Genomic DNA, 48995 nt, shown 5'->3' with positions numbered 1-48995 from the left:
ACCAGCATTGACCCCATCATGAACCAGCAAACATAACGAAAGGGCGGGTCAGTTCTCGGTGACAATGCCGGGTCAGTTCTCGGTGACATCCAACAACCAAAGACGAAGAAACTTAAAGGCGCGTAGTTCCCGGGGGCCAGAGATCGAAGTCCTGGCTCGTTTCCAAAAAGGGAGGGGCAGAGTGATGGGCGATTCCCGCAACGTCGTCTCTGCGGTGCAAAGGCTACGGTCCTTGCACGTCCAGACGGAGCGCGACGTAAAACTCCGCCGTCAGCTCGATCGTCTTCTCACTGTCGATCACGATGGAAATCAACTTCCAGTGCCCGTTCGCGACGGGCACACTCAGGAGACCAAGGGGATCGCTTTGATTGAGGCTCCTGGCGGTGGAAAGACGACTGCCGTCAGGTACGTCCTCGAGGAAACATCTGTTTTGGGGTTCAACCCTGAAACCGAGAGGCCGCGATACTTGAAGGTCGAAGTTCCAAGCCCGGCCAGTCTCAAAAGCGTTGGTCGAGCCATTTTGGCACAGCTTGGACTGAGCGATGTGCGGGATAAGACGCCTACCGCTGATATCTGGGATCTGGTGCGCTTCAGGCTGGCGCGTGAGGGCAAGGTCGTCCTGTGGATTGACGAGGCCCATGACCTCATCCTGGCAAAATCTGCGAGTGAGACGGAACACACACTCCGGATGATCAAGTCATTGATGCAGGGTCCCGGAGCAGTAATCCCAATCCTGAGTGGAACTGAGCGCCTTGCAGAAATCACGAACTTCGATGTTCAGGTCGACCGGCGTTTCACAAAGATCATGCCTGGCGATCTCGAGTTTGGTGCGGACGAGGGAAACGTCACAGGCCTGATCGAGGATTACTGTGACGCGGTCAGCATGCGTCTGAAGCTTCCAGATGACCTCCCAGCCCGGCTTATCCATGCAAGTCGAAAGCGCTTCGGTAGGGCCGTGGAGACGGTGATCAACGCGATCGAATGCGCGCTCTACGACGGTGATCGCACGCTTAGTCTCAGCCACTTTTCTGAAGCCTGGGCAATGCAAGAGGGGTGTTCCCCGGAAAACAATGTTTTCTTGGCGCACGACTGGCTCGATATCAGGCTCGACCAGCAAGCCGACGAGTATGAATCCGCTCGTATTCAGCGGCAGCGCAAAAAGCTGGATAGGGGGTGACACAATGCACTTGGTGCCCGTCCTTCCCCTTATGCCCCACGAGACGCTTGTCTCATGGACAGCGCGGATCGCGCGCTATCACGCCAACATGAGCAGCCACTATTTTCTGAGTTTGATTCAACTGAGCAGGCAAGACGTCGTCGATGGTACGGAATATGGCGTGACGCGGCTTGCCGACCTGACCGGTGTCCCGGAGGCGCGTATTGAGAAGTGCTGCATCCGGAGAGAAGGTGACCGCAATCTGTCTCACCGCGGGGAGTGTTTCAGTTCGCTGTTTATGTGTCGCACGCAAGTCAGCTATTGCCCTCAGTGCCTTCTTGAAGACCGTGACACAGAGGGTGCAAGCCTTGGAATGCGTGTCGGTCGCTTGAGCTGGATGTTCCGTACCGTTCGGGCCTGTCATCGTCATGGCTGTGAGGTTTTACGAAGACCCCGGGAAAACTTTTCCGAGCAGTTTCAGGACATGGAGATAGTTGCACCCGAAGATTGGGCTCTGAAGCAGCAGGTGCCGGCCGCTGGGGCAATGATGCATTCAGAGCTTCAAGAATATGTGGAGCGCCGGCTTGCTGGCGCGTCGGGCCCCATGTGGCTCGACGAGCAGCCCATCGATCAAGCGGCGAAAGCATGCGAAATGCTTGGTGCTTGCATGGAATATGGGGCGCATTGCGACTTGGATCGTTTGGTCCCAGCCGACTGGCACTGCGCTGGAGCCGTCGGTTTCGAGGCGACCTCACAGGGCGTCAAAGGTATCAGGGCCGCACTTGATCAGATCCAGAGAAAGTCAGCCGGAAAATATGCACGTGGCGGAGGGCCGCAGGCGATTTTCGGTCGACTCTATCAATGGCTTCAATTCAACAAAGGTGGACAGGACCGAGGCCCGATCCGGCACGTTCTCCGGGAACACATTCTCGATGCGTTTCCGATTGGACCAGGAACACGGCTTTTCGGAGAGTGCGTAACGCAGCGTCGACGGCATTCAGTGTCGAGTCTTTCCCGAGAGAGTGGATTGCATCCCAAGACGCTCAGTCGTGCGCTTGTTCGGAGCGGCCTTATTCAGGAGCAGGAAGAGCAAGACGTCGACCCATGGAGCACCGCAGACGCCAGGCAGGCTGGAATTCTTGTACAGAAGATCAAGCACTCAATCCCGGTGAAGCAAGTCCCCAAGTACTTGAACTGTAATCGCAGGCAGGCAGAGCTCCTGGTTAGGGAGGGGATCTTGCCTCAGCTCGTCACATCGGAGCGGTTTCATGGTGGCGTACTAACCAATGTCGCGATTGAGGATATCGAAGCATTCCTTTCGAAGTTCCGACGTCACGGGCGTGAAGTTTCGGCCCCTGACCAGCAGATGATCGACGTAATCACCGCTTCAGAATTGGTTCGGGTACCAGTCGTAGACATTGTGCGCATGGTCCTTGATGGTCAACTCTCGAATATCGAGCTTCTTGACCTTGAGAATGGCTTTCGTTCGGTTCTTGTTGATCCGTCTGAGGTAAGAAGTGCCGTCGATAGGGCGGACGAACAATCCGGTCTTTCGGCCAGAGAGGTTGCAAACGAGCTGGAGATTTTCTCTTCAGGCCCTTCCCAACTTCGCAAAAACTTGGATCGGGATGGCCAACCTTTCCTGAAAGCGGTCGAAATTAGGAACTCAAAGGGCAAGGCCAAGCACCGCTACGCACCTGCCGAGGTTGAACGCTTCAAGAAGCGTTATGTGAAACTCGGAGATCTCGCGAACGAACGAGGAATATCGGCGAAGGCGATGAGTAAGCGGCTCCGCGAGAATGGAGTCTCAACAATTGTTCCGCGCAATCTCCTGAACGCAGCATTCTATCGTCGGGCTGACTTGTAGACTTTTCACTACATAAATGAATGCCAAGAAGCCGTCCCTCGGGGCGGCTTTTTTCATGCGTGGATTTTGCGGCTTCTCCCTCCAGTTTGCTCGGCCAGAAAAGTTTGGCGTTCTGATACCCGACTCTTTGGCGAAATACGCCGCCAAAAAATAGAGGCTTGCCAATGCCGCATTGATTTAATTGTATTTTTCAGCGCGAAGATTGGGATCTTTGTCAAAAATTGGCCGCTCCGACAGCCTTTCGTTAGGGCGCTGCCAGGCGCGGGCCTGCGGCGCGCCCGGTGCCCGGCCACAGCTTCACAAAGCGACGTCGCAGACGAAGATGCCGTTGGTCCCGCCCTCAAGGCTGGCCAGGAGCCGCGCGCCGATGGTCTTATGGGTCTCGTTCGCGAGATAGGCATCGCGCGCCGCGGCGTCGCGGAAATCGATCCAGAACATTTCGGACAGGCCATGCGTGAGCGGCGTCTCCGGCGATATGTTCGGCCGCGCGCAGAAGGCCTCGATGCCGTCGAGTGCGTCCGCAAGAGCCGCGAGATCGCCCATCAGCGCGTCTTTCGCGTCCTGCGAAACCGTGTCGGCGTATTTCAGAAAGACGAGATGTCGGATCATGATCGGTCCTCGATGTCGGCCGCGCCATCAGGCGGTCGGAATGCCCACGGGGCGGGCCAGGGCACACGCGATCCAGCGCCAATCGCCCGCGCTGGGGGGCGCCCCTGGCCTGCGAGCCCCCGGTCGGTGCCGCGTCTTCGAACGTCACCGGGCAGCACAGCGTCACATCATGCGGTAGGAAAAATCCGCCGTGGCGCTGGTCGCGACTTCCTCGGCGCAGCTCTGGATCTCCGCATGCAGAGGCGATTTGCGGCAGACCGGATCGGTCGCGGCGGGATCGCCTGCCAGCGCCATGGCCTGGCACCGGCAACCGCCGAAATCGACCTTCTTCAGATCGCAGGACCGGCAGGGCTCCTGCATCCACGCATCCCCGCGATAGGCGTTGAAGGCGGCGCTGTCATACCAGATGTCGCGCAGCGGTGTCTCGCGGATGGTCTCGAAGCGCAGATGCGGGATGGTCTCGGCGGCGTGACAGGGCAGCACGGTGCCTTCGGGCGTGATGTTCAACCCCACCATGCCCCAGCCCCCCATGCAGCGTTTGGGTTTCTCGGTGTGGTAATCCGCGGGCACGTAATCGAGCACCAGCTTGCCCTTCAGCCGCGCGCGCGCTTCGGTCACGATCCGCGTGGCCTCGTCCGATTGCGCGCGGGTGGGCATCAGCGCGGCCCGATTGGGCAGCGCCCAGCCATGGAACTGCACCACTGCCACCTCGATCCGCCGCGCGCCCATCTCCTGCGCCATCTCGATGGCGCGCGGCAGTTGGTGCAGGTTCTGCCGGTGCAGCACGGTGTTGAGCGTCATGGGGATCCCGCGCTCCTTCATCCAGCCCGCGACCTGCATCTTGCGGTCGAAGCCGCCCCGGTAGCCGCCGATCCGGTCGGCCATCGCCGCATCGGTGCCCTGTAGCGACAGCTGGACGTGGTCGAGCCCCGCCGCCTCCAGCGCATCGAGCCGCGCCTCGCCGAGCCCGATCCCCGAGGTGATGAGGTTGGTATAAAGCCCGGCCGCCCGCGCACCCGCCACCAGCTCGGGCAGGTCGCGGCGGCTGACGGGCTCGCCGCCCGACAGGTGCAATTGCAGCACGCCCAGCTCGGCGGCCTGGCGGAAGGCGTCGAGCCAGTCCCCGGTCGTCAGCTCCGCCTCCTTGCGGGTCAACTCCACCGGGTTCGAACAATAGGGGCAGGAGAGCGGGCAGCGATGCGTCAGCTCCGCGAGCATGGCCATGGGTGCGGGAATGCTCATGGCCGCAAATCCACGATGCGCCGGTCCGCGAGCCCCTGCAGGAACTCGCCCGCATCGGTGGCGATCTGCGCGGCGGGGGCGCTGTATTTCGCGGCCAGCGTGTCGACGATGCCGCCGAAAGGCGTCGTGCCGTCGACCTCGGACAGGATCGCATGGCCCACCGGATCGAGGCTGATCGTGCGTTCCGGCGCCAGCAGCACCCAGCGGTCGCGGACATGGTCGTGGTGCAGGCGCACGCCGCGCGGCAGCGCGGGCACGGTGTCGGCGGAGAGGCTCATGACGCGCGCGCCTCGGGCACGCGCAGATGGGTGCCGGGCTGCCAGGCGCCGGGCGGAATGCGCGCGGGCGTCACATAGGCCGAATAGAGCGCGTCGAGCTGCGCCCAGAGCACGTCGGTCTTGAAGATCAGCGCCTGCGCCGCGGCATCCTGCTTTTCCGCCGTATCGGCATGATCGAGAACCCAGCCCAGCCCGAAGGCCACGTCCTTCGGGGCCTCGTCCAGCCGCTTGCGGAAATAGGACAGGCTGGTGTCGTCGGCGAACTCGTAATGCGCCAGAAGGCCCTTGATCCGGTCGGCATGGATCTTCGGCGCGAAGAGTTCGGTGAGCGAGGCCGCCACGGCCTCCAGAAGCGACTTGTCGCGGACGAAGCGCACATAGGCCTCGACCGCGAAGGTGGTCGCGGGCAGGATCCCGGTCTTGACGGCCACGTAATCCCGGTCGAGCCCCACCGCATCGGCCAGCCGCAGCCAGCGTTCGATGCCGCCCTCGTTCTCGGCGGTGCCGTCGTGATCCTCGATGCGGGACCGCCAGGCGCGGCGCAGCGCCGGATCGTCCACGCGGCTCATGAAGGCCGCGTCCTTCCGGGGGATCGCCGATTGATAGGCAAAGCGGTTGATGACCCAGGCGCGGACCTGATCCGGCGTGCAGCCGCCCGAATGCAGCATGGCGTGAAAGGGGTGCTTGTCGTGATAGCGCTCCGCGCCGATCTGGCGCAGCCGCGCCTCGAATTCTGCTTTCGTGGCTGTCACAGCTCGCTCTCCCACCCGTCCTCGGCGATACGCCAGCCCGCGGCCTCGGCCTCCGCGCGCTCCGGCGAGGCCGGGTTCCAGACCGGGTTCGTGTTGTTCATGTGGACAAAGATCTTCCGACCGACGCGCAGCCCCGCGAAGGCCGCGATGGAGCCCTCGGGCCCCGACATGGACATGTGTCCCATCCGCGCGCCGGTCTTCTGGCTGAGCCCCGCCGCGATCATCTCGTCGTCGCGCCAGAGCGTGCCGTCGAAGAGCACCGCATCCGCCCCGTCGAGCCGCGCCCTGAGATCGTCCCGCAGCGCCGCGCATCCGGGAATGTAATGCACGCTGGAGGCCGCGCCCTGCAGCGCGACGCCGACGGTCTGCTCGCCCTCGAGCTCGGTCTCGACGGTGTCCCCTTCGAGGTAGAGCGGCACTTTGCCCGGCACCGCATAGAGCGTGGCGATCACCCCCGGCACCAGTTCGAAAGGTGTGTCGAGCGCGATGGTGGTGCGGGTCACGAAATCGGGGTTCAGCGCGTCAAAGACCGGGTTGGCGGCCAGGACGGCATGGATTTCCCGCGTGGCGAACAGCGTGAAACGCTGCTGTTCGCGCAGGGTCAGAAGCCCCGCGATATGGTCGATATCGCCATTGGTGACGAGCACCGCGCGCACGGGGCTTTCCCGCAGACCGGTCGGATGCAGGGCCGGGGCGCGGGCCAGCTGTTCACGCAGATCGGGCGAGGCGTTGATGATCGCCCAATCGGCCCCGTTGGCCGAGACGGCGATGGAGGATTGCGATTGCGGCGGGATTTCGCCGCGCCGCGCGAGATTGCACATCTCGCAACCGCAATTCCATTGGGGCAGCCCACCACCGGCGGCTGCCCCGAGAATAATGGCGCGGAGGCTCATGGAAATTCTCCGCGATGGCCGTCTCAGAACAGCGGGTCGGTGCCGCGGTCTTCGCCCTCGGGGCCGTACATGTTGATTTCCATGCCGCACTCGATTTCGCGGATGACGGGTTTGGTCCAGGCCATTTATTTCTCCTCCGGGATTGTTGTCCGATCACGCTACGCGCCGCGGGGCGGGGCGTCTGTGGGACTTTGGTCTGGGGCGCGGGAGGCTGCGGCGGGCGTTGGGCGATTCGCCGCCGGAGGGGCCGGTCCGTGCCGAATTCCGGTGCCGAATTCCCGTGCCCGTTTCCTAACCCAGATAGGCGCGCAGCGTCGCCTCGCAGCCATCCCGCCAGAGCGCGGTAAGATGCCGCCCGAAGGCCTCCGCGAAGGCGGGCGCCTCACCGAGGGTGCCGTAATACTGCGTCTGCGCCAGCCACTTGCCCGGATCGTCGCGCGCCGCCAGCGCCGTCGCCTGCAGGACGTCCCAGTCGGGATCGTTGGGTTCGATCACGGAGCCGTCGGCGCGCGTGCCCGCGCACATCCGCGCCCAGAGCGCCTCGACCAGCGCGAGGCCCTCCGCCGGCGTGCCCGCCGCCACCGCGTCGCGCAGCGTCGGCAGCACGAAGCCCGGATGCCGCGATCCGCCGTCGAAGGCCACGCGGCGCACGGTGTCGCGGATCTTGGGATTGGCGAATCGCGCGGCGATCAGCTCGATATAGGCCTCGGGCGTCATGCCGGGCACCGCGTGCACATGCGGCGCGACCTCCTCGGTCAGCACCTTGGCGAAGTAAGGCCCGATCAGCGGATGGGCCATGCAGCCCGAGATCGTCTCGACGCCCAGCACCTCGCCCGCGTTGGACAGGACCTGGTGCCCGGCATTCAGGAGCCGCAGCTTCATCGATTCGTAGGTGTGAACGTCGTTGGTCAGCGTCGCGCCGGCCTCTTCCCAGGGCGGGCGGCCCGCGCAGAAGGCATCCTCGATCACCCATTGGCGGAAATTCTCGTGGGTGACGGGGGCGGCGTCGTCGATCCCCAGCGCCTGCGCGCGGGCGATTTCCGACGGGCCGGTCGCGGGGACGATGCAATCGACCATCGAGTTGGGGAAGGTCGCCTCTGCGGCGATCCAGTCCGCGAGCCCCGGATCGGTGCCGCGCGCCAGCGACAGCACCGTGTCGCGCACGATATCGCCATTGCCCTGCAGGTTGTCGCAGCTCTGCACGGTGAAGGGGCCGTGGCCCGCCGCCCGCCGCTGGGCAAGGGCGGCCACGATGGCGCCGAAGGCGGTGCGCGGGGTCGCGGGGTGCGCGATATCGTGCACCATGTCGGGATGCGCCGCGGCGAAGCTGCCATCGGCGGCGTCGCGGTAATAGCCGCCCTCGGTCACGGTCAGCGACACGATGCGGATGGCGGGATCGGCTATCTGCGCGATCAGGGGCGCGTTGTCCACGGCGATGGGCAGGAAGTCGATCATGCTGCCGGTGACCTCGGCGCGGATGCCTTTGGGGTCGAGTTCGATGAGCGTGGTCAGGCAATCCTGCGCCAGAAGCTTTTCGCGCATGGCGGCGTCGGGCGCGCGCACGCCGGCGCCGATGATCGCCCAGTCATGCGCCAGGCCCGCCTGCATCAGCCGGTGCAGATACCACGCCTGGTGCGCGCGGTGAAAATTGCCGAGCCCGATATGCACGATGCCGGGGGTCAGCCCGGACCGGTCGTAGCGCGGCCCCTCGATGCCGTCCGGAAGGTCTTTCAGGGTGTCGTTGCTCAGTCGCATCGCGCGCGCCTCCGTCTTCAGCTCATCCACTGGCCGCCATCCACGTTATAGGTCTGCGAGACGATGTAATCGGCCTCGGACGAGGCGAGAAAAACCGCCATTCCGGTCAGATCGGCGGGCACCGCGAAGCGGCCCGCGGGCACGCCGGCCTCGACCTCGGCCTTCTTCTGGCCGGGTTTCTTGCCCTCGAGCTTGGCGAACATGCTGTCCACATGCACCCAATGCTCGCCGTCCACCACTCCGGGCGCGATGGCGTTCACGTTGATGCCGTGCTGGATCAGGTTCAGCCCGGCCGATTGCGTCATCGAGATCACCGCCGCCTTGGTCGAGCAATAGACCAGCACCAGGGGCTCTCCGCGCCGCCCGGCCTGGCTCGCCATGTTGATGATCTTGCCGCCCTCACCCTGCGCGATCATCTGCCGGGCCGCCGCCTGCATGGTGAAGAGCGTGCCCTCGACGTTCACCGCGTATAGCCGGTCATAGCTGTCACGGGTGATGTCCACCGTCTCGGCGGCATCGAAGAGGGCCGCGTTGTTGATGAGGATGTCGAGCTTGCCCGCCTCCGCCACCACGCCCGCGACGGCGGCGTCGATGCTTTCCTGCCGCGTCACGTCGAGCGGAACGACATAGGCGCCCGGGCCGATCTCTTCGGCGGCTTCGCGCGCGGCGTCCTCGTTGATATCCCCGATCGCCACGCGCGCGCCCTCGTTGACATAGGCCCGGGCGAATTCCTTGCCGATGCCGCGGGCGGCGCCGGTGATCAGCGCGGATTTGCCCTCCAGCCGCCTCATGCGATGCGTAGGCCCTGCGCGTCGAAGCGGTGGATTTGCCCCTCCTCGGGTTCGATATGGATCTTGTCGCCGTGGCGCAGCCCGACCTCGCCGCCGGCGCGGATGGTCACGGCCTCCTCGACGCCCTCCACATCGACGTGGAAGAAGGTGTCGGAGCCCAGATGTTCGGACACGATGACCTTGCCGGTGAAGGTGCCGCCGCTCTCGACGATGCGGAAATGCTCGGGCCGGATGCCGATATGGGTGGCGTCGTGCTTGGCCGCGGGCGCGCCCGGAATGAGGTTCATCTTGGGCGAGCCGATGAAGCCCGCGACGAAGAGGTTGCGCGGGTTGCGGTAAAGCTCGAGCGGGCTGCCGACCTGCTCGATATGGCCCGCGCGCAGCACCACGATCTTGTCAGCCATGGTCATCGCCTCGACCTGGTCGTGGGTGACGTAGATCATCGTGGTCTTCAGCCGTTCATGCAGCTCCGAGATCTCGAGCCGCATTCCCACCCGCAGCGCCGCATCGAGGTTCGACAGCGGCTCGTCGAAGAGGAAGGCGGAGGGCTCTCGGACGATGGCGCGCCCGATGGCCACGCGCTGGCGCTGGCCGCCCGACAGCTGGCCGGGCCGCCGGTCGAGGTAATCGGTCAGGTTCAGCGCGTCGGCGGCCTTCTTGATCCGCGCCTCCTGCTCTTCCTGGCTGAGCCCCGCCATCTTCATCGGGAAGGCGATGTTCTTGCGCACCGACATGTGCGGGTAAAGCGCGTAGGACTGGAACACCATCGCAAGGCCGCGCTTGGCGGGCGGCAGGTCCGTCGCCGGCGTGCCGTCGATGGTAATATCGCCCGAGCTCACATCCTCCAGCCCCGCGATCAGCCGCAGCAGCGTGGACTTGCCGCAGCCCGAGGGGCCCACGAAGACCGTGAATTCGCCGTCCTCGATGGTCAGGTCCAAGGGCGGGATGACCTCCACCTCGCCGAAGCGCTTGACCACCTTGTTGAGTGTGATGCGTCCCATGTGTTCTTCCTTTTTGCGCTACCGCTTCGCTACTCGAGCGCGCGTGCTTCGTTACTTGACGGCGCCGAAGGTCAGGCCGCGGACGAGTTGCTTCTGGCTGAACCAGCCGAGGATGAGGATCGGCGCGATGGCCATGGTCGAGGCCGCGCTGAGCTTGGCGAAGAACAGACCCTCGGGGCTGGAATAGCTGGCGATGAAGGCGGTGAGCGGCGCCGCATCGACGGCGGTCAGGTTCAGCGTCCAGAACGCCTCGTTCCAGGCGAGGATGAAGTTCAGAAGCACTGTCGAGGCGATGCCCGGGATCGCCATCGGCGTCAGCACGTAAAGGATCTCGTTGCGCAGGCTCGCCCCGTCCATCCGCGCGGCTTCCAGGATCTCGCCCGGGATTTCGCGGAAGTAGGTATAGAGCATCCAGACGATGATCGGCAGGTTGATGAGCATCAGGATGATCACCAGCGCCGCACGGTTGTCGAGCACGCCCAACTCGATGCAGATCAGGTAGATCGGGTAGAGCACGCCGACCGCGGGCAACATCTTCGTCGAGAGCATCCACAGCAGGATGTCCTTGGTCCGCCGCGAGGGCACGAAGGCCATGGCCCAGGCGGCAGGCACCGCGACGATCACACCCAAGAGCGTGGAGCCGCCCGCGATGATGACCGAGTTCCACAGGAACCGCATGTAGTTTGAGCGTTCCTGCACGACCGCGTAATTCTCCAGCGTCCAGTCGAAGAACAGGAACACGGGCGGATCGGCGATCGCGGTGCCCTCGGTCTTGAACGAGGTCAGGATGGTCCAGAGGATCGGGAAGAAGATCAGGAACCCGATGGTCCAGGCGATGGCGGTATTGATCGCCTTGCGTTGTGATGTGACGGCACGTGCCATGGTCAGGTCCTCCTCACGCGTCCATGTTCTTGCCGACGATGCGCATCAGGAAGATGGCAACGATATTGGCGAGAATGATGGCGTAGACACCCCCGGCAGACCCGAGGCCGACATTCTGGCTTTCCAGCACGCGCTGGTAGATCAGGTAGGTCAGGGTCCGGGTCCCGAAGGCCCCGCCAGTGGTCACGAAAATCTCGGCGAAGATCGACAGTAGAAAGATCGTCTGGATCAGCACCACGATGGTGATGGCCCGCGCAAGGTGCGGCAGGATGATGTAGAAGAACCGGCTGAGATGCGGCGCTCCGTCCATCTCGGCGGCCTCCAGCTGCTCGCTGTCGAGCGACTGGATCGCGGTCAACAGGATCAGCGTCGCGAAAGGCAGCCATTGCCAGGACACGATCATCACGATGGATGTGGTCGGCACCTCCGAAAGCCACGCGACCGGTTCGGCCCCGAAAAAGCGCCACAGATGCGACAAGAGCCCGTTCGTGGGATCCATGAACATGTTCTTCCACACCAGTGCCGAAACGGTCGGCATGACGAAGAAGGGCGCGATGACGAGGATACGGACGATGCCTTGGCCCCACATCGGCTGGTCGAGAAGCATGGCCAGAAGGATGCCCAGGCAGACGGTGATGACGAGCACACCCCCCACGATCACCAGTGTGGTGATCACCGACGGCCAGAAGGCGCTCGACGTGACGAAGCGGACGTAGTTGTCAAAGCCCGTCCAGCCCAGATCGCCACCCCTGAGCGGCAGATAGCTCTTGAACGAGAAGTAAAGCGTCATCGTCAGCGGCACCAGCATCCAGCCCAGAAGCAGGATAACGGCTGGGGCCATCATGAAGCGCGCGGCGGATCGGGAATGTTGGGTAGCCATGACGCAAGACCTCTCTGTTCGGGCGGAATGTACCCGTGAGGAAAAACAACGGTGATACTGGTCACGCTGGGGAAGGGGGGGCGGAAGGCCGCCCACCCCCGGGAAGTGCCGGGTTTAGTAACCCGCGGCTTCCAGTTCTTCGGTCATGATGGCCTGACCTTTTTCGAGCGCTTCCTCGATCGACTGCTGACCTGCATAGGCAGCCGAGAATTCCTGGCTCACCTGGCCCCACATGCCGGCCCATTCCGGGATCGCGGCGAACTGGATACCGGTATAGGGCACCGGCTCGACGGTCGGGTTGTTGGGATCGGCGGCGTTGATCGAGTCGAGCGTCTTCTGCGCGAAGGGCACTTCCTGATACTCGGCCGTCTCGTAAAGCGAGGTGCGCGCACCCGGGGGCACGTTTGCCCAGCCTTCGTTCTCGGCGACGAGCTCGATGTAATCCTTCGAGGTGGCCCACTCGATGAACTGCTTGGCCGCATCTTCCTGCGCGGTGCCCGCCGGGATGGCGAGTGCCCAGGCCCAGAGCCAGTTGGCCTTCTTGTCGACACCGTCCTTGTTCGGCGCCAGCGCGAAGCCCACGCTGTCGGCCACTTCGGAATCGTTGGGGTTGGTCACGAAAGAGGCCGCGACGGTCGCGTCGATCCACATGCCGCACTTGCCCTGCTGGAACAGCGACAGGTTCTCGTTGAAGCCGTTGGTGGCGTAGCCCGTGGGGCCGGATTCCGCCATCATCTCGGTGAAGAAGGTGAGCGTCTCGGCCCATGCCTCGCTGTCGAGCTGCGGCTCCCAGTTTTCGTTGACCGGACGCGCGCCGAAGGAGTTGGCCATGGTGTTGATGAAGGCACCGCCTTCACCCCAGCCGGCCTTGCCGCGCAGGCAGATGCCGTTGATGTCGGCGTCGCGGTCGGTCATCGCTGCAGCCGCTTCGCGGATGAATTCCCAGGTGGGTGCGTCGGGCATTTCGAGGCCCGCTGCTTCCATCAGGTCGGTGCGATACATGATCATGGAGGATTCGCCGTAGAACGGTGCCGCGTACAGCGTGCCGTCATGGCTGAGGCCCGAGCGCATGGCCGGGAGGATGTCGTCGACGTCGTATTCCGCGGACAGGTCGTCCAGCGGCACGAGCCAGCCGTTGGCGCCCCAGATTGGCGCTTCGTACATGCCGATCGTGGTGATGTCGAACTGGCCACCCTTGGTGGTGATGTCGGTGGTGACACGCTGGCGCAGCACGTTCTCCTCGAGCGTGACCCACTCGACATTGATGCCGGTCTGCTCGGTGAAGGTGTCGGTATAGCCCTGCATGCGGATCATGTCGCCATTATTCACGGTCGCGATGGTAATGGTGGGGCTGTGAGATTCGGCGAATGCGCCGGTGGCCGTCAAAAGGCCGAGCGCCGTGGCCGCACGAAGTGCGTTCTTGATGGGCATCCGGATGTCCTCCCTTGGTGAATGCTTGACGATCATGAGCTACTTTCTATCGCGCGGTCAATCAAAAATTTACGCGCGATAATTTTGGTGTCAGGTCATTGGTTCCATTCGTATATTTCCGGTCCTTCAAGCCGATTGCCGCAGCACGAGCCGTGCCGGAACCAGCGTTTCGGTGCGCTTCTCCAGCATGCCGCCGGAAAGAATCAGTTTCAGCAACATCTCCACCGCGAGGCGCGAGACAGCTTCGTAATCATGCGCGGCGGTGGTCAGGGCGGGGCAGGTATAGCGCGCATAGGGATGATCGTCGTTCGAGGCGACCCGCAGGTCGCAATCGGCGCCGTGTCCGACCTTCAGCCCCAGATCGTAGCAGGCCGACAGAAACCCGATCGCCAGCCGGTCGTTCGAACAGAGCACGGTCCGGGTGGGCAGCGCATTCGCGCGCAGAAGCTTCAGCGCGCCCCGCTTGCCGATTTCCTCGAAGGCCCAGCCGGTGCCCTCGGCCTGCAGCACATGCGGGGTCAGCCCGATCTCGATCATCTTCGCCACATAGGCGTCCCGGCGGCGCACGGCGTTGGGGTTGGCGGGTTGCGCCATCTCGAAGAAACACGGCGCGTCGCCGGTGCGGTGCAGGTAATCCACCGTCTGCGCGACGAAGCTCGCATTGTCCGACCCGACGAAGGCCTCGCCCAGGCCCTCGATATTGCTGTCGAACAGGATCGTGGGCACGTCGCGGCAGAAATCCTCGATGATCTTGCGGTCCGAACTGCGCCGTCCCAGCGGCGCCAGAAGCACGCCCGCGGGCTTCATCGCGCGCAGGTTGTCGAGGATCGCGTTTTCCACCTCGGGCTTGCCATAGGGGCTGAAGAGCGAGGGCTGGAAACCGGCCTCGAGGCAGCGTTCCTCGATGTTGCGGGCGATCTCGGCGAAGAACGGATCGGCCAGGAACGGCACCACGATGCCGACATTCTTGGTCAGTTTGCGGTTCTGGTTCACCGCGTAGATATTCGGGCGGTAATCGTAGGTCTCGAGCGCCGCTTCGATCCGCGCGCGCGTCGAGGGCCGCACGCTGTCGGGGTCGTTGAAATACTTCGACAGGGTCGGCCGCGAGATGCCGCTCGCCGTGGCGAATTCCTCCATGTTGCGCAGTTTGATGTGGCTCATGCCGGCTCCCGGGCGGAAATCTTTTTCAAAGTATTGCTGATTTCTTTACGCGCGCAAAGGATTTTTCGGCGCCATGTCGGAGAAGTGCTGTGCCGGGGGCGGGCGGCGCGATTCCGGGCGCGACGGGCCGCGGAGGGCCGTGTTTCGCCAGATCTTAAGACTTGTGGCGCTTGTTTGGCCGGAAGGTTGTTAGGAAAAACGGCGAACGAATCATGAATGCACCGAAATCCCTGTCGGAATTCTTCACCCGCACGGATCGCACGACGCTCGACAATTGCGACAGCGAACAGATCCATTTCTCCGGCATGATCCAGAATATCGGTGCGCTGATCGCGCTCGATCAGGACAGCTATCGCGTGGTGGCCGCGTCGGAAAATATTTCGGATTTTCTAGGAGTTGCGCCCGAGGCGATGATGTCGATGACGCTCGCCGACCTCGATCCGGAGCTGCACAGGGAACTCGCGCTGCTCAGCAACGGCCCGCAGCTTCTGCATGAGGTGCTGGATTATATCGTGACGCGCGAGGGTGTCAGCTTCGACACCGTCACCCATTGCCATGCCGGGCTGCGAATCATCGAGTTCCTGCCCAACAACATGCCGTCGCCGCGCGTGTCGCGCACCAATATGCGCCTCGTCGGCAAGACCAGCGCGCAGATCCTGCATTCCGACAGTTTCGAGGACGCGATGCAGATCGCCGTGGACGCGGTGCGCAGCTTGACCGGCTTTGCGCGCGTCAAGATCTACCGCTTCCTGCCCGACTGGTCCGGCGAGACCATCGCCGAAAGCCGCGTGCCGGAGGTGGATTCCTATCTCGGGCTGCATTTTCCCGCCGGCGATATCCCCAAGCAGGTGCGCGAGATCATGACCATGGTGCCCTACCGCGCGATCGGCTCCGTGTTCGACGACGCCATCCCGATCCGGGTGCTGCACCGCACCGGCGGCCCCATCGACCTGACCTGGGCGGTGTCGCGGTCGGTCTCGCGGATGCATACCGCGTATCTGCGCAACATGGGTCTGCAGGCCTCCTTCGGGTGCTCGCTGATGCATCGCGGCGCGCTTTGGGGCCTGATCGCCGCGCATCACACCGAGCCGGGCATCGTCCCCTTCGATTCCTGGAGCCTCATACACGAGATCGGCACCGCGCTGATGCTGCGCCACGACCAGCACGAACGCACCAAGATCGCCGACAAGATCACCGAGTTGCGCCGGATCGAGAACGCCTTCGCCGCGGCCCTGCGCAATTCCGGCGAGGTGGAGGATGTGGTCGCCACGCTGGTCCCGGTCCTGCAGGAATTCCTCGATGCCGACGGCTTCGCGTTCCAATACGGCAGCAACCTGCATTTTTCCGGTCGGACCCCGCCGCCCGACATCATCCGCGAGATGATCCAATGGGCGATCAAGCAGCGCGAGACGTCCGACCAGTTCCAGACCACGGCGTTCCACCGCGATTTTCCGCCTGCGCGCGATCACATGGACACCGCCTGCGGCGTGCTGATCCAGCCGATCGCCACCCACCGGGTCTGCCAGCTGATCTGGTTCCGCGGCCCGATCACCCAGAAGGTCGCCTGGGCGGGCAAGCCGCGCAAGGCCGCCGTGATCGTGCCCGACGCCGATCCCGTCGCGCAGCTTCTGCCGCGGCAAAGCTTCGCCCGCTGGGAAGAGGAGCATTGCGAGGAAAGCAAGCCCTGGATGCCCGACGAGCTGGAAAGCGCGCGGGAAATCTTCAAGGAATTCCTCGACATCGTCACCGCGCAACTGCTGCTGAAGGATGAAAACGCCACGCTGAAGAAATTCGCGGCGACCGCCGCCCATGACCTGCGCGCGCCGCTGCGCGGGATCAGCAACGCGCTCTCCTTCATGCACGAGGACGGGTTCGAACCCGAGGCGGTGCGCGAGAACCACGCCATGGCCAAGATCTACGCCGCGCGCCTCACGGATTTGACCTCGGGGCTGCTGGAACTCGAGATGGTCACCGGACAGAAGCACAGCTTCACCGATGTCGATCCCACGCGCGCGGCGCGCGACGCCCGCGACCTGCTGGGCGTCCAGATCGAGGAGGCGGAGGCCGATTTCGAAATCGCGCAGATGCCGCTTGTGCGCGGCAACCTCCATCTGCTGATGCGGCTGTTTCTCAACCTCGGCAGCAACGCGCTGAAATACCGCGATCCCGACCGCGCGCCCCGGGTCCGCATCGGTCCGACCGAAGGCCCGGCGGGGTTCCAGAGCGTCGAGGTGTGCGACAACGGCATCGGCATCCCCGAGGAATACGCCAAGCGGGTGTTCCAGGCGATGCAACGCCTGCATCCGCAAAGCAAGATCGAGGGCTCCGGGCTGGGCCTGTCGATCTGCGAACGGATCGTGCAGCAGCATGGCGGGAAGATATCGCTCGACACCGCCTATTCCGGCGGCGCGCGGTTCGTCGTCTCGCTGCCGAACCCGGTCCGGGCGGAGCATGCGGCATGAGCGGCCCCGACGGTCGGGATCGCGGCACGGTGCGGGCCCGGATCGCCGCCGCCACGCGCGCCGCGCATGAGGCGCTGCATGTCCATCCCTGGCTTTGCCGCCTGCAGGCCCCCGACCTGACGTTGTCCGAATACGCGATGCTCCTGCGCGGCTATCTGGTCTTCTTCGAGGCGGTGGAGCAGCGACGCCGCAGCCTGTGCGTGTTCGAGCCGCTGTCGCTCGACCGCGGACTGGCCGCGCTCCGGGCCGATCTGCGCGGCCTGCAGGCCTCCCTGCGCCTGCCGCCGGGACTGCCGCTGCCGATGCCCGAGACGCCGCGCGCGGCGCTGGGGGCGCTTTATGTCCTGCACGGCGCCCGTTTCGGCGCGGCGCTGATCGACCGCGATATCGCGGCGGCGCTGCCGCAGGCGCCGCGGCACTTCTTCGGCGCGGGGCACGACCGTCGGCTCTGGGCGGCCCTGACGGGCGAGCTGGACCGACACGGGCAGGCGGCGGAGGGATATGTTGCGCTGGTCTCGGCGGCGGATCAGACCTTCGCGGCCTTCGGTCGCGTGATGACGGCCATCTGCACGGGCCCGCACGCGGATGTGTCCGCCGCCACGCCCATCACCCCGCGGCGCCTGTCCGCCCGCGAAGAGGCCGGCCCCGGCCGATGAGCCATGCCCCTGACGCGCCACGCGCCTCAGGCGGCGGGCGCCAGTCCCAAGATCGCGCGTGCCTCGGCGGGGCTGGCCACCGGGCGCTCGTATCTGGCGCAGAGATCCACCGCCCGCGCGATCAGCGCGGCGTTCGACGGCGCCAGCGTGTCCCGGTCGAGCCGGATATTATCCTCGAGCCCCGCACGGGTATGGCCCCCCGCCGCGATCGCCCATTCGTTCACCACCACCTGGTTCGGCCCGATCCCCGCGGCACACCAGGCCGCCTCGGGGGCGCGGGTCCGCATCATCCGCACGTAGAAGTCGAACACCTCGCGATCCGCGGGCATGGCGTTCTTCACGCCCATCACGAACTGCACGTATAGCCGGCCATGCAGCAGGCCCGCCTCGTGCATGCGGATGGCCTGCAGGATATGGCTCAGATCGAAGGCCTCGATCTCGGGCGTGACCGCGTATTTCCGCATCTCGTCGGAGAGCCACGCCACCAGGTCCGGCGGGTTCTCATAGACTCGCGTGGGGAAATTGTTCGAGCCCACCGAGAGCGAGGCCATGTCCGGCCGCAGCGGCAGCATGCCGCCGCGCGCCTGCCCGGCCCCTGACCGACCGCCGGTCGAGAACTGGATGATCATACCCGGGCAATGCTTCTCCAGACCCTCCTTCAGCGCCGCGAAACGGTCGGGGTCCGAAGACGGCGTGCCGTCGTCGTTGCGCACATGGGCATGGCAGATCGCCGCGCCCAGCTCGAACGCCTCCTGGGTCGATTCGACCTGCTCGGTGACGGTGATCGGCACCGCGGGATTGTCGGCCTTGGTGGGCACCGAGCCGGTGATCGCCACGCAGAGAATGCAGGGTTTGCCGCTGACATCAGACATCGAAGAACACCGTCTCTTTCTCGCCCTGGAGGTGGATATCGAAATGGTAGACGCCGTCGCCCCGGGCCTCGGCGACAAGCGTCCGGGCGCGCGCCGTCTGCTCGATCCGCCCCAGCACCGGATCGGCGGCGTTGGCGGCGGTTTCGTCGGGGAAATACATCCGCGTATGGAGCCCCAGATTGATGCCGCGCGCCACGATCCAGAGCGTCAGATGCGGCGCCTGGATGCGGCCATCGGGGCCTGGCACGGCACCCGGCTTGATGGTCTCGAGCCGCCACAGCCCGGTCTCGGCATCGCTGGCCCGGCGCGCGAAGCCCGCCGCGCCGCCGCCTGCATAGCGCCCCGCCGCATCGGCCTGCCAGATCTCCACCATGGCGTCGCGCAGCGGCGTGCCGGTGCCGTCGAGGAGGCAACCCGTCACAACCACCCGCGTGCCCGGCGCGTCGTCGGCGAAGGGCCGGGCGCCCAGATCCTCGGCCCAGGGTCCGCCGAGGCCCGCATGGTTCGGCAGGCAGCCGATATGCACGTAGGGCCCGGCCGTCTGGCTCGGGCTTTCCTTGAGATCGGCGGGTCGATCAGCGGCGCCGGACATCGCTCAGCCCCCCTCCATGCGGTTCTCAAACAGGGTCTGGCGCCGCCCGCGCAGGACGATGTCGAAGCGATAGGCGAGGCAATCCATCGGCACCGACGCCCGCATGTCGAGCGTCGCGATCAGCGTCTTCACCGCCGCCTCCGACGGGATCGCCTGCAAGATGGGGCAGCGCCAGATCAGCGGATCGCCCTCGAAATACATCTGGGTGATGAGCCGCTGGCCGAAGCCCGACCCGAAGACGGAAAAGTGGATATGGGCGGGGCGCCAATCGTTGCCGCCATTGGGCCAGGGATAGGCGCCGGGCTGCACGGTGCGCAGGTGATAGGCGCCGTCCGCGTCGGTGATCACGCGCCCGCAGCCGCCGAAATTCGGATCGAGCGGCGCGATATAGCCCTCCTTGCGGTGCCGGTACCGCCCGCCCGCATTGGCCTGCCAGACCTCCAGAAGGGCACCGGGCACCGGGCGCCCCGTCTCTTCGGTCACCCGGCCATGCACGATGATGCGCGGCCCGATCGCGGCCGCGCCGGGGGCCGCGAAATTGTGGATCAGGTCATTGTCGCGCGGTCCCGGCAGATCGTGCCCGAAGACTGGCCCCGTGGTTTCCGACAGGGTCTGGGGAAAGCTGATCGGCGCGTGCCGGGGCGAGCGGCTGACAGAGGTCCGGTAGGCCGGGCTCAGCGCCGGCGGGTGCCAGGCCCGGTCCCGGGCGACAAAGGGCGCGTCACTCATCGCCGCGCTCCATCTCCGCATAGGTCGCCCGGGCCAGCTTCAGCGCGTGGTTTGCGCGCGGCACCCCGGCATAGATCGCGACATGCTGGAAGACCTCCATCACGTCCTCGCGGGTGGCGCCGGTGCGGGCCGTGGCGCGGATGTGCATGGGGATTTCCTCGAAGTTTCCGGTGGCGGCCAGAAGCGCCAGGGTCAGCATCGACCGCTCGCGCAGGCTGATCGCGTCGGAGGCCCAGACCGTGCCCCAGGCGCTTTCGGTGATGAGGCTCTGGAACGCCGCGTCGAGCGGGGTCTTCTCGGCCTCCGCGCGGTCCACATGGGCATCGCCCAGAACCTGACGGCGGACGCGCATTCCGGTCTCGTATCGCTCGCTCACCCTGACCACCTCTCTTTCCTTAAGGTCATATCGGGCCGCCGGCGAATTGCCAACTGCGGCGACGCGGCGCGGGCGGTCGCGCAGCGGGCCATAGAAGCGCGCTGCAGCCCCGCAAAGACGGCCCCGGCTCGGCGCTTGGCTCGCATGCACAATTCGGACGGGACAACGAGATGCGCCGCCTGGAGGTCTGTCCAAACGCCGCTGCGCGGGCAATACGGATTTTCCGAGCGCTCGCCGAGAACGATCCGTCGCCGCCGCGCGCGTCCATGCCGCGCTTGCCTCCAAGAGAGATGCAGACTGCAAGTCAACGGTTGCACTCGATAGCCGGATCTGCCCAAGTGGCCGCGGTTTCCGGAGGCGCGGCTGAGGAATTTGAGATGAAAGTTTTGGTGACCGGCCCGACCGGTGCCGTCGGTCAATATGTGCTGGAAGCGTTGATGCGAACCGATCACGACGTCCGCGTCTTCACGCTGCCCGACTCGATGCACCGCATCAATTATCGCGACCGGATCGAGATGGTCCCGGGCGATCTGGCAGATCGCGATGCGCTGGACGAGGCGCTCGATGGGATCGAGCTGGTCTTCCACACCGCGCTCATCAGCCCGCCGCCGGCCATTGATCCGGACATGTTGGAGCACGTGAATGCGCGCGGCACGCGCAACCTGGTGAAGGCATGCCGCGGCGCGGTCTCGCGCTTCGTCATGGTTTCGTCGAACAATGTCTACGTGCCGCACCGGATGCCGAATCTCTGGCCGCTGACCGACGACGCGCAGCGCGAAGCGCACGGCAACCCCTCCCAACAGGCCTTGGGCGAAAGCCTCATCCGGGCCGAAGACGCGGTGTTTGAGGCGGCCGAAACCGGGGCCTTCGATTTCGCGATGCTGCGCCCCTCGATCATCTCCGGCCGCAAGAGCCCCTTCGTCGACAATCTCGTGACCCAGCTAATCCGCAATCCCGAGGCCGCCGACGGGCTGCGTCGGATGTGGGACACGATGCAATGGACCCACGGCACCGATATAGGCACGGCGGCACTCCTGGCCGCCGACCATCCCGACCTGCGCAATCAGTCTATATTGGTCGCTGGCGAAGAGCCGATCACCGCCTATGACGTGTTGTCGCTGATGTGGGAAATCATGAATGTCGGGCGCGAGGACAATCCCTATGCCGAGCTCGCCGCGCGCCACAATGTCGGCGTGCCGAAGTTCTATCCCGCAAAGCTGCGCGCCGCCGGATGGCGTCCGCGCATGACGGCCAAGAACTGCATTCAGGAAATCCTGGGGCGGTTGGAATTCTACGCGTCCACCTCGGTCAACTTCCCGGCCTACATGCCGGTCGAATGAACACAGCGAGCCTGCACGCGACACTCGGAGGGATGCAATGAAGGGCATAATAACGAATGCGGGATGCGGGATCGGGGCCCGGCTGGCCGACGCCCTGGCCCAAATGCGCTGGGAAGTGGAGGCGCTGGATACGGGCGTCGCGGAGGTGGGCGACGCCGCCGCGCTCAAGGCCCGGTTGCGCGATGCCGATGTGCTTTTCGTTCTGGAACTCCACGCCGATCTGCCCCGTGCTGCGCGGGAGGACCGGATCCGTCAACGGCTGGCCGCCGCCGAAGCCGCGGGCGTCTCTCGGGCCGTGCTGTTGTCGAGCGCAGAGGTCTATGCCGACGCGGCGGGCAGCCGCGGTCCTGTGCGTGAAACCGCACCGCTGTATCGAGACGAGGACGGCGTGCCTGAAGCCGCGCGCATCGCGCTCGGGGCCGAGCAGGCTTTCCAGGCGGGTGCGACGACCGCGACCGAACGGGTGATCCTGCGGGTGCCGGACCTCTACGACCGGACCGATCCGGCGGCACTGGCCCCTTTGCGCGCGATCATGTTCGAAGGCACTGCCGCCGCTGCACCGCTGCCGCTGCAGCGGCTTCATCCCGACGATTTGTCGAGCGCTTTGATCGCCGCTGCTCGCGTGCCCGCCGCGGGCGGTCATGTCTTCAACATCGCGGACCCGATGGGGATTGGCCCCGATGTTCTTGCATACGAGCTCCAACGGCTCGGCCGTCTCTTGTCAGAAGAGGACCCGACCGACGACCGTGTGCGCCCGGAATACCCGCTCGAGCAGCCAGTTCTGGCCACTGACAAGGCCAGCCGTCTTCTGGATTTTCGACCGCGGCGATCGGCCTGGATAGGGCTCGCTGAATGCGCGCAAGAGATCGTTTTCGGCCTGCGCGCCGACGGGCTGGTGCCCGACAACACCCCGAAAGTACCCGCGGTGATCGCCGCGCTCGAGAGCCGCTCGCGTCCGCTTGCCGGCAAGGTCTGTGTGGTGACCGGCGCGACCTCCGGCATCGGGCGGGAACTGGCGGTGATACTGTCGCGCTGCGGGGCCCATGTGGTGGCAGTGGGCCGGAATGCCACGGCGGGGGCCGAATTGCTTTCGGAATTGGAGGAACGGCCAAGCTGCATGCCGGGCGAGTTCATCGCCGCCGATCTGTCGGCGATGTCAGAGGTGCGCAAATTGGCTGATACGATCCTGGCGCGCCATGCCCGGGTGGACGCCCTGATCAACAATGCGGGTGCCGTCTTTGCCGCGCGAAAGACCACCGCCGACGGCTACGAGGCCACTTTCGTGGTTAACTACCTAGCCCCCTTCCTGCTAACGAAACTGCTTGTCGATGCGATCCCTGCGGAGGGGCATATCGTCAATCTCAGTTCGGAAATCCACCGCCGATCCGGGCTGGATTTCTCGGATCTCTTCTCGAGCCGGAATTATCAGCCACTCGAAGCCTATGCCCGGGCGAAATTCGCCAACATGATGTTCTCCAATGCTTTGGCGGATCGCCTGGGCCCCGAGGGTCCGCGCGTCGCGACGATCAGCCCCGGCATGGTTCGCACCGAGATCCTGAACCGCGAGGGTGCCAAGGACCGCCCTGAGCTCGCGGCGATGAACCGGGCTCGCAACCGCATGATCTCGCCCGAAAAGGCCGGGACCTACGTGGCCAGCATGCTGATCGATCCGAAACTGAGCGGACTGACGGGGATCTATGTCGACCAAGATTCACTGAGCGATATCGCCCCCGCTACTGCCAACCGCGAGGCCGGGGCGTATCTTTGGTCGGTGAGCGAGGCGCTGGTGGAAATGGCCTAGGCCGCCCGGTCAGCCGCGCGGGCTGACATGGTAGCTGCGCTGGAAATCGTCCATCGCCGCGAGGGTGTTGGGATTGTCCCACTGGACGAACTCGCCGTTCAACGTGGCGGTTTCGGGCGCGCAGAGCCACAACAGCAATTGCGCGGCGAGTTCCGGCGGGCGTCCCGCCGGGCTCATGCCGCCGCGGCTCAGCACGCTGGAAATCTGGCCGTAAAGTGGCGTGTCGACAGGCCCCGGATTGAACGCGTTGACTGTCACTCCGCTGCCATTCAATTCCAGCGCCAGCGTTTGCACGATCTGGTTCACAGCAGCCTTTGTCGCGGCATAGGCTCCGGTTTCCGGTTGCGGGTTGAAGGTCGCTGGCGAGGACAGGAACAGCAAGCGTCCGCCATGCTGCGTCTGCATGACCGGCACCACGTGCCGCAGAACATTAAATACGCCCGTGATGTTGGTGGCGTTCAGCCTTTCCACGGTATCGACCGGTATATTCCACAGCTTTGTGCCGATCCCGTCGGCTAGACCAGCGATATTCACCAACGCGTCGATCCTGCCCCCCGCTTGCGTAGTGGCCGCGACCAGAGCCGCCACCGAGGCATCTTCGGAAAGATCCGCGGGGATCGCGACCGCCTGCGCCCCTTCGCTGCGGATGTCCGCGACGACCGCATTGAGGGCGTCGCCATCGCGCGCGGTGGCCACCACATGGGCTCCGGCCCGCGCCATGACCCGCGCTGTGCCTGCACCGAGGCCCTTGCTGGCGCCGGTAACCAGAACGACACGGCCCGTGAGAAAAGGCTTCATGTATTCGACTTCCTGCCTGGAATGCGCGTTTGATCGCTGAGAAATGGTTTCTCATATGGAACGCAGGGATGATCAAGGGGCCCTGCTCCGAGCCGGAGGCGCGTTCCGCGCGCGTGCGGCGGCGAAAAGAAGTGCGGTATGCAAATTTAGCATGCTCATTGCGCCATAGAATTGTTAGGACTGGGCCGTTATTACACGCAGCGGAGCAGGACATGGCCGACGAAAATCCCACTCAGACGAAAGCCGGAGACCGGAACTTCGACCGAGAGGCCTTGCGACAGGGCAATGCGGGTGCCGGCTTTGTCGGCTTCGACAATCGTTCCGCGGACAGCGGCGGGCGCGTTGGCGGCCAAGGCGGCGCGATAGGCGCGGGGCGCTTCGGCGGTCAGCAGGGAGCCGGTCGCGGTCCCGGCGCCGGCGGTCAGTTCGGCGGCGGCGCGGTCGGCGGCCAAGGTGGCGCGATGGGTGCGGGGCGTTTCGGCGGCCAGCAGGGAGCGGGTCGTGGTCCCGGCGCCGGCGGTCAGTTCGGCGGCGGTGCGTTTGGCGGCCAAGGCGGCGCGACGGGCGCGGGGCGTTTCGGCAGCCAGCAGGGAGCCGGTCGCGGCCCCGGCGCCGGCGGTCAGTTCGATGGCGGCGCGTTCGGCGGCCAAGGCAGTTCGATGGGCGCGGGGCGTTTCGGCGGCCAGCAGGGAGCGGGTCGTGGTCCCGGTGCCGGCGGTCAGTTTGGCGGCGGCGCGTTTGGCGGTCAGGGCGGCGCGATGGGCGCGGCTGGGCAACGCGGCATGGCGCTGGCAGGTGCGGGTCAAGCCGCGCCTGGCGCCGACCCATTGATGCGGCGCGCGTTTCTCATGGGTTTGATGGCCGGACAGCGGATGGCGATGGGCAACGAGGGCCCGGCAGCGAGCCCAGGCGAACCGGCAGCTGGTCAGGATGTCGCTCCCGGCGGCTCGGCCCAAGCTCCCCGCTTTGGTGCTCGCGGACGGCCGAGCGACTTCGAGGATCAGATCATCGACGGCACGCTCGACAATTGAGTTTGTGCGCTGCCGCCGGTGAGATTTGCGCGACATCGAACCATTTGCGTTCGTCGAAACGTGATTTCGGCGCTCGGTATTCGCCGAGTTAACTATTAGACCTTGATGCGCGTAGGCGCTTCCGTTTGTGTCTGAATAAGCGCGGCGGACGTGCTCCGCCCCATACGGCTCGAAAAGGGAATACGCATGTTTCGACAGTTGATAGCCGCCGCAACCCGGTCCTTCGCCACCTCCCTGAACCGGGCGACCCCGATGCTTCTCGCCCTGAGCCTGCTGACTGCGGGGACGACCGCCTCCGCCTGGCAGAAGACCGAAGTCAGCATGCGCATCGGATCGATGAACCGCACCGCGACTGTTTATCTGCCTGACGTGCCGTCCGCGAGGGATCGCTGGCCGGTGGTGATGGTCCTGCATCCCGGTTTCGCCACCGGCGAGGATATGGCCCGGATCAGCCGACTCCATCTGCAGCCCGGCTCCGAAAACTTCGTCTTCGTCTATCCCGACGGGTTTCGCCGCAGCTGGAATGCGCGCGAATGCTGTGGTCGGGCACAAGCGCGCAATATCGACGATGTGGGCTTCCTCACGCGATTGGCCGACCAGATCGGAACGATGGTCCCGACGCAGAGCAAGATGTTCGTCGCAGGCTATTCGAACGGTGCACTGATGGCCTACCGGCTGGCCTGCGACGTGCCCGAGCGACTGGCTGCCTTCTCGGTCTATGCCGGGGCACCGAGGCTCTCGACGAGCACTTGCAGCCCGGCGCGCTCGGTGCCGCTTTTGCACTTGCACGGGGAACTCGATGCCGTCGCTCCCCTCGAGGGCGGAGAAAGCTCGATTGCATCGGCGGGCACGCGGGTTTCGGTGCTGAACAATATCCAGTGGTGGTCCCAGATGAACGGCTGTGCGCGAAGCCAGCCAAGCAACTTCATTTCCCGGGCGCAATGTACCGAATACAGCGGGTGCCGAAATGGCAGTCAAACGCTCTTCTGCATCTATCCCGGCCAAGGCCATTATTGGCCCGGATCGGAAGCGAGCGGCTTCGGAGAACGCCGCGGTCTCGGCCCGGCCCGATCCGATTTGAATGGCGGTCAGCATATGATCCGCTTTTTCGAAAAGTACAGGTGAGGCGTCGACACTGGTTGGCGGTGCAGAGGAGCTGAGGTGACAAATTCGTGACCTCTCCGTTGGTCAGTTTTTTTATTAAGATATTTCAGGCGGATACGATGCGCGAGCCAATTTTCATTCTGGGTCCAGGGCGCTCATTCACCTCTGTGATCGGGTCGATGATCGGACAGCATCCCGAGTTATTCGGCCTGCCTGAAACCAACCTCGCGACCTCCGACACGGTAGGCCGGTGGTACAACACCTTGCCGGGAATGACGGCGTTCCGGGCAGGGGTTCTGCGGATGCTCGCCTACCTGCATCACGGGGTGCAGACGGCCGCAGCCGTCGACGATGTCGACCGCTGGCTGCAGGCGCGGGGCCATATGACCACCGGGCAGCTTTACGATCATGCCGAGCGGCTGGTCCATCCCCGCAGGCTCGTCGACAAGAGCCCGCTGCACGTTATGACCGACACCTCTCTGGCGCGGCTGCCGCAGATCTCGACCGGGGCGAAATACCTGCGGATCGCGCGGCACCCCTATTCCAACGGCAAGTCCATCGTTGCGACGGGCTGGTATCTGGCTGGTCTGCGCGCTTGGGGCGGCAGCGCGTGGGACCAGTGCACCAATCCGCCGACGCTCGATCCGCAGTTTCACTGGCTGGATATCCACGACCGGATCGACCGCTTCTTTGCATCACTGTCGCCCGACAGCCATCGCACTATCCGGGGCGAGGACCTACTGGCCGACCCGCGGAGGGTCTTGCGGAAAATCGCACTTTGGCTGGAGATCGATGATTCTGACGCTGCCATCGAGGCAATGCTACATCCCGAACGTTCGCCCTTCGCGACGCCGGGGCCATATAATGCCGAACTCGGGAACGATCCGGGCTTTCTAGAAAGCCCCGAGCTACGTCCCTTCACGCCACCCAAGGTTCCGCTCTCGGCGCGCCTACCGTGGCGGGGAGACATGGAAGGCTTCACGCCCGAAGTCATCCACCGCGCCCGGAGATTCGGCTATACCGACGACCCGATGCCCGCGCCTGCGCTGCCTGAGGGCTTCGACGGGAGCTGGGGCAAGCTGACCGCAATCGAGCCCGACGGCGAGGGCTTCCCGATGGCCCATGGCTCGCTTCTGGATAATTCCTGCGTCGGGCTCCCGCCGCTGCGCCGGGTCAATTCGGTGCAACATAAGCCCGAGCCAAGCTATGGCGGCGGCAATTTCGGGGCGTTCACAGCATCGGATTACGCGGTGGCGGTGTTCGACAGCGCGCAGGAGCCTGCGCTCGAAGGGATCGACCTGAAATCTGGCGAGGTTCTCTGGCAATCCGAACTGGACCTATTGCCGATGCCGTCGGACGGCCTGCCGGGGCGCTTTCTCGGGGGGCTGTTACTGGTGCGACTGATCTTCGAGAATGGTCGGACGCGGCGCTGCATATACGCCGGAAATCGCGTCGAGATTGTGTGTCTCGATCTGGACGGCAAGGTGATCTGGCGCAGGCCGACGTGCGACATCGTTTCGGTGTTCGGCGCTGCCGCACGCGACCACGGCACTCCGCGCTGCCTGCGCTACAGCCGCGACAATGCCTTGGTTTACGGAAGTCGCAACGGCTATGTCGGCAAACTCGACCCATTGACCGGTGCGACGCTCGATATCCGGGACCTCTCGACCCGGCTTTATCACGCCGGAGACTGGATCCCGGGCTTTTTTAAGGTGCGCCAGTCGATCGTGCTGCATGGCGATCACGCCTATTTTCAGGGCAAGTTCGCCACCCACGTCGATGTGTCATTCTCCGACGCCTTGCCGACCAGTCTGTTGCGCCTACAGGTTTCGGGCACGGCGGACAGCCGGATCGAGCAACTGCCGGAACGAATCACCTTGGACACGATGCCCGCCCACCAGGTGATCGGGGCCGTGGGCGACGGTAGGGTGGGCGGCTCGCCAGTCTCGCGGCTGCGCGAGGACGGCAAGCTCGTGGTGTTCTGCAACTCCTTTCCGGAAGATATCGGCCCGTCTGAGGACGGTGCGGTCTATCAATTCACCGCCACTCGGGACGAGGGCGACCGGCTGGTCCGGCAATGGCGTTGCGTGGCCTTTCATCCCGACGACCCAAAAGTTACTGCGGCACCGGCCATCGACCAGCTCACCGACACGCTTCTCGCATGTCATCGCTTTGCGATGATGATCTTTGCGCAGGCCACGATGCGGGAGGGCGAGATCGTGCCCGACCTTGTGCTGTCCCCACTCGATTGCTTGGTGCCGGAGATTGCCAGCAAAGCGACCACGGCAGAGTTTTCCTCCCCGATCACCATCGCCCGCGACCGCGGCGACCGGAACTTCGTCGCCTATGTGGCTCTCGCGGTCTGGGAGGCATCGTCCATGCGCTCCTTTCCGTTCCTTACTGCGTTGGAGGTCCGGACAGAGCCGGAGCTTCGCGTTGTGCCGCTCTGGGGTCATGCGCTTCGTGTCGATCAGGAAGGAGCCGCCTTGCCCGGCGCGCGCAGCTTCGCGCAGCCCGCATTGTTTTCCGTTACCGAAGGCGGCCATACGCAGTCCGGTCTCGTGATGGGGATGATGATGCACGGGCTCTCGATCTTCCGCTGAGACCGGAATTGGCGTGTATGGCAGGCTAACGTTTCCAAAATGGGTAGCCCATGCACGGGCAATGTGTTGCTGCAACGCGCCGCATCGCGGCAATTTTCACCGCTGCGATGTTCAGCATGAGAGATTCTAACCCAGGTTTATGGACAGGGCGCAGGCCGGGCGGATAAGCTAGGACACAGATTATTCAGTTTTTGCCTGTACGTGGGAGAGTTCGAGGGAGCACGGGGAAGAGGCAGCGCAGTTTCGGTGAGATTGAGGCACAGCGCTGCACAGCTTGGGTTCGAGGCCCCGTGACCGCTGCGGTCGCGCTGCCTTTCGGGATAGAACGTGGTATTGCGCCGCGGCCCGTGCGAGCACTCTTTCCACAGCGCACCCGACGCCGCCTGCGGATGCGAGGAAGTGGACAGCATGTCAACCCAGTCGAGCGAATCGTCCTTCGCCATCGTCGCCGCGACGGTGCCCAATCTGCCGGGCGCATCGCTGACGGTGGCCGCGGCCCGGGCAGGCCATCTCGGCCTGGTCGATGCGCAATATCTGTCGCTCGACACGGCGGCGGCCGCGGATCTTGCGGCGCAGCTTTCTGCCGGCGCGCCCGCGGGCTGGGGCCTGCGGGTCGATGCGATGCAGCTCCCCGCACTTCTCGACTCGCCGTTCCCGAGTGCAGCTGGCTTTTCCACGCTCTTGATTGCAGGCGATGCGGACAAGGTCGGAGCCAAGACGATGCGGGCTCTGCGCAAGGCAGCGCCGGGCTTGTCTGTCTGGCTGGAAGTCACTTCCGAGGCGGATCTTGCCTCGGTCAAGGCCATCGCGCCCGAGGCTATCGTCGCCAAGGGCAGCGAATCCGGCGGGCGTGTCGGCGACGAGACGAGCTTCATCTTGCTGCAGCGGCTTCTCAGCCGCACTGATCTGCCCTGTTTCGTGCAGGGTGGGGTCGGGGCCGACACCATCGCGGCCTTCCGCGTGGCCGGGGCCGCCGGTGTGATCCTCGACTGGCAGCTGACCCTTTTCGAGGCCGCGGGTGCTCCGGAGGACATGACCCGCATTCTGTCGCGCATGGATGGCAGCGAAACCCGCGTGCTGGCGGTCGACTCGGCCACCGGCTACCGCATCTTCTGGCGCGCCGATCATAAACCGGGACAAGCGCTCGAAGCGGTGTCGCACAGCGCGCCCGAGAAACTCGGAGCCGAAATCGCCGGGCGTCTGGCCGCAGATCCCGCCGCAGGGCCGTGGCTCACCGGCCAGGATGCCGCCCTCGCAGCCGGGCTGCTGCGCCGTTATGGCCGTCTCGGCGCCGCGCTTCGCAGACTCGAGATGCGTTCACGCAGCCAGATCGAGATCGCCGCATCACTTGCGCCGCTCTCCCCGGAAGCCCCGCTCGCCCGGGCGCATGGCACGCGCTTCCCGATCGTTCAGGGCCCGATGACGCGCGTCAGCGACCGCGCCGAGTTCGCGCTTGCGGTGGCCGAGAATGGTGCGCTGCCCTTTCTCGCCCTAGCGCTCATGCGTGGGCAGGAGGCGCAGGAGCTCGTGCGCGAGACCAAGGAAAGGCTGGGCGACAAGCCCTGGGGTGTCGGCATTCTTGGCTTTGTCGACGATGCGCTGCGTGAAGAGCAACTCGCGATCATCCTCGCGGCCAAGCCCGATTACGCCCTGATCGCGGGAGGACGCCCGGAACAGGCGCTCGCGCTCGAGAAAGCGGGCATTCCGACCTACCTGCACGTGCCCTCGCCGGGCCTGCTGACCGCGTTTTTACAACAGGGCGCGCGGCGATTCATCTTCGAGGGCCGCGAATGCGGCGGCCATGTGGGGCCGCGGACCTCGGCTATTCTGTGGCAACAGGCGCTCGACAGCCTGCGCGACTTCTACGGCGACAAGCCGATGGATTGCGACTTGCTGTTCGCAGGCGGTCTGCATGACGCGGCCTCTGCGGCGATGGTGTCGGTGCTGGCGGCCGATGCCTCACAGCAGGGCGCGCGGATCGGGGCTCTCATGGGCAGCGCCTATATTCTTACGCAAGAGGCCGTGGCCGCCGGGGCCGTGGTGCCGAAATATCAGGAACTGGTGCTCGGCATGTCCGGAACGGTGCTTCTGGAATCCGGGGTCGGCCATGCCACCCGCGTTGTCCAAAGCCCTATCGCCGAGGAATTCGCTCGCGAAAAGGCGCGTATGATCGGCGAAGGACTCGACCCCGACACGATCCGCGACAAACTCGAGAACCTCAGCATTGGCCGCTCGCGCGTTGCGGCCAAGGGCATCGACCGCAACCCCGATTTCGGCACCCGCGAGGGCGTCGAGAAATACATCGTCGTGTCGCCCGAAGATCAGCTGGCCTCCGGCGTCTACATGATCGGTCAAGTGGCCGGATTGCACCATGCCGACCTTTCGATGGCCGCGCTACATCTGGATGTGAGCGAGGCCTCGACCGACATGTTGCGTTCCGCCGCCAAGGCGCTCGGGCCCGAGACCGAGGTGCAAGAGCCGAGCGAGGGACTGCGCATCGCCATCACCGGCATGTCCACGATCCTGCCGAAAGCTCCGGAGCTGTCGCAATACTGGGAAAACATCCTCGACAAGGTGGATGCCATCGACGAAGTGCCCGAGCGGCGCTGGGATTGGCGGCGCTATTTCGATGCCGACCGCGATGCCGCCGACAAGGCCTACTCCAAGTGGGGCGGTTTCGTGGACGAAATCGCCTTCGACCCGATACGCTACGGCATCCCGCCCAATTCGGTCGCCCAAATCGAACCCCTGCAGATGCTAGCCCTAGAGATGGTGCGCAAGGCGCTCGAAGATGCCGGGTTCAAGGACGGTGTCATTCCTGACCCCGACCTGCGCCGGCGCACCTGCGTCGTGATCGGCGTGGGCGGCGGCGCGGCGCCTATGGGGCAGCAATATGCCGTACGCTCCTCGCTCAGCGCGCTTCTGGGTGAGCTGCCGGATGTGGCGCGTGACAAGCTGCCGGAATGGACCGAGGACAGCTTCCCGGGCATCCTGCTCAACGTGATCGCGGGCCGCGTGGCCAATCGCTTCGATTTGGGCGGCGTGAACTTCACCGTGGACGCCGCCTGCGGCTCGTCGCTCGCCGCTGTCCTCGCGGGCGTGCGCGAAATGGAGACGGGGGCTGCCGACATGGCCATCGTCGCGGGCGTCGATGCCTTCATGTCGCCATTCGACTTTATCGCGTTCTCCAAGACCCGGGCGCTGTCGCCGCGCGGGCGCTGCCGCACCTTTGACGAGAGCGCCGACGGCATCGCGATCTCGGAAGGGTTGGTGAGTCTCGTACTCCGGCCCCTGCCGGCGGCTGAAGCCGCGGGCGACCGGATCTATGCCGTCCTGCGCGGTGTGGCCGGGGCGTCCGACGGGCGCGATCTGTCGCTGACCGCACCGCGCCCCGAAGGCCAGCAGGAGACTTTGCGCCGGGCCTACGCCCATGCGGGCATTTCGCCAGCCTCGGTCGAGCTGGTCGAGGCCCATGGTACCGGCACCGTGGTCGGCGACCGCACCGAGATCGAGAGCCTGTCAGCGGTCTATTCCGAAGCCTCGGAGAACAAGCAATTCTGCGGCGTGGGCTCCGTGAAGTCGATGATCGGCCACACCAAGGCCGCTGCAGGTTGTGCGGGCATGGTCAAGATGGCGCTCGCGCTTCACCATAAGGTGATGCCACCCACGCTCAATGTCGAATCTCCGAGCCCTACGGCGAACTTCCCCGAAAGCCCGTTCTACGTTCTGGGCGCGGCGCGGCCCTGGCTCAAGACCTCCGATGCGCCGCGGCGCGCGGGCGTCTCGGCCTTCGGTTTCGGCGGCACGAATTTCCACGCCGTGCTCGAGGAATACCGCGGTGGCTACCTGCCGAGCCACCAGGAACCCTTCCGCAAGCACTGGTCGCATGAGCTACTGCTTTTCTCGGCTGCGGATAATGAGGCGCTGTCGCAGGCGCTCGCCCGCGCCGCCGAAGCGCTGGGCAGCACCCATGGCGACACGCCCCTGCACGATATCGCGGCAAGCCTCTCCAAGCGCTACGATGCCTCGGCGCCTGCGCGGTTCGCGCTTGTGAGCGGTAGCCATGCGGACGCGGCCGCGCGGCTTGCCCGTGCCGCAGGCACGCTTGGCGCGGGCGGCGATCTGCGCGAAGTCGACCCTCTCGGGGCCTTCGCGGCAACGGGTACACCGCTGACCAAGGATCAAGTCGCGTTCCTGTTCTCAGGGCAGGGTTCGCAATATCCCGACATGGCCGCGGGCCTCGCGATGCACTTCCCGCAGGTTCGTGCGTCTCTGGAAAGGGCTGGCCGGGAGCTTGAGGGCAAGCTTGACGCGCCCCTCTCCGAGGTGATCTTTCCGCGACCAGCCTTCTCCGAGGAGGAGAGCAAGGCTCATGCAGCCCGTCTGAAACAGACCGACCGGGCGCAACCTGCCATCGGCGCGGTGTCGCTCGCGATCCTGTCGCTCTTGCGTGATCTCGGAGCCGACGCCGGGGCCTATGCGGGCCACAGCTTCGGTGAGCTGACCGCGCTCTGCGCCGCCGGAGCCATGGACGATGCGGCGCTGGTGCGCCTTGCCCATGCGCGCGGCCACGCGATCATCCGCGAAGGGGGCGACGATCTCGGCTGCATGACCGCCGTGAGTGCCGATGCGCCGACGATCGAGGCGGCGACGTCAGGTCTCGAGGGCCTGACCATCGCCAATCTGAACGCGCCGAGCCAGACGGTGCTCGCAGGCTCAGACGTGGCCCTTGCCGCCGCCGAAGAGAAACTCGCCGCGGCGGGTATCCGCACTCGGCGTCTGCCGGTGCATTGCGCGTTCCATTCGGATTTCGTGGCCCCTGCGCGCGACCGGCTGGCCGAGGCCATCGCTGCCACGCCGCTCGCCGCCCCCGCCGCGCCGGTTTTTTCGAACGAGACCGCCGCGCCATATCCCGCTGATCCAGCGGCGATTTCGGAGCAACTCACGCGCCACCTCACAAGCCCGGTAAACTTCCAGGGCGAGGTCACGGCCATGCACGAAGCGGGCGCGCGGCTCTTCATCGAGGTTGGGCCCAATGCGGTCCTGTCGCGTCTCGCGGGACAGATCCTCGAGGGCAAAACGCATCTGGCGGTCGCCACCGACATCAATGGCCGCGACACGATGCAGCAGCTTCTAAGCGCGCTCGGCGCGATGTCCACCGCGGGTCTTCCGCTCGCGCTCAGCAAGCTGTTCGCCCGCCGGGCCAAGGACGATCTGGACGTGGTCAACTGGACCGCACCGAAATCCAATGCGCCCGCCCACAAGATGATTTGGATGCTCGATCCCGGCGGGGCACGGCCCAAGGACGGAGCGCGTCCGCGGATCGGCTTCTCGGCCAGGATCGAAGACGACGTGCCGTTGGCAGCCAAACACGAGGCTTCGATGACCCAGACTCCGCCTGCCGCTTCGGCCGCGTCTCCGGCATCCTCCGCGGTACCGGAGCAGCCCGGCCCGGTCGCGGCGGTGACACCGCCCGCCGCGCAGCCGACCGTGCCACTGCCGCAGGCCGCCGAGATCATGCAGCGCCACCACGAATTGGTGGGCCGTCTGCTCGACACCCATGCCGAAACGATGCGCCTCTTCCTTGCTGCGCAATCGGCGTCGTCAGGTTCCACACCGATATTGGCCGCGCCTGCCGCGTCGTCTCTGCAGACCACGCCTCAGATGGCCGTTCCGGTCCAGCAACCGGCTCCGGTCGCCGCACCGGAAACGGCCGCCGCCGTAGCACCGATCGCGACCCCCGAACCCGCAGCGCCCGCCGCGGCCCAGGTCACAGCCGGCGAGGCCATGCCCACCCGCGAGTCGGTCACCGCAAAGCTCCTCGAACTGCTCGCCGACCGGACCGGCTATCCCGCCGACATGCTCGCCCCCGATCTGAACCTCGAGGCCGACCTCGGCATCGACTCGATCAAGCGGGTCGAGATCCTCGCGAGCCTGCGCTTGGCCTTCCTCGCCGATGCGGGTGAGGCGGCGCATGAGAAGATGGGACCGGTCGCCAAGGAAAAGACCATCGACGGCATCGTTGCGCGGTTCATGGACGTGGCCGAGGCGGTCTCCGGTCCGGCGCCTGTGGCGTCGCCCGTTGCCGAAGCGGCACCCGTCGCACCCGCCATGCCCTCACGCGAGTCGGTCACCGCGAAGCTCCTTGAACTGCTCGCCGACCGGACCGGCTATCCCGCCGACATGCTCGCCCCCGATTTGAACCTCGAGGCCGACCTCGGCATCGACTCGATCAAGCGGATCGAGATACTTGCGAGCCTGCGCTTGGCCTTCCTCGCCGATGCAGGTGAGGCGGCGCATGAGAAGATGGGACCGGTCGCCAAGGAAAAGACCATCGACGGCATCGTTGCGCGGTTCATGGACGTGGCCGAGGCGGTCACGTGCAAGTCCGGCTCGGTTGTGCCTCTATCCGCACCGAAAGAGACAGAGGCCCCGATGCCTTCAGGCGATGCGCGCTATGTGATGGTCCCGGTCAAGGCCACGGTCCCGGTGCCGCAGGCCTGGGTAACAAAGGGCGGTCGCTACCTTCTCACCCGCGACAGGCAGGGCGTTGCCGACGCGCTGGCGGTTCGGATCGAGGCGGCGGGCGGCAAGACGCTCTGCCTTGATCCTGACGCGCTAAAGGATTCCGACAGCATTACGCGTGTTATTGGAGATATCTCTGAAATCGCAGGGATTTTCCATTGCGCAGACCTCCAGAGCGCCACCGGGTCCGGGCTCGATGCGGATGGCTCCATTGCCGCAATCCGTGGGGGCACGCGGACGCTTTATGCGCTGCTGACGTCGCTCGGTGCGGTCATCTCGCAGAGGTGCGGGCTGCGGGTGGTCGCGGTGACAGCTATGGGCGGCCAATTTGGCTTCGGTGCCGAAGCCCCTGCCGATCCGACACAGGCCGGCGCGCCGGGCGTGCTCAAGACGCTGGCCAAAGAATGGACCGACGCGCATGTTCGCGCGGTGGATCTGGAGCCCGGCCTGCCCGCATCCGCCGTGGCAGAGATCCTCTTCGACGAAGCGGGCCGTGGCGACGACCATGTGGAGATCGGCTGGCGCGCGGGCCAGCGTTGGCATCTCGCCGCCGAACGGCGCGCGGTGACGTTGCCCGAGACCCCGGTCGGCGCGGGCTTTCTGGACGACGGCGCGACGGTTCTGGTCACAGGTGGCGCGCGCGGAATCACCGCGACATGCGTCCTGTGGCTCGCCGAGCGCTACAAGGCGCGCTTCGTCATCCTCGGCTCCTCGCCCTTGCCGGAAGGCGCTGAATCCCCCGAAACCGCGGTGATCACAGATCCGGTGAAGCTGCGCGCTGCGCTGGCGCAGATGCCCGCAAAGGGTGGCGGTCGCCGCGCCATCGCGGAAATTGAGAGCGAGCACCGCGCCATTCTCAAAACCCGCGAGATCCGCAACACCTTCGCCCGGATCAAAGCCTTCGGCGGGCAGGTGGAATACCATGCCTGCGACGTGCGCGACCGCGCGGCGCTCAAGGCGGTAATCGACGATGTCTATGCCCGCCACGGTCAGATCGACGGCGTCATTCACGGGGCGGGGATCATCGAGGACCGATTGATCGTCGACAAGACGCTCGACAGCTATGACCGCGTGATGACCACCAAGGCGCATAGTGCGTTCTATCTGGCCGAGGCGCTCCGCCCAGATGCGCTGCGCTTCCTTGCCTTCTTCACCTCGGTCGCCGGACGTTTCGGCAATCGCGGGCAGAGCGATTACGGTGCGGCGAACGAGATTGTGTCGAAATTCGCCCGCACGCTCGACGCGGTTTGGCCCGGCCGCGTGGTGGCGTTGAGCTGGGGGCCTTGGGACTCCGGCGGAATGGTCTCGGATGAGATCAAGAAGCAGTTCACCGCCCTAGGGATCGAGGCGATCCAGCCCGATTTGGGCCGCCGCGCGCTCGAGGCCGAGCTTTCCTCGGAGCGCGACCGCGTGCCCGAAGTGGTCTGGGGCAATGGCCCCTGGGCCTGGGATTTCGACGGGCTGTCGCGCAGTGACAAGGATATCCGGGCGGCGGAATAATGACCGAACAGAGTGACATCTCGGCATCCGAGGCAGTGACCCCTCCGGAGCCTATCGCCATCGTCGGCATGGGCTGCGTCTATCCCAAGGCGCCCAATGTCGTGCAGTTCTGGCAGAACATTGTCGGCAAGGTCGATGCGGTGACCGACGCGCCCGCCGATTGGCGCAGCGATCTGTTTTTCGATCCCGACAGTTCCGAAAACGACCGGACCTATACCAATCGCGGTGGCTTCCTCGGCGATCTGGCGCGTTTCGATCCACTGCGCCACGGGGTCATGCCAAATTCGGTCGATGGCGGCGAGCCGGACCAGTTTCTAGCGCTCGAGATCGCTGCGGATGCGGTCGACGATGCCGAATTCGACGCCCGGCCCGTGCCGGGAGACCGGGTGGCGGTCATCCTCGGGCGGGGGACCTACATCAACCGCGGTTTCTCGAACGTGGTGCAGCACGGGGTGATGGTCGACCGGGTGCTGGCGATCCTGAGGCAGATGCATCCCGAGACATCCGACGCCGAATTGGCGCAGATCCGCGGCGAACTGAAAGCCTCGTTGCCGCCGTTCAATTCTGAGATGGCCGCGGCACTGGTGCCGAACCTCGTGACGGGCCGGATCTCGAACCGGCTCGATTTCCGCGGCACGAATTACATTGTCGATGCAGCCTGCGCATCGTCGCTGATTGCGCTCGAACGCGGCATCGCAGATCTACGCTCGGGCCAGTGCGATATGGCGCTTGTGGGGGGGGTACACGCCTCGACCCCGGCTCCGATCTTCCAGATCTTCAGCCAGCTTGGCGCGCTGTCGCGCAAAGGCCAGATCCGGCCCTTTTCGGCGGATGCGGACGGCACGCTTCTGGCAGAGGGGGTGGGCATTCTCTGCATCAAGCGGCTGTCGGATGCCGAAGCGGCGGGCGACAAGATCTATGCGCTGGTGCGCGGCGTCGGTGTGGCCAGCGACGGCAAAGGCATGTCGATCCTGGCCCCGCGCCTCGAAGGCGAGCGGCTGGCGATCCGGCGCGCCTATGAAGGGGCCGGGGTCGATCCGGCCTCGGTCGGCCTGATCGAGGCACATGGCACTGCGACCAGCGTCGGCGACGCGACCGAGATCGAGGCTCTGACCGCCGAATTCGGCCATCTGGACGGCCGCTGTGCGCTCGGCACGGTAAAATCCATGATCGGCCATTGCCTGCCTGCGTCGGGGTCGGCAGGTCTCATCAAGGCCGCGCTCGCCCTGCATCATCGGGTGCTGCCGCCGACGCTGGTGGACACCCCGTCGGACAGCCTCGGGATAGAAGGCACCGACTTTTACCTCAACACCGAGACGCGGCCATGGGTGCATGGGGCCGAAACGCCACGGCGGGCCGGCGTGAATGCCTTCGGCTTCGGCGGGATCAATGCCCATGCGGTGCTCGAGGAATACCGCCCGCAGGCCGAGCCCAAGCCTGCCGCGGCGCGCGAAACCGAGATGTTGGTTATCTCCGCCGCCGATCGCGATGCAGCCCCGGCGGCCATCGCAGAGCTTCGTTCCCGGATAGAAGCAGCGCCCAGCCTTGCCGCGCTGGCCCGGGAACTGGCCGAAGCGCCGCAGGAGGGCCGCTGCCGCATTGCGGTGGTGGCTGGCGACAAGGCGACCGCGGGCGATAACCTCGACCGTATCGAGACCGCGCTCGGCAAAAGCCGCGACCGGCTCCGCGACCGGCGCGGGGCTTATTTTTCCGCCGATCCGCTGGCCGAGACCGGCAAAGTGGCCTTCATGTTCCCCGGTGAAGGCAGCCAGTTCCGCGACATGCTTGCGCCGCTGATGCTGCATTATCCGCGGATGCGCGACTGGTTCGACGTTGCCGACGGTGTGCGCTACTCGGACCCGGCGCGCAAACGTCTCAGCGACGTTTTTTTCCCGCCCCCCCTGCAAGCAGAAACCGACGATGCGGTCTGGCGTATGGATGTAGGGCCCGAGGCGATCTTCTCGGCCAACATGGCGATGGCAACGCTCTTCAACCAGATCGGCCTCGCGGCCGATATGGCCGTGGGCCATTCGACTGGGGAATATTCCGCGCTATTCCTGGCAGGCGTGACCCGTCGCGATGACCCGGCCCAGCTGCGCCACGAGATCGCCGCGCTGAACGAAGTCTACGCCGCTGCCGAGACCGCGGGCGAGATCGCGGGCGGGGCGCTTTTCACCATCGGTCCCGTCGACAGCGAAACGCTGGCCGTCCGGATCGAGGGGCGCGCAGGTATCCATCTCGGCATGGACAATTGCCCTGGCCAGCAAGTTGTGGCGACGACGAGCGATGATGCCGCCGCCGAGGTCGAGGCGATGGCCCGCGAGCTTGGCGGTTATTGCGAACGGCTGCCCTTCGAGCGCGCTTATCACTGCCCGGCTTTCGCCGATTTCAGCACCCGGATGCGCGGCTTCCTTGACGGGCTGGATGTCCAGCCGCCCGCCTTGCAGGTCTATTCCTGCATGCACGCCGCCCCCTTTCCGCACGACCCCTCCGAGATCCGGGACTGGACCGCCGGGCAATGGGCGGCGCGAGTGCGTTTCACCGAGACGATCCAGCAGATGTACGAGGACGGCGCACGGATCTTTGTGGAATGCGGCCCGCGCAACAACTTGACGGCCTTCGCCAATGACATTCTGCGCAAAACCCCGCATCTCGCGGTGTCTGCGGACACGCCCGGCAGGACCGGGCTCGCGCAGCTTCACCACATGTGCGCGCAGCTTGCGGTCGAGGGTGTGGCGCTTGATCTGCTGGCGCTTTGCGATTGCGATGAACGAGCGGCTTCCGTGTCGCGCGCGACGCCGCTCAAGACCGGGCTGCAGCCGATGACGCTCAGCGACGAGACTGCCGAGCGACTGCGCGCCGCCCGGCCTGCGCCGGCCGAGCGCTCCGGGCCTCCTGCAAGCCCGCCGCCTAGCCCTGAAGCACCGCCTTATCCTGATGCTCTCCAACCGGCAGCAGCGGCGTCCCGGGTTGCGTCGGGGGACATGGACCAGCTCATGGCGAGCTATTTCCAGACTATGGAGAAGTTCGTATCGACGGAACGTGCGGTCATGTCGGCATTCCTTGGTGGGGCGGCGACGGTGCCCGCCGCACCGACGGCTCCCGACGCACCAAGTACCGCAACCGCCAGCACCCGCTTCCCGATGCTGTCCGAGATCACCCACGGCCCGGACGGGCGGACGCTCTCGGCCATCGTGTCGCTGACCCATGAGCGTGCGCTGTACCTTGCCGATCACTCCTTCGGGCGCGCCGTGTCCGAAGCGGACCCGGACCGCCACGGCCAGAGCGTCGTGCCACTGACCTTCACCATGGAGATCCTGGCCGAGACTGCCGCGGCGCTGCGCCCCGATCTCGTGGTGATAGGCATGGACGAGGTGCGCGCATCGCGCTGGATCACGGTGCCGGACGGGGCCGAGACTCGGCTCGAGGCGACCGCCGAGATGCGCAGCGACGGGGCAGAGACCACGATCCGCGCCCGCGTCCGCCGCGTCGGGTCCGAGGCCATTCGGCCCGTCATCGCCGAGGCTGATATCCGTCTCGCGCCGCGCCGCGCCGCCCCGCCCATCGCGCCGCTGATGCCGCATGGCACGGTGCGCAACGTGCGTTGGTCGCAAGCGGAGATCTACGAGCGGATCATGTTCCATGGACCCAAGCTGCAAGCGGTCGCCAATATGGACCTCGTGGCCGAGGATGCCGCCGAGGGAGATCTCGTGGGTATGGCCCAGGACAAGCTCTTTGCGGGCATGCCCGCGCCCGCCTTCGAGATCGACGCAATCACCCTCGATGCGGTGGGTCAGCTCGTCGGCGTCTGGTCCGCCGAGATGCTCGATGAGGCGTTCCACATCTTCCCGTTCCGGGTTGAGGCGCTGGAGATCTTCCGCGACCGTCTCGCGCCGGGCGAGGTGGCGCGCTGCCGGTCGGCGATTACGCTACTCGGCAATGACGAGATGCGCTCGGATATCGACGTGGTGACCGCCGACGGACATCTGCAATGCCGCATCTCGGGCTGGTGGGACAAGCGCTTCGACCTGCCCGAGCGCTTCTTCGCCGCGCGGCTCGATCCGGCACAAAACGCCGTCTCCGAGACATTGAGCGCCCCTGCAGACCTGCCCGGCCTTGCGCTGACGCTGACCGATTGCCTGACCGAGGATCTGCTCGACGGCAGTGGCGGGATCTGGACCGACGTTGTGGCAGGGCTGACCCTCTCGCCGGAAGAGACTCAACGCTGGCAGGCGCAGGCGGGTAACCCCGCTGCAGCGCGCTTCGGCTGGCTGCGCGGTCGCGTAGCGGTCAAGGATGCGGTCCGCGTCTGGCGCGACGGGGCGGTCTTTCCGGCCGATCTCAACATTGCCAATCACGATAGCGGCGCGCCGTATCTGGCGGCGGGCTGGCCTGCGGATTGGGGTGCGGCTCCGCGAATCTCCTTGACCCATACCGGCGCCGTTGCGCTCGCCGTGGCCGCCGATCCCGCGCGCTACGCGGGGATCGGCATCGATGCCGAATATATCTCGCCGCGAAACGATGCTTTTATCGCCACGGCCTTCACATCGGCGGAGAACGACGTCCTGACGGCGCTTGAGCTTCCCCGGGATCAGGCGGTAGCGTACCTATGGACCGCGAAAGAGGCGGCGGCCAAAAGCTTGGGCGAAGGTATCGACGCGATGTTCGACCGGCTGCAGGTCCGCCACGTGGATCGTGCCGGCAAGGCCGTCACGGTTCGGGACGGGCAGACGGGGCAGAACGTGACCGTTCGCCTGATCGAGGGATTGAAAGAGGGACTCGTCGTCGCCCTGGCCACCCGGCCCGCGACGGCTTCGCATTAAGGGAACATGTGTATGGCAATCACCATCGAGACAGCCGAGGCTGCGCTGCGTAGCATTTTCGAGGATCTCGCGGAGGATCTCGAGGCGGATGTGGTCGAGTTCGACCGCGACACCAAGCTTCTCGATCTCGGCATGGAATCGATCAGCCTCATTTACCTGATCTCGGAGCTGCAGCAGCATTTCGAGCTTGGCGACCGGTTGTTCCAGCACCTGCGCGAAAGCGACCGTTTGCTCAAAGACATGGATATGGGCGACATCCTGTCGGGCCTCGTGGCGGTCAGCGCCGAGGAGCCCAGCGATGCCTGAACACAGCGTCAAAACCCTTCTGATCGGCCTCGACGGCGCGACCTACGACATTCTCGATCCGCTGGTGGCCGAAGGGCACATGCCCAATCTCAAGCGCATCATGGTGGGCGGTTGCAGGGCGATCCTGCGCTCGACAATGCACCCCCTGACCCCGCCCGCCTGGGCCACGCTGATGACTGGCCGCACGCCGGGGAATCACGGTATTTTCGACTTCATCAAGGTTGACCGGAAGGCGGGCAAGCCGACCTACACGCTCGCCACCTCGGCGGACCTCAAGGTGCCGACCATCTGGCAGATCGCCAGCGAGGCGGGCCAGCGCGTGACCTCGCTCAATTATCCCACGATGTTCCCGGTCAAACCCGTGGACGGTGTGGTGATCCCCGGCTACGTGCCGTGGTCCTATCTCGGTCGCGCGATCTATCCGAAAGCCGCTTTCAAAATGCTCAAGGAAAAGGGCGTCTTCAAAGCCCGCGAGATGTCCACCGATTGGCAGCATGAGCGCAAGGCGGTGCAGGGCCTGGCCGAGAACGACCTGCAGGACTGGGTGCAGTTCCACATCACTCGCGAGAACCGCTGGCAGGAGATCCTGATGACGCTGATGGACGAGGAGCCCGCGGAGCTGACCTCGGTCTTGTTCGACGGCGTCGATCGGATTCAGCATCTCTGCTACCACCTGATCGATCCCGAGACCCGCGACGATTATGACACCGAGGCATCGAGAAAGGCCAGCGATCTGGCGTTGTCCTATTACCGCGATGTGGACCGATATATCGGCGAGATGATCGAGAAGGCTGGACCCGAGGCGCGGGTGCTCATCGTGTCGGATCACGGATTCACCCGCTCGGGCAAGCGGATCTTCTATGCCAATACCTGGCTCGAGGGCCTCGGTCTGTTGCAGTGGAAGCCCGATGTGCCGATGGACGATCAGGGCCGCGTGGCGCTCGACGAGAACACCGAGGCAAGCACGCTGATCGATTGGGACGCGACCAAGGCTTACTCGCTGTCCTCCTCGTCGAATGCGATTTTCATCCGTGTCGCCTCGGAGGACGATCCAGGTGGCGTTGCGCCGGAGGAATACGAGACCTTCCGCGACAAGCTCACCGTGCAGCTCAAGGCGCTGCGTGACCCCGAGACGGGCCGGGCGGTGGTCAAGGACGTCTTCACCCGCGAACAGGCCTTCCCCGGCACCGAGATGGCCGGCGCGCCGGATCTGACCCTACAGCTTGCGGACTACTCCTTCCTGTCGGTGCTGCGCGCCGATGCGCCGATCAAGGATCGCAAGATACCGTATGCGACGCATCATCCCGACGGCATCATCATCGGCTATGGCCCGGGGATGCGCGCGGGCGAAGAGGTCGCGCCGATGTTCATCGCGGACGTGGCCCCAACCGTGCTCTATTCCATGGGACTCGAGATCCCACGTTCGATGGAGGGCAAGCTGGCACAAGGGCTCTTTGCACCCGAGACGCTCGAGGCAACGCCGCCGGCCTATACTGCCGACAAGACCGGTGCAGGCGCGGGCAAGCAGGAGACCCTCTCGGCCGATGCCGAGGCACAGATCCGCGAGCGTCTGAAGGCGCTGGGCTACCTCTGAGCCCGCCATGCCCCGGATCGAACTCAATGGAACGCGATTTCACTACCAGCAGATGGGCGAGGGGTCGGACATCGTCCTGATCCACGGCCTGTCGAGCAATATCGCGTTCTGGTGGGGGGCGATTGCGCCGCGGCTGGCGCAGCATTTCCGGGTCACTGCGGTCGATCTCAAGGGCCACGGCTTTTCCGGCATGACCGAACGCGGCTACGGAGCCGCGAATCTCGGGCAGGATGTGCTGCACCTGCTCGACCATCTGGGCATCACCCGGGCAGCGCTGGTCGGCCACTCCTATGGCGGCGCGATTGCCCTTGCGGTAGCCGTCGGACAAGGCCGCCGCGTCGCACATCTGACGCTGGCCGATGCCTGGGTGCCAAGCCTGCAGGAGCAGTTCCACAGCCCCAATCCGCGCGCCTGGGCCGCTCTGCGCCGGCGGCTCAGCCTCCGCGGCATCCATATCGAAAGCGACATGCCGCGAGTGATGATGGCCTTCCTCGAAGAGCTCGTCGACATGCCCGAGGGCGAGACCGGGGCCCGCGAAGCGCTGCAGCGCTTTGCCGACTGGCAGCCGGGCCAGCCCGCGCCGCACGGCATGCGCAAATGGCGCAGGCTGATGGCCTCGACCCATGCCTGGAAAGAGGTCAACCAGACGACCGATCTCGAACCCGAGCGCATCGCAGCGCTGCCCATGCCGGTCACGGTGATCTATGGCCAGCGATCGCGCTATACCCAAACGCGGGATGCGCTGCGCAGGCTTCTGCCCAAGGCGCGCTGCCTGGACGTGCAGGGTGGTCATTATTTCCCGGTCATGCGGCCGGATATGCTGACGAACGCAATCGTCGAGGACGCCGCGGTGATCGACCGTGCCGTCGCGCTGGACGCGCCAGCGTCGCGCGCCATCGAACAAGAACCCGAAGAAGAAGGTTACATGAATGGCTAATGATGGCGGAAACGGCAAAAGGCCGGGCCAGGGGACGGGTCTGACGAGCAGCCACTTTCGCAAGATCGCCAAGAACGGCGTCGGCGATCCGGACAACGCCTATGTGCACGGCATGGAGTTCTTCGAGGGTCGGCTTTATTGCGGCATGACCCGCAATTCCTTCAAGCTTCTCAAGCTCTTCCCGCCGATTGACCCGCCCGCGCTCGATCCCTGGCCGGTCGATGTGCCCGACAAGGTGCAGGATCTCGACATGCAGGGTCAGATCTGGCGTTGGACGCCCGGCGAAGACAGCTGGGAGATGGCTTACCGCTCGCCGATGATCCCCGGCAAGCAGGGCGAGCCCGCCCCGCGCGATCTCGGCTACCGCGGCATGAAGGTCTTCCAGGGGGCCTCGGACAGCAAACCGAACCTCTATGTCTCGACCATGTCCACGGTGCTGCGCGGCTGCGCGGCGCATGTGCTGCGCTCCGAGGACGGCTTGAATTTCGAGCCTGCCTCCGAGCCCGGCATCGGCAATGACCGGATCTCGACCTTCCGCGAGCTCGTCTCCTTCGACGGCTATCTCTATGCCCCGCCCGCGGGCGAGGGCATCCAATTCAACTCGAACCGCACCGGCGTTCTGATGCGGTCGAAAGACCCCAAACCCGGCAATTGGGAAGTGGCGGGCGATCTGGGCTTCGGCGATCCGAACAACAACGGCATCTTCATGATGACCCAGGCGAACGGCCAGCTCTACGCGGGCACTTTCAACCATTTCGAAGGCTACCAGATCTGGACCACGCCGCCCTGCGGTGACGGCCCCTTGCAATGGCGCAAGGTGATCGACCGCGGCGCGCATCGCGGCCCCCTGTCCGAGATTGCCATGGGCATGTGCGAGTTCAACGGCGCGCTCTATGTGGGCTCCTCGATCCAGAACGGCGGCTATGACCGCACCAACCTCGTCGGCCCCGGCGCGGGCGAGATCATCCGCATCTGGCCCGATGACAGCTGGGATCTGCTGGTGGGCATGCCCCGCGACACGCCGGACGGGATGAAATACCCACTCTCGGGCCTTGGCCCCGGCTTCGACAACATCTTCGCGGGTTATACTTGGCGGATGTGCGAGCACGACGGCTGGCTCTATGTCACCACCTTCGACTGGAGCGTCTTTTTGCAATACGCGCACCGCCCGTCGCCCACATCGCGCCGCCTTCTGAACGGGATCGGTTTCGATCAGCTGACGGAAGTGGGCGGCGGCTTCGAGATGTGGCGCACCAAGGACGGCGTCAACTGGATGCCGGTCACGCTCAACGGCATGGACAACCCTTACAATTACGGCGGCCGGACCATGGTTTCGACGCCCGAAGGCCTCGCCTTGGGTAGCGCCAACCCGTTCGGCGGCCCGAGTCCTGCGAAATTCGCCTCGCGCTGGGAATACCACCAGAACCCCGATGGCGGCACCGAGGTGTTCATCGGCAATGCCGAGAAGGAGGCCTACGAGCTGCCTGCGCCCAAAGCCGCCGAGACCGAGGTCGAGAGCAAGGCCCAGGATAAAGGCTGCGACATCGCGATCACAGGGGCCACGGGTTATATCGGCAAGCATCTTCTGCCGCGGCTTCTCGACCGCGGTTACCGGGTGCGGGTGCTGGTGATGCCCGGCACCGAGACCGACCTCGTGCGCCGCGACGAGGTCGAGGTTGTCACCGGCGGGCTTGAGGACACAGATGCTCTGGCGGCGCTGGTCAAAGACGCGCGCGTGGTGCTGCACATGGCGGCACGGCTCGCCGGGACGTGTTCGGTGCCGGATCTGCGGCGCACCAACGTGCAGGGCACCCACGACCTGCTGCGCGCCTGCGACGGGTCCGAGACCCTCGAACGGGTGGTGTTCTCGAGCTCGGTCGCGGTCTACCAGAACCAGTTCAACGAAAAGGAATGGCCGATCCACGAAAGCCACGCTTTGCGGGTCGATGGCGGCCACGACCTCGCCGATTACGGAATGTCCAAGATCGCGGGCGAGAACCTCGTGCGCCACTACGCCAAGCGCGGCAGCTACGAACACGCCATCCTGCGCTTTGCGCTGGTCTACGGGATCGGCGATCCTCTGTTCGACCCGATCGTGCGCGACCGGGCTCCGAACCCCAGTTTCGGCAAAGGCCAGCAGGGCGAGCAGCACCGTCAGTTCGTCTATGTGGACGACGCGGTCGAGGCGATACTGCGTACCTGTTTCGAAGCCGGTGCCAAGGACGGAACGTTCAACGTGGCCGGCCCCGACACGGTGACCTATGCCACGGTCGGGCGGCTGACCCGGATCGCAATCGGCAACGCCACCCATGACGACCATACCCCCGACCAGACACGGATTTGGGGGCGCTACATGCGCCAATACGAGATCGGCAACGCCAAGGCGCATCTGGGCTTCACCCCGTCGGTCAACGTCTTCGAAGGCGTCCGCCGCCTTGTCGAGGCGGCCCAGAAGGACGGCGCGCTGCCCGATCCGGGCCATGCCAGCCGCACCATGCCGGTGCCACCGGCGCTTGCACCTTCTGAGCCGACCGTGAGCCCGAGGCACGCGGTGCACGAAGCGATCGAGACTGCCTCGCAGGAGCCCGACAAACTTTTTTCCGCGACTTGATCGAAACGAAACGCTCTAAGTCGCAATAATTTAAGCTCGAAAACTCAGAAACGGGTTCAAAGCATTTTCAAGGGAGGTGGCGGCGATGCCAAACACAGAAGAAGCGCAACAATGGCGGCCCAATGTTTCGCAGGTTGCCCAGGATGACAGCGAGCGCATGAATTTCGTGCGGGGGCTTATGCGCGACGGGCGCACCGCAGAGGCGCAGGCCGAGCTGACCGATATGCTCGCACGCGATCCCCAGAATACGCGGATCATGCTGACCCTCGCGATCAGCCATCTGCGCAGCAACGAACTCGAACAGGCCGCGGCCGTGCTCGAGCAACTGATGCGGGTCGATCCCAAGAACCGCATGGGGCCGCTCTTGGCGGCGAGCGTGGGGCTACGCGGCGGCAATGCGGAATACGCCGAGACGCATTATCAGAAGGCGCTGCAGGCCGACCCGACCTCGATCCCGGCGCTGACGGGGCTTGCCTCGCTGCACGAGCAGCAGAACCATCTCGATCAGGCGGTCGAAGTTCTGAGCCACGCGATCTCGCTCAATCCCGAATCCGCCGCCATCCGCCGGCAGATGGCGCGGCTCCTGGCCAAGCGCGACGATCCGGGCGGTGCGGCGGTGCATCTGCGCCACGCGCTCGACACGCATCCCAAGGACGTGCGTACGGCGACTGCGCTCGCGCGGCTGCATTTCCAGAACGACGAGACCGGTGCCGCAATCAAAGTGGTCGAAGAGACCCTTGTTCATTCGCCGGACAGCCGGCCGCTCTTGCAGCTTCTCGGCACGCTCAAAATAGCCACGCGGGATTACGCCGCCGCAGAGATGGCGCTCGGCAAGGTGCTGGAGGCTGCCGAGCCGCAGCGCGGGCTCAGCAATGTGCGCATCGCCATGGCCCGCGCGCTCATCCCGCAAAAGAAGCTGACCGAAGCGCGGGCCATGCTTGCTCAGGTGAACCGGCGCAACCTTCTGCCGGTGGTACAGCGTCTTTACGGCGATGCCTTTGCTGCAGAGAGCCGCTTTGAAGATGCAGAGAACAGCTACCGCTCCTCGATGATCCACATGCCGGAGGGCGAGGAAGCAATAGCGCGGGTCGAGCAGGCCAAGGCGGTGCTGAAATCGCCCGATGGCAAGGCGGTTCTGCAGATCTACGAGGCCGAATTCGCCAACTTGCGCGAGAGCTTCCACGCAAAAGCCCAGAAGCGCCGCGAGGAGGGGGTCTCGGCCGAGCAGCTCAAGGACATGGCCGAGCGCCGCCAGCAGCGTCGCATGCGGCGGCGTCAGATGATGATGGAGCAGCTGCGCAACCGTGGCGCTCAGGGCTTCGGGCGCGGTGGCTTCGGTCGCCAATCCAACTGACAAGTCGACAGTGGGGCCGCAACGCGCGGCCCCGTTTGGAGGACGGTCGAGACTGTCGCCAATCCGCCGAACGGTCCTGCTTGGGCGACGGGCAGCCCCATCCGACTTGAGGCCGCGCGACTGCGGGCAGAGTACCTGTCGCAAAGCGCTTCCATTTTCCGCTTGCCGTCAAACGGATGCGCGGGCCCTTAGAGCGAGTTGCGTTCAATCAGTTTCATAGCCTGCGGCCTTGAAGAAGTTGTAGCACTCTTCCTCAGTGAAGAGATCGCAGACATTGCCAACG

The 48995-nt window shown here is 65.3% G+C and carries 35 protein-coding genes; 16 read left to right on the top strand and 19 right to left on the bottom strand.

Annotated features, from left to right (window positions below; genetic code table 11):
* The first annotated feature begins 184 nt into the window (after positions 1-184).
* Together BW990_RS19520 and BW990_RS21160 are read left to right on the top strand one after the other, a co-directional pair.
* Positions 185-1177 carry a TniB family NTP-binding protein gene (locus BW990_RS19520; protein ID WP_076450921.1) on the top strand — a complete coding sequence of 331 codons (993 nt, stop codon included), beginning with the start codon at positions 185-187 and terminating at the stop codon, positions 1175-1177.
* A gap of 31 nt (positions 1178-1208) precedes the next feature.
* On the top strand, positions 1209-3023 hold the full coding sequence (locus BW990_RS21160) for a TniQ family protein (RefSeq protein WP_159441698.1): 1815 nt from the start codon (positions 1209-1211) through the stop codon (positions 3021-3023).
* A 297-nt stretch (positions 3024-3320) separates the two neighbouring features.
* Here BW990_RS21160 and BW990_RS19505 read toward each other — a convergent pair whose 3' ends face one another.
* The 13 genes from BW990_RS19505 to BW990_RS19445 all read right to left on the bottom strand — a co-directional run bounded on the left by BW990_RS19505 (position 3321) and on the right by BW990_RS19445 (position 14698).
* The gene (locus BW990_RS19505) at positions 3321-3632 is read right to left on the bottom strand and encodes a Dabb family protein (RefSeq protein ID WP_076450918.1); all 312 of its coding nucleotides are present in this window, start codon (positions 3630-3632) and stop codon (positions 3321-3323) included.
* 162 nt (positions 3633-3794) lie between these two features.
* Positions 3795-4874: a pyrroloquinoline quinone biosynthesis protein PqqE gene (gene pqqE / locus BW990_RS19500; protein ID WP_076450916.1), complete on the bottom strand. Its 1080-nt coding sequence runs from the start codon at positions 4872-4874 to the stop codon at positions 3795-3797.
* Positions 4871-5152, bottom strand: coding sequence for a pyrroloquinoline quinone biosynthesis peptide chaperone PqqD (gene pqqD / locus BW990_RS19495; protein ID WP_076450914.1), 282 nt, complete (start codon positions 5150-5152; stop codon positions 4871-4873). Before pqqD ends, pqqE begins: the two co-directional genes overlap by 4 nt.
* Positions 5149-5904 (bottom strand): pyrroloquinoline-quinone synthase PqqC, encoded by a 756-nt coding sequence (gene pqqC / locus BW990_RS19490; RefSeq protein ID WP_076450913.1) that lies wholly within the window; start codon positions 5902-5904, stop codon positions 5149-5151. Before pqqC ends, pqqD begins: the two co-directional genes overlap by 4 nt.
* Complete coding sequence (gene pqqB / locus BW990_RS19485) at positions 5901-6797, bottom strand: pyrroloquinoline quinone biosynthesis protein PqqB (RefSeq protein ID WP_076450912.1); 897 nt, start codon at positions 6795-6797, stop codon at positions 5901-5903. The genes pqqC and pqqB overlap by 4 nt, the downstream gene beginning before the upstream one ends.
* Positions 6798-6820: 23 nt before the next feature.
* The gene (pqqA, locus tag BW990_RS19480; RefSeq protein ID WP_076450911.1) at positions 6821-6922 is read right to left on the bottom strand and encodes a pyrroloquinoline quinone precursor peptide PqqA; all 102 of its coding nucleotides are present in this window, start codon (positions 6920-6922) and stop codon (positions 6821-6823) included.
* Between the two features lie 166 nt (positions 6923-7088).
* Positions 7089-8552 (bottom strand): mannitol dehydrogenase family protein, encoded by a 1464-nt coding sequence (locus BW990_RS19475; protein WP_076450929.1) that lies wholly within the window; start codon positions 8550-8552, stop codon positions 7089-7091.
* A gap of 17 nt (positions 8553-8569) precedes the next feature.
* Positions 8570-9343, bottom strand: coding sequence for an L-iditol 2-dehydrogenase (locus BW990_RS19470; RefSeq protein ID WP_076450910.1), 774 nt, complete (start codon positions 9341-9343; stop codon positions 8570-8572).
* Entirely contained in the window at positions 9340-10344 is a 1005-nt protein-coding gene (locus BW990_RS19465; RefSeq protein ID WP_076450909.1) for an ABC transporter ATP-binding protein, read from the bottom strand. Before BW990_RS19465 ends, BW990_RS19470 begins: the two co-directional genes overlap by 4 nt.
* A 51-nt stretch (positions 10345-10395) precedes the next feature.
* A complete protein-coding gene (locus tag BW990_RS19460) occupies positions 10396-11226 on the bottom strand; it encodes a carbohydrate ABC transporter permease (protein ID WP_076450906.1) in 831 nt (276 codons plus the stop codon).
* Positions 11227-11239: 13 nt separating this feature from the next.
* Complete coding sequence (locus tag BW990_RS19455; protein WP_076450903.1) at positions 11240-12106, bottom strand: carbohydrate ABC transporter permease; 867 nt, start codon at positions 12104-12106, stop codon at positions 11240-11242.
* A gap of 114 nt (positions 12107-12220) precedes the next feature.
* Entirely contained in the window at positions 12221-13537 is a 1317-nt protein-coding gene (locus BW990_RS19450) for an ABC transporter substrate-binding protein (RefSeq protein ID WP_076450900.1), read from the bottom strand.
* 126 nt (positions 13538-13663) lie between these two features.
* Positions 13664-14698, bottom strand: a complete 1035-nt coding sequence (locus BW990_RS19445; RefSeq protein ID WP_076450898.1) for a LacI family DNA-binding transcriptional regulator — start codon at positions 14696-14698, stop codon at positions 13664-13666.
* 212 nt (positions 14699-14910) lie between these two features.
* On the opposite strand from BW990_RS19445, the gene BW990_RS19440 reads away from it, so the two are divergent.
* Both BW990_RS19440 and BW990_RS19435 read left to right on the top strand, forming a co-directional pair.
* Entirely contained in the window at positions 14911-17160 is a 2250-nt protein-coding gene (locus tag BW990_RS19440; protein ID WP_076450895.1) for an ATP-binding protein, read from the top strand.
* Complete coding sequence (locus tag BW990_RS19435; protein ID WP_076450892.1) at positions 17157-17816, top strand: biliverdin-producing heme oxygenase; 660 nt, start codon at positions 17157-17159, stop codon at positions 17814-17816. The genes BW990_RS19440 and BW990_RS19435 overlap by 4 nt, the downstream gene beginning before the upstream one ends.
* A gap of 26 nt (positions 17817-17842) precedes the next feature.
* Here BW990_RS19435 and BW990_RS19430 read toward each other — a convergent pair whose 3' ends face one another.
* Genes BW990_RS19430 through pcaC form a run of 4 tightly spaced genes read right to left on the bottom strand, consistent with a single transcriptional unit; the run spans position 17843 to position 20385 of the window.
* The gene (locus BW990_RS19430; RefSeq protein WP_076450890.1) at positions 17843-18688 is read right to left on the bottom strand and encodes a 3-oxoadipate:acetyl-CoA acetyltransferase; all 846 of its coding nucleotides are present in this window, start codon (positions 18686-18688) and stop codon (positions 17843-17845) included.
* Positions 18681-19280 carry a protocatechuate 3,4-dioxygenase subunit alpha gene (pcaG, locus tag BW990_RS19425; RefSeq protein ID WP_076450888.1) on the bottom strand — a complete coding sequence of 200 codons (600 nt, stop codon included), beginning with the start codon at positions 19278-19280 and terminating at the stop codon, positions 18681-18683. The genes BW990_RS19430 and pcaG overlap by 8 nt, the downstream gene beginning before the upstream one ends.
* Positions 19281-19283: 3 nt before the next feature.
* Entirely contained in the window at positions 19284-20009 is a 726-nt protein-coding gene (pcaH, locus tag BW990_RS19420; protein WP_076450886.1) for a protocatechuate 3,4-dioxygenase subunit beta, read from the bottom strand.
* Positions 20002-20385, bottom strand: coding sequence for a 4-carboxymuconolactone decarboxylase (gene pcaC, locus BW990_RS19415; protein ID WP_076450926.1), 384 nt, complete (start codon positions 20383-20385; stop codon positions 20002-20004). The genes pcaH and pcaC overlap by 8 nt, the downstream gene beginning before the upstream one ends.
* Positions 20386-20555: 170 nt before the next feature.
* On the opposite strand from pcaC, the gene BW990_RS19410 reads away from it, so the two are divergent.
* Both BW990_RS19410 and BW990_RS21155 read left to right on the top strand, forming a co-directional pair.
* On the top strand, positions 20556-21725 hold the full coding sequence (locus BW990_RS19410; protein WP_234990318.1) for an NAD-dependent epimerase/dehydratase family protein: 1170 nt from the start codon (positions 20556-20558) through the stop codon (positions 21723-21725).
* Positions 21726-21840: 115 nt separating this feature from the next.
* Positions 21841-23526 carry an NAD-dependent epimerase/dehydratase family protein gene (locus BW990_RS21155; RefSeq protein WP_159441697.1) on the top strand — a complete coding sequence of 562 codons (1686 nt, stop codon included), beginning with the start codon at positions 21841-21843 and terminating at the stop codon, positions 23524-23526.
* A gap of 9 nt (positions 23527-23535) precedes the next feature.
* Here the strand turns inward: BW990_RS21155 and BW990_RS19400 are convergent, their stop codons facing one another.
* Complete coding sequence (locus BW990_RS19400; protein ID WP_076450881.1) at positions 23536-24324, bottom strand: SDR family NAD(P)-dependent oxidoreductase; 789 nt, start codon at positions 24322-24324, stop codon at positions 23536-23538.
* A 191-nt stretch (positions 24325-24515) separates the two neighbouring features.
* Positions 24516-25100 (bottom strand): hypothetical protein, encoded by a 585-nt coding sequence (locus BW990_RS19395; RefSeq protein WP_076450879.1) that lies wholly within the window; start codon positions 25098-25100, stop codon positions 24516-24518.
* Between the two features lie 6 nt (positions 25101-25106).
* On the opposite strand from BW990_RS19395, the gene BW990_RS21975 reads away from it, so the two are divergent.
* From BW990_RS21975 to BW990_RS19345, 10 genes are all read left to right on the top strand, one after another.
* Positions 25107-25355, top strand: coding sequence for a hypothetical protein (locus BW990_RS21975; RefSeq protein WP_159441696.1), 249 nt, complete (start codon positions 25107-25109; stop codon positions 25353-25355).
* 252 nt (positions 25356-25607) lie between these two features.
* Complete coding sequence (locus BW990_RS19385; RefSeq protein ID WP_159441695.1) at positions 25608-26480, top strand: CE1 family esterase; 873 nt, start codon at positions 25608-25610, stop codon at positions 26478-26480.
* A gap of 98 nt (positions 26481-26578) precedes the next feature.
* Positions 26579-29062, top strand: coding sequence for a sulfotransferase family protein (locus BW990_RS19380; protein ID WP_076450873.1), 2484 nt, complete (start codon positions 26579-26581; stop codon positions 29060-29062).
* Positions 29063-29470: 408 nt separating this feature from the next.
* The gene (locus BW990_RS19375; protein ID WP_076450870.1) at positions 29471-37087 is read left to right on the top strand and encodes a type I polyketide synthase; all 7617 of its coding nucleotides are present in this window, start codon (positions 29471-29473) and stop codon (positions 37085-37087) included.
* Positions 37087-41910 carry a type I polyketide synthase gene (locus tag BW990_RS19370; protein WP_076450867.1) on the top strand — a complete coding sequence of 1608 codons (4824 nt, stop codon included), beginning with the start codon at positions 37087-37089 and terminating at the stop codon, positions 41908-41910. Before BW990_RS19375 ends, BW990_RS19370 begins: the two co-directional genes overlap by 1 nt.
* Positions 41911-41922: 12 nt before the next feature.
* Complete coding sequence (locus BW990_RS19365; RefSeq protein ID WP_076450865.1) at positions 41923-42216, top strand: acyl carrier protein; 294 nt, start codon at positions 41923-41925, stop codon at positions 42214-42216.
* The gene (locus BW990_RS19360) at positions 42209-43810 is read left to right on the top strand and encodes an alkaline phosphatase family protein (RefSeq protein ID WP_076450862.1); all 1602 of its coding nucleotides are present in this window, start codon (positions 42209-42211) and stop codon (positions 43808-43810) included. Before BW990_RS19365 ends, BW990_RS19360 begins: the two co-directional genes overlap by 8 nt.
* A gap of 7 nt (positions 43811-43817) precedes the next feature.
* Positions 43818-44747 (top strand): alpha/beta fold hydrolase, encoded by a 930-nt coding sequence (locus BW990_RS19355; protein ID WP_083950734.1) that lies wholly within the window; start codon positions 43818-43820, stop codon positions 44745-44747.
* Positions 44740-47358 (top strand): NAD-dependent epimerase/dehydratase family protein, encoded by a 2619-nt coding sequence (locus BW990_RS19350; RefSeq protein ID WP_083950733.1) that lies wholly within the window; start codon positions 44740-44742, stop codon positions 47356-47358. The genes BW990_RS19355 and BW990_RS19350 overlap by 8 nt, the downstream gene beginning before the upstream one ends.
* Positions 47359-47443: 85 nt before the next feature.
* Complete coding sequence (locus BW990_RS19345) at positions 47444-48712, top strand: tetratricopeptide repeat protein (RefSeq protein WP_076450860.1); 1269 nt, start codon at positions 47444-47446, stop codon at positions 48710-48712.
* The last annotated feature ends 283 nt before the right edge of the window (positions 48713-48995 follow it).

Source organism: Roseivivax lentus, from assembly GCF_900156805.1.
Lineage (GTDB): Bacteria > Pseudomonadota > Alphaproteobacteria > Rhodobacterales > Rhodobacteraceae > Roseivivax > Roseivivax lentus.
Note: the sequence above shows the minus strand (reverse complement) of the source record. Positions and strands in the feature narration are given on the sequence as shown.

Bases quoted from the DNA above. Each gene is read 5' to 3' on its own strand.
- BW990_RS19520 (WP_076450921.1), top strand. From the start codon at position 185: ATGGGCGATTCCCGCAACGTCGTCTCTGCGGTGCAAAGGCTACGGTCC.
- BW990_RS21160 (WP_159441698.1), top strand. From the start codon at position 1,209: ATGCCCCACGAGACGCTTGTCTCATGGACAGCGCGGATCGCGCGCTAT.
- BW990_RS19505 (WP_076450918.1), bottom strand. From the start codon at position 3,632: ATGATCCGACATCTCGTCTTTCTGAAATACGCCGACACGGTTTCGCAG.
- pqqE (WP_076450916.1), bottom strand. From the start codon at position 4,874: ATGAGCATTCCCGCACCCATGGCCATGCTCGCGGAGCTGACGCATCGC.
- pqqD (WP_076450914.1), bottom strand. From the start codon at position 5,152: ATGAGCCTCTCCGCCGACACCGTGCCCGCGCTGCCGCGCGGCGTGCGC.
- pqqB (WP_076450912.1), bottom strand. From the start codon at position 6,797: ATGAGCCTCCGCGCCATTATTCTCGGGGCAGCCGCCGGTGGTGGGCTG.
- pqqA (WP_076450911.1), bottom strand. From the start codon at position 6,922: ATGGCCTGGACCAAACCCGTCATCCGCGAAATCGAGTGCGGCATGGAA.
- BW990_RS19475 (WP_076450929.1), bottom strand. From the start codon at position 8,552: ATGCGACTGAGCAACGACACCCTGAAAGACCTTCCGGACGGCATCGAG.
- BW990_RS19470 (WP_076450910.1), bottom strand. From the start codon at position 9,343: ATGAGGCGGCTGGAGGGCAAATCCGCGCTGATCACCGGCGCCGCCCGC.
- BW990_RS19465 (WP_076450909.1), bottom strand. From the start codon at position 10,344: ATGGGACGCATCACACTCAACAAGGTGGTCAAGCGCTTCGGCGAGGTG.
- BW990_RS19460 (WP_076450906.1), bottom strand. From the start codon at position 11,226: ATGGCACGTGCCGTCACATCACAACGCAAGGCGATCAATACCGCCATC.
- BW990_RS19455 (WP_076450903.1), bottom strand. From the start codon at position 12,106: ATGGCTACCCAACATTCCCGATCCGCCGCGCGCTTCATGATGGCCCCA.
- BW990_RS19450 (WP_076450900.1), bottom strand. From the start codon at position 13,537: ATGCCCATCAAGAACGCACTTCGTGCGGCCACGGCGCTCGGCCTTTTG.
- BW990_RS19445 (WP_076450898.1), bottom strand. From the start codon at position 14,698: ATGAGCCACATCAAACTGCGCAACATGGAGGAATTCGCCACGGCGAGC.
- BW990_RS19440 (WP_076450895.1), top strand. From the start codon at position 14,911: ATGAATGCACCGAAATCCCTGTCGGAATTCTTCACCCGCACGGATCGC.
- BW990_RS19435 (WP_076450892.1), top strand. From the start codon at position 17,157: ATGAGCGGCCCCGACGGTCGGGATCGCGGCACGGTGCGGGCCCGGATC.
- BW990_RS19430 (WP_076450890.1), bottom strand. From the start codon at position 18,688: ATGTCTGATGTCAGCGGCAAACCCTGCATTCTCTGCGTGGCGATCACC.
- pcaG (WP_076450888.1), bottom strand. From the start codon at position 19,280: ATGTCCGGCGCCGCTGATCGACCCGCCGATCTCAAGGAAAGCCCGAGC.
- pcaH (WP_076450886.1), bottom strand. From the start codon at position 20,009: ATGAGTGACGCGCCCTTTGTCGCCCGGGACCGGGCCTGGCACCCGCCG.
- BW990_RS19410 (WP_234990318.1), top strand. From the start codon at position 20,556: ATGCGCCGCCTGGAGGTCTGTCCAAACGCCGCTGCGCGGGCAATACGG.
- BW990_RS19400 (WP_076450881.1), bottom strand. From the start codon at position 24,324: ATGAAGCCTTTTCTCACGGGCCGTGTCGTTCTGGTTACCGGCGCCAGC.
- BW990_RS21975 (WP_159441696.1), top strand. From the start codon at position 25,107: ATGGCGCTGGCAGGTGCGGGTCAAGCCGCGCCTGGCGCCGACCCATTG.
- BW990_RS19385 (WP_159441695.1), top strand. From the start codon at position 25,608: ATGCTTCTCGCCCTGAGCCTGCTGACTGCGGGGACGACCGCCTCCGCC.
- BW990_RS19380 (WP_076450873.1), top strand. From the start codon at position 26,579: ATGCGCGAGCCAATTTTCATTCTGGGTCCAGGGCGCTCATTCACCTCT.
- BW990_RS19375 (WP_076450870.1), top strand. From the start codon at position 29,471: ATGTCAACCCAGTCGAGCGAATCGTCCTTCGCCATCGTCGCCGCGACG.
- BW990_RS19370 (WP_076450867.1), top strand. From the start codon at position 37,087: ATGACCGAACAGAGTGACATCTCGGCATCCGAGGCAGTGACCCCTCCG.
- BW990_RS19365 (WP_076450865.1), top strand. From the start codon at position 41,923: ATGGCAATCACCATCGAGACAGCCGAGGCTGCGCTGCGTAGCATTTTC.
- BW990_RS19360 (WP_076450862.1), top strand. From the start codon at position 42,209: ATGCCTGAACACAGCGTCAAAACCCTTCTGATCGGCCTCGACGGCGCG.
- BW990_RS19355 (WP_083950734.1), top strand. From the start codon at position 43,818: ATGCCCCGGATCGAACTCAATGGAACGCGATTTCACTACCAGCAGATG.
- BW990_RS19350 (WP_083950733.1), top strand. From the start codon at position 44,740: ATGGCTAATGATGGCGGAAACGGCAAAAGGCCGGGCCAGGGGACGGGT.
- BW990_RS19345 (WP_076450860.1), top strand. From the start codon at position 47,444: ATGCCAAACACAGAAGAAGCGCAACAATGGCGGCCCAATGTTTCGCAG.